Raw genomic sequence first — 56909 nt, 5'->3', positions numbered from 1 at the left:
ATCGTGTCGTAGAACGCCTTGTTGTATGGCGTGGCGTTCTGGAAGGCTTCCGACTTCAGCACAGCCTGGCTGCAGGTGTAGCCGCCGAGCTCGGCCCACTTCTTCTGGGTCTCGTCCTTGATGAACCACTCCAGGAACTTCATCGCCTCGTCCTTGTTCTTCGAGTACGAGACGACGGAGATGCCCTGGCCGCCGAGAGCCGCGAAACGCTTGCCATCCGGACCGGCCGGGTTGGCGAAGAAGCCGGTGACGTCGGCATAGGGGTTGGTGGCCTTGTTCACCAGCGGCGGGAAGAAGGCGAAGAAGTTCATGCTCATCGCGGCGAGGCCACCGGTGATCGCCTGGTTGTCTTCCACGAAGAAGGTCTTGCCCCAACCGGGAGGCGTGAACTTGTAGAGCTCCTTGTACATGTCGAGGCCGGCGATGGCCTCCTTCGAATTGGTGATCCCATCGACCTTGTAGGTCGCATAGTCGCCGAGATCGCCGCCATAGCTGAAGATCGCGCTTTCGACGCCCATCGCCATCGCGTCATAGGAGTTGTCGGTATAGATGGCGACGCCGTACCGCTTCTGGTCCGGACGGTGGAAGAATTCGGCGATATCGCGCAGCTGCGCATAGGTCTTCGGGATATCGAGGTCGTAGCCGTACTTCGCCTTGAAGGCTTCCTTCTCCTTCGGATCCTCGAACCAGTCCTTGCGGTAGGACCAGCCGATCGCGTCGCCTTCCAGCGGGATCGCCCAGTATTTGCCGGAACCGCCGGGATATTCGGCGTAGTACTTGATGGTCGCGGGCGCCATCACGTCGGTGAGCTTGTGCTGATTGAAGAAGTCGGTGAGGTCGACATAGTGGCCCTGCGTCGAACCGGCGCCGAGCCACTGCGAGTCGCCGACGACCATGTCGTAGGCGTCGCCATGCGCGTTGAACTCGGTGAAGGCCTTGGTCTGGAAGTCCGGCCACGGCGTGGTCTGCACCGTGACTTTCACGCCGGTCTCGGCCGTGTAGTCGTTGACGAGCTCCTGCAGATAGTTCGCCGGATCCCATTCCGCCCAGAAGATGGTGAGTTCCTTGTCCTGCGCGCGGACGGATGTCCCGCAGGCAAGCGCCAGCCCGATACCAGCAATCACGCTGGTCACTATCTTGCGCATAGTTTTCCTCCCTTGTGCGCATTCTACCGTGTCATGCGAGCCGGCAGCGTGGTCGGCCCTGGTAGTTCCTCCAGTGATGGCACTTTCCGGCTTCGAGCCTCCTCGCCCTGCCGGAAAAACGGATCGCAGCCCTCACTTTCGATCCGCATCATGTGTATTGATCTGGTATTACCAATTCAAGATGGCCGTCAAGCTCTTTCTTGGGCGATCAGAAACGGCCTCACAAGCCAATTGCAACGGTATCTGCCTGTTTTATCTTGTTTTTCCTACTCCTTGATAGGGGCAGCCCTTGTTTCAACCCTCCTGTCACTGCTAATATTAGAAGACCACCTCCCAATCTGGTCGAACCAGATTTAAGACATTCCCGCATCTGAAGCCGCCGAGCCCCCACCCGCTCTCGCTCCGGATTCCGCCATCGCGGCACGCACCAGCGCACCTGCTGCCCACTCGGCGACCGACATCATGTCACGGCTGTCCAGCCCCCATATGTCCTTCAGCACGATCAGCACCTCGACACCGAACATCATCGACAGCGCCTGAGCCAAGCGCTTGAACTGACGCGGCTTCAGGCGACCCTTGAGCGGCGCGATCGCATCCTTCAGGAGATCGACGCGATGGCCGCGCTTGAAGGCCGGCTCGGCGCCCAGCGTACCGGCCTGCCGACGCGCCCACTGGTCGAGCGAAAGCTTGAGCGCCGCCTTGAACGTCGCCTCGAAAGCCTCGATGCGCGGCATGGCGGTGGCGAAGAGATCCGCAACCCGCCGCTCCGGGTCGGCCGAAGCCGATTTCCAGGTCAGGATCGGACCGAGCCCCTCGTCGACGACGGCGTGCACCAGCGCCGCTTGACTGGGGAAGTAGCGATACGCCGTGGCGCGCGACACTTCCGCCGCCTCGGCAACCTCGCTGACCGAAGGCGTCACGCCGGCCTGCATCAGCCGCGTCGCCGTCTCCAGCATCAGCCGCCTCGTTCGTGCGCGTGCCCCCTTTTCGGCTGGCGGCACTTGCTCGGCATCATCGTTCGATGCGGCTTGTTGACGTGAGACATCCATGTCAATACGATACGCGCGTCTCAAAAAATTGCAAGGCATCGTGCCGGGCAGGAAGCGGCGGGTGGCAGTGTCGGGGGGCGCGCCGGACAACGCTAGAGACAACGGGGAACGCCAATGAAGCGCATCTACGTGGTCGGCACGGCCGACACCAAGGGTGAGGAGCTTGCCTTCCTAGCCGACGCAGTCGCCGCTGCCGGCGGCACGGCCGCCCGCGTCGACATCGGCACGCGCGGCGCAACCGTGCCGGTGGATGTTCCGGCAAGCGAGGTCGCGGCGCATCATCCGGATGGAGCCGGCGCGGTTCTCGGCATCGACGATCGCGGCACCGCCGTTGCCGGCATGGGCGTCGCGTTTGCCCGCTTCATCCAGTCCCGCGACGACGTCGCCGGCGTGATCGGCATCGGCGGCGGCGGCGGCACCTCGATCATCACCGCCGGCATGCGCGCGCTGCCGCTCGGCCTGCCGAAGATCATGGTTTCCACGCTCGCTTCCGGCGACACCGCGCCTTATGTCGACGTCTCCGACATCGTCATGATGCCGTCGGTGACCGACATGGCCGGCCTCAACCGGCTGTCACGCGTCGTGCTGCACAACGCCGCCCAGGCGATATCGGGCATGGCCGCGAGGCCCGCACCAATCGCCGCCGGCAAGCCGGCGCTGGGCTTGACCATGTTCGGCGTCACCACGCCATGCGTGACGGCAATCGTCGAGCGGTTGCGCGCCGACTATGACTGCATGGTCTTCCACGCCACTGGCACCGGCGGTCGCTCGATGGAGAAGCTCGCCGACAGCGGCCTGCTCGCCGGCGTCATCGACATCACCACCACCGAAGTCTGCGATCTCCTGTTCGGCGGCGTGCTGCCAGCGACCGAGGATCGCTTCGGCGCGATTGCCCGCACCAAGCTGCCCTATGTCGGCTCGGTCGGCGCGCTCGATATGGTCAACTTCTGGGCGCCGCCAACCATCCCCGAAAAATATCGTGGACGCCTGTTCTACGAGCACAATCCAAACGTGACCCTGATGCGCACGACGGCTGAGGAGTGCCGCCGGATCGGCGAATGGATCGGCGGCCGCCTCGCCAACTGCGACGGCCCGGTCCGCTTCCTGATCCCGGAAAAGGGCGTATCGGCGCTCGACATCGAAGGCGGCGCTTTCTTCGACCCGGAAGCCGACGCAGCGCTTTTCGAGGCGATCGAGCGCACCATCAAGCCGACCAGGAACCGCACCGTGACGCGCCTGCCGCTGCACATCAACGATCCCGCGTTCGCCAAGGCCGCCACCGAGGCCTTCCTCGACATTGCCAAGAAGTGAGACCCGACAAGCATGGCCGCCATTCCGCGCAAGGAAATCCTGGAGAAGTTCCGCAAGATGATCGCCGACGGCGTGCCGATCGTCGGCGGCGGCGCCGGCACCGGCCTGTCGGCCAAGGCCGAGGAGGCCGGCGGCATCGACCTCATCATCATCTACAATTCCGGCCGCTACCGCATGGCCGGACGCGGCTCGGCGGCCGGCCTGCTCGCCTATGGCAACGCCAACGAGATCGTCAAGGAAATGGCCTATGAGGTGCTGCCGGTGGTGAAGAAGACGCCGGTGCTGGCCGGCGTCAACGGCACCGATCCCTTCGTCATCATGCCGCTGTTCCTGGCCGAGCTGAAGATGATGGGCTTTTCCGGCGTGCAGAATTTTCCGACCATCGGCCTGTTCGACGGCACCATGCGCCAGAGTTTTGAGGAGACCGGCATGGGCTTCGGCCTCGAGGTCGACATGATTGCCAAGGCGCACGAGCTCGACCTGCTCACCACGCCTTACGTCTTCAACCCCGACGAAGCGCGCGCCATGACAAAGGCCGGCGCCGACATCATCGTCGCCCATATGGGCGTCACGACGGGCGGCTCGATCGGCGCGACCTCTGCGAAGTCGCTCGATGCTTGCGTGACGGAAATCGACGCCATTGCCGAGGCCGCGCGTTCGGTGCGCAAGGACGTCATCCTGCTGTGCCACGGCGGGCCGATCTCGATGCCCGACGACGCGCGCTACATTCTCGAGCGCTGCGAGGGACTGCACGGCTTCTACGGCGCAAGCTCGATGGAGCGATTGCCGGCCGAGGCGGCGATCGCCAGGCAGACGGCGGATTTCAAGGCCGCGGCAGTCGGCAAAGCGAACACCGCCAGCAACTAGGGAGGGATGAGGCAATGGCCGACAAGAGCAAAGTATTCGTCTACCCGAAGGATGTCAGCGCCTTCGGCTTCGACTGGGGCAGGCTGGCGCTCACCGTCGCGCCGGAAGTGAACGGCGCCGCCCGCTTTTCCGGCGGCGTCGTCGACCTGCCTCCAGGCAAGGGCCACACCCGGCACAACCATCCGGGCGCGGAGGAGATCATCTTCGTCATCTCCGGTAATGGCGAGCAGATGGTCGAGGACGAGAAGGGCAATCCGGTGGTCGCGAAGGTCGGTCCCGGCTGCACCATCTACGTACCGGAAAGCCGCTTCCACTCGACGCTCAACACCGGCGACCAGCCGATGCAGCTTTTCGTCGTCTATTCGCCGGCCGGCCCGGAGCTCGTGCTGCGGGAACTACCGGATTTCAGGCTGCTGCCGGCGGGACAGTGATAAGTTGATTCTTCTGTCAGGGCAGCGCTGCCCCTCATTGTCCTGCCGGACATTTCTCCCCGTAAAGTGACGGGGAGAAAGACGCTTTCATTCGCCAATTTTCAATGCCGACCTGACAGCGGCTCCCTTCTCCCCGTCCAGGACGGGGAGAAGGTGCCGGCAGGCGGATGAGGGGTAGCGCCAACCTTCCGCTTTATGAAGCCCCGCCCCTGTTCCACCCCCGCCCGCGGTCGCCGAACATCACATAGCCGGCATCGGTCACCGCTACCGTGTCCTCCAGCTTGATGAAGCCGCGCGTCGGGTGGAGCATCGTCGTCTCGACCGAGAGCACCATGTTCTTTTCCAGCGGCTTTGCCGCGTAGGTGCCTTCGTAGGCGACCGGATGGTTGGTCATCAGGAACGGCGCCTCATGGGTGATCAGCCCCATGCCGTGGGCGAAGAAATCTGTGTAGGCCGCGACCTTCGAGGCCTTCAGCACGCTCTCGGCATGGGCGATCATGTCGCCGCCGAGCGTGCCCGGCTTCACCTTGGAGAAGGCCGCCTGCTGCACCGCCTCGACTTCGGCCAGCAGATCCTCCAGCTCGGCATCCGGCTCGCCAAGCACGCCCATACGGCAAAGGTCGCCGATATAGCCGTGATAGTTGCCGCCGGAATCGATCGACAGCACCTCGCCCTTCTTCCACGCCTGGTCTGAGGCGGCGCGGTTGTGGCTGGAGCCCAGCGTCAGCAGGCAGTATTCGAAATGCGCGCCGCGATTGGTCTCCTCGCGCCTGAGCTGCTCGATGATGTCGGTCTTGGTCGTGCCCTCACGCGCCCGGGCAATAGTCGCCAGCATGGAATCGGTGATCAACTCGGAGGCGATGCGCAGTTTCTCGAGTTCCGCTTCGGTCTTGATCGCGCGCATGGTCTCCAGCATGCCGGTCGCGTCGATGAGCTTGGCGTCCGGCAGCGCCCTGCGGATCAGCGTATAGGCGTCCGAAGGCAGGAAGCCCGGCTCGATGCCGATGCGGGCAGCCTGCTTGCCGATCTTCTGCAGATGTTCGACGGCAAGGTTGGCGGCGTCGAGCGTGCCCCAGCAGGCGGCATGCAATGTCGGCGTCCAGAACGGATGGTTCTGGTGCTCGCCGCCTTCCATCCGGTTGCCGATATAAGCGGCGTGCTCCGGCCCGCCCTTTTCATAGAGGACGATCGGCAGATAGCGGCTGTGGCCGATCGCATCCATCGCCGCGAAAAAGATGAACTTGTAGCCGCCGAGCAGGTACTGCGTGTTGTGCTTGGAAGTGGTGAAGAGCACGTCGATGCCGGCCTCCTCCATCAGCCGGTCTACCCGCGCCTGATCGAACGGGATACTGCTGACGTCGGCCTTGCCCGGAGCGATGTTCATCTGCCTCTCCCTGAATTTTCCGGCCGCTGCAGCGGCCAATCTTTTTGAACGGTTGGTTGTCGGTCAAATCTGCATCTTTTTGACCACTCTGGTCCAGCCAGAATTGGCAGAGCATTGCCAATTCAACCTAGCCGAAAGGCTCGTAGGAGCTATTCTCTTTAATCTGGTCTTACCAGATTGCCGCGCCCACAGCCCGAAATATAACTGGTCCAGCGGACGAAAATTTCAAAGCCAAGCCAGCATGCGCCAAATCCGTCTCTGGCGAAACCTTTGCCAAGGGCCATAATCCCGCTCATTTCGAGGTTGCCCGTGCCTGCCGCGGGTGAAGAGGGGAGTTTGAGCGATGTCCGAATTGACGATTTCACGCCGCGGCCTGCTTGCCGGTTCGGCGCTGCTTCTGGCCTCGACCGCGCTGCCGACCATCGGCATGGCGCAGACGCCGAAGAAGGGTGGCAGGCTGATCGTCGCCGCCGACTCCGAGCCGCGCAACCTCAACCCCGCGATCGTCGCCTCAAACGGCGTCTTCTTCATTTCCAGCAAGGTCGTCGAGACCCTGGCCGAGGCCTCCTTCGACGGCAAGGATGGGCTTGAGCCGCGGCTCGCGCTCTCCTGGGAAGGTGCGGCGGACGGGCTGTCGGTGACCTTCAAATTGCGCGACGGCGTCAAATGGCATGACGGCAAGCCCTTCACCTCCGCCGACGTCGCCTTCTCGGCGCTGCAGATCTGGAAGCCGCTGCAGAATCTCGGCCGCACCGTGTTCAAGGACCTTGCTGCGGTCGACACGCCCGATGATCTCACCGCCGTATTCAAATTCGCCAAACCGACGCCGCTCCAGCTCATCCGCAACGCTCTGCCGGCGCTGTCGAGCGTCGTGCCGAAGCATGTCTACGAGAACGGCAAGATCGAGGACAATCCTGCCAACAACGCGCCGGTCGGCACCGGTCCGTTCAAATTCGCCGAATACAAGGCCGGCCAGTACTATCGGCTGGCGAGAAACGACGACTATTGGGGCAAGGACGAGCCCTATCTCGACGAGATCGTCTATCAGGTTCTCCCCGATCGTACGTCTGCCGCCGCGGCGCTCGAGGCGGAAGAGATCCAGCTCGCCGCTTTTTCCGCCGTGCCGCTCGCCGATCTCGACCGCATTTCCAAGGTGCCGGGCCTCAAGGTCGTCACCAAGGGCTATGAGGGGTTGACCTACCAGCTCGTCGTCGAGATCAATCATCGCCGCAAGGAGCTTGCCGATCTCAAGGTGCGACAGGCGATCGCCCATGCCATCGACAAGGACTTCGTCGTCAGGACGATCTTCCTCGGCTATGCCGCGACCGCGACCGGCCCGGTGCCGAAGAACGATCCGCAGTTCTACACCGCCGACGTGCCGACCTACCCCTTCGACGTCGCCAAGGCCAACGAGATGCTGGACGAGGCCGGCTACAAGCGCGCGGACGACGGCAAGCGTTTTGCGCTGAAGCTGCTGCCGGCGCCCTACTTCAACGAGACGAAACAATTCGGCGATTATCTGCGCCAGGCGTTGGCCGCGATCGGCATCGACGCCGAGATCGTCAACAACGACTCCGCGGCCCACATCAAGGCTGTCTACACCGACCATGCCTTCGACCTCGCGGTCGGCCCGCCGGTGTTCCGCGGCGATCCGGCGATCTCGACCACAATCCTGGTGCAGAGCGGCATTCCGGACGGCGTGCCTTTCTCCAACCAGGGCGGCTACAAGAACGCCGACCTGGACGCGCTGATCGCGAAAGCCTCGGAGACGCTCGACACCGCCGCCCGCACCGAGCTCTACAAGGAGTTCCAGAAAAAGGTCGCGGCCGACCTGCCGCTGATCAACGTCGCCGAATGGAGCTTCATTTCCGTCGCCCGAGACACCGTCGGCAACATCGCCGACAACCCGCGCTGGGCGGTGTCGAACTGGGCGGACACCTATTTGGAATCGTGACACACTCAGGCGGATGAGAGTTCGCAATAGAATGGGAACTTGGCCAAAGGCCGAGTTCCCGCCCACCCCCCTCTGTCCTGCCGGACATCTCCCCCGCAAGGGGGGAGATCGGATTTCATCTCGGCCTTCGCCAATCTCCAACGCTGTCCCGCGGCAGGAGGGGTGCCGTCGGCGACGCTGCCAATCTCCCCCCTTGCGGGGGAGATGTCCGGCAGGACAGAGGGGGGTGCCTGGGCGCGACATTTCATATTGTCGCCTCATGTGGCCGAGACGCGCATGACGCGCGCCCTCACCCTTCTTCGCCGCCGTCTCGTCGGCAGCGTCTTCGTTCTCCTCATCGTCATCATCGGCAGCTTCCTGCTGCTCGAGGCAGCACCCGGTGATGCGGTCGACGCCTATATCGTCTCGACCGGCGGCGACGCCGGCATGATCGAATTGCTGCGCCACCGCTGGGGCCTCGATCAGTCGGAACTGACGCGCCTCGCCAACTACCTCTGGGCATTGCTGCATCTGGACCTCGGCCAGTCCGTCACCTTCTCGCGACCTATCCGCGACGTCATCCTCGAACGCCTGCCGACAACGCTCATCCTGATGGGCAGCGCCACCGCGCTCTCCTTCGGCCTCGGCTCGGCGCTCGGCATCTATGCCGGCGCCAGACCGGGCGGCTTCCGCGACCGTTTGCTTTCGATCGGCTCGCTGGCGCTCTACGCCGTGCCCGGCTTCTGGCTCGGCCTTGTGCTGATCGTCGTCTTCGCCGTCGACCTGCGCTGGCTGCCGATCGGCGGCATCGAGACCATCGCATCGGCCAAGACCGGGCTGGCACGGGCCGCCGACGTCGCCACCCATCTCGTGCTGCCGGTGGCGGCGCTGGGCTTCATCTATCTCGCGCTTTATCTGCGCATGATGCGCGCCGGCATGGCGGAAGCCTGGCGTCAGGATTTTATCCTCGCCGCCCGCGCCAGGGGCCTGGCGCGCCGCCGCATCGTGCTTGCGCATGTCGCCCGCAACGCGCTCTTGCCTCTGGTCACCATGCTCGGCCTGCAATCGGCGCAGATGCTCGGCGGCAGCGTCGTCATCGAAAGCGTCTTTGCCGTTCCCGGCCTCGGCCGGCTGGCGCAGGAAGCCGTCGCCGGACGCGACACGCCGCTGCTGCTCGGCATCATTTTGGTCAGCGCCGTTCTCGTCGTCGTCATCAATCTCCTTGTCGACCTCGCCTACGCCTTCCTCGATCCACGCGTCGGCGCCAGCGAGGCCGGCCTATGAGCCGGTTACGCCGCATCTTCCGCACGCCGGAAGCGGTTGCCGGCGCGGCAATCCTCGCCTTGCTCGTCGCCATGGCGCTGGCGGCGCCGCTACTTTTCCCGCGCGATCCGCAGGCGATCGCCGGTCCGGCGCTGCTGCCGCCGTTCCAGGACTGGTCGCTGCCGCTCGGCACCGACCGGCTGGGCCGCGACGTGCTGGCCGAGCTGTTTCACGGCGCCCGCACCTCGCTGGCCGTCGGCTTGGCGGCCGCCGCCGCGGCGCTGCTCATCGGAGCTGTGATCGGCACGCTGGCTGGCTTTGCCGGAGGCCTCGTCGACGAAGTGCTGATGCGTGTCACCGACGCCTTCCAGACCGTGCCGAGCTTTCTTCTCGCGCTGGCTCTCGTCAGCATCGTCGGCCCCTCGCTCGGCGTCGTCGTGGCCGCTATCGCGCTCGGCGCTTGGACCGGCCCTGCTCGCGTTGCGCGCGCGGATGTGCTGTCGATCCGCGAGCGCGATTATGTCGCCGGCGCCCGCGTCATCGGCATGCATCCGTTGGAAATTGCCTTTCGCGAGGTGCTGCCCAACGCCTTGCCGCCGGTGTTGGCGCTGTCCTCGGTGATCGTCGCCGCGGCGATCCTCACCGAGGCCGCGCTTTCCTTCCTCGGCCTCGGCGACCCCAACCGCGTCACGTGGGGCGGCATGATCGCCGAGGGCCGAGCGGTGCTGCGCACCGCGCCTTTTCTGTCGATCATTCCGGGCGTGGCACTCGTGCTGACCGTGCTCGGCGTCTATCTCGCCGGAGAAGGCGTGGTCGAAAGCACCGCGGTACGCAGGAGCCTGTCATGACGGCGCTGCCGTCGATCCGCGATCTGACGGTGCGCTACCGTCGCGACAACATCGAGGTGGCGGCGCTGAACGGCATCAGCCTCGATGTTGAAGCAGGCGAGCGGCTGGCGATCATCGGTGAAAGCGGTTCGGGCAAAAGCACGCTGGCGCTGGCGGTGGCGGGGTTGCTGGCGAGGTCAGCCCTTGTGGGCGGAGCGATCGAATGGCCAACAAGCCGATTACAGAGGCCTCGTTCCTTCGCACCCCCCTCTGTCCTGCCGAACATCTCCCCCGCAAGGGGGGAGATTGGCAGTTCCACTGCCGGCCCTCTCGCTGCGACGCAGGAGATTGGCGAAGGCGGAGATGACGACCTAATCTCCCCCCTTGCGGGGGATATGCCCGGTAGGGCAGAGGGGGTGTGACGGAACGCCGATTATCCGCGATTGGCGATAACAACATCCCCCTCCTCGGCCGCGACATCGGCTTCGTCTTCCAGGACCCCGCCTCCAGCCTCGACCCCGTCATGCCGATCGGCAAGCAGATCGCGGAAGTTGCGCATACCCATCTCGGCCTGACCTGGCCTGAAGCCTATGCCAAGGCCAAAACCCTGCTCGAACGCGTCCGCCTCCCCGACCCAGAATCCGCGCTGCGCGCCTATCCGCACCAGCTTTCCGGCGGCCAGAAGCAGCGCGTGGCGATCGCGGCGGCAATCGCGGCCGGACCGAAACTGCTCATCGCCGACGAGGCGACCAGCGCGCTCGACACCATCGTGCAGGCCGAGATCGTCGCCTTGATCCGCCAATTGGTGGCGGAGGACGGCATGACGCTGCTCTTCATCAGCCACGACATTGCGCTCGCAGCCACGCTTGCCGAGCGCATCGCGGTGCTGCGCCGTGGCGAATTGGTGGAGTTCGGCGAGACTCGCCAGACTATCGAAGCGCCGCGCCATGCCTACACCCGCGCGCTGCTCGATGCCCATCTCGGCCTCGACGCCGAGCCGCTGCTTGACCGGCAGGGCGCTTCGGCATGAGCGTGCTGGCCGTCTCCAATCTCACCAAACGCTATCGGCGCGGCGGCAAGCCTTTTGCGGCGGTCGACGACGTTTCCTTCGAGATCGGGCCGGGCGAGACGCTCGCGCTCGCCGGTCCGTCGGGCAGCGGCAAGTCGACCATCGCGCGGCTGGTGCTGCGGCTGATCGAGCCTGACGCCGGGCGTATCGAGTTCGAAGGCGCGGACTTCCTTTCGCTCTCAAGCGGTGCGCTGCGCGCTCGCCGCGCCCGTCTGCAAATGGTGTTCCAGGATCCGCACGCCGCCTTCAACCCGCGCGCCACGGTGGCGCGCGTGCTGGATGATCCCCTGCGCATCCACGGCATCGCCTCGCGCGCCGAGCGCCCTCGCCGCATCGCCGCGCTTCTGGAGCGCGTCGGTCTGGACGCCGGCCTCGCCAGACGCGCCATCCACGAGATTTCCGGCGGACAGCGGCAGCGCGTGGCGATCGCCCGCGCCATCGCCACGCGGCCATCGCTCATCGTGCTGGACGAAGCGGTATCGGCGCTCGACGTATCGGTGCGCGGGCAGATCCTGGAATTGCTGCTCGACCTGCAAAGACAGGAACGGATCGCCTATCTCTTCATTTCGCACGACCTCGGCGTCATCCGCGCCGTCGCACATCGCGTCGTCATCCTCGATGCCGGCCGGGTTGCCGAGAGCGGCGATGCCCGCACCGTGATCGCGTCGCCGCAATCGGCGATCGGCAAGGCGCTGGTGGCGGCAACGCCGAGACTAGACGGGACCCGACCATGATCCCGCAAAGTGGGACCCGGTTTGCGGACAAGATCATGGTCAAGCAGTAAATCAGGACGCATCATGACCGACCCCGCAACCAGAGCCGAAAAACTGTCGCGTGAGCTCGATTCCGCCTTCCGCAACCGGGCCGATCTCTATCGCCTCTTCCTGGATGAGCTGACCACCGAGCTAGGCGCTGAGAAGGCCGAGGCGGTCATGATCCGCACCATCGAAAAGCGCGGCCGGGAGGTCGCTGCGACGGCCTTCGCCGGCTTCGGCCCCAACGACGCGCTGGCGATCGGCGAGGCGTTCCTCGCCGTAAGCCCGGATGGCGGTCGCATGTACCCGACCCATGTCGAGCACGGACCGGACCACATCGCCTTCAAGGTGAAGCGCTGCCCGCTGAAAGATGCCTGGGTCGAGGCCGGTGTCGGCGAGGAAAAGCTCGCCACGCTCTGCCGCATCGCCGGCGCCTTCGACCGCGGCCTGTTCGAAGCGACCGGCGTGCGCTTCGCCAACGTCACCTGGACGCCAGGCCACGGCTCCGGTTGCTGCCACATCGCGCTGACCAACCGGGACACAGTCTAACCATTCGGCTGCAGCGCCGTGCGGGCGATCTTCCACGCGGACTCGACATGCCGCCGCGCCGCCGCTTCGGCCTCCTCGGGCTTGCGCGCCCTGATCGCATTCATGATCGCGTTCATTTCGGCGATCGCCGGCTCGCGCCGGTTCGCCGAGGCGATCGTCATCGAGCGCAGCTGGTTGATGCGCACGTTGAGCCCGCTCACGATCTCCCAGGCGACGCGCTTGTCCGCGGCTTCAAACAGCGCTTCGTAGAACTTCGTCGTCGCGCGCATCACCGCCGGCGGCTTGCCCGAGGCCCAGGCTTCGAAGAGCTCGCTGAGAGCATGCTCCAGTATCGCTAGTTGCCCATTGGTTGCCGACAGCGCGCAGGCGCGCGCCGCGATCCCTTCGAGAAGAGCCCTGAGCTCGTAGATCTCGTCAGTGCGGCCGAGATCCGGCCGCGCCACCGCCGGCCCGTGTCCGGGGATCATCTGCACGAGTCCCTCGGCCTCCAATTGCCGCAAGACCTCGCGCACGACTGAGCGGCTGACGCCGAGCTGGTCGCAAAGCGGCCGCTCGACCAGCCTTTCGCCGGGCTGGAAATGAAAATCCATTATGGCCTCGCGCATGCGCTCGAGAGCCAATGTTCTCAAGGTCTTGGCGCTGCGATCGATGCGAAGGGTGTCGTCCTGCATGTGCTTGCTCCCTGCGTCGCCACAAAAACAGATTCCATGGCCGGTTGACAAGGTATTTGGTGCTCCATAGTATGGTATACCATAAGACACAGAAGGTGACGCTATTCCGCAGCGCCGCTCGACAGAGGTTTCCATGCAGCCGGCCATTCGCAAGATCGTCACCTACACCGAAAACACGCTGATCGAAGGCGGCAAGGCGGCGCCCAGGCCGCTGCGCCTGATCGGCGTCGCCGCAGTGCTGACGAACCCCTGGGCAGGACGCGGCTTCACCGAGGATCTTTCGCCCGAAATCCGCGCCTGTGCGCCGGTGCTGGGAGAGACCCTGACCCGTGAGATCCTTGCCGTCGCCGGCTCGGGCGAGGCGATCGAGGGCTACGGCAAGGCCGCCATCTGCGGCACGTCGGGTGAGATCGAGCACGCCTCGGCCCTGATCCACACGCTGCATTTCGGCAACCACTATCGCCGCACCGTCGGCGCCAAGACCTATCTTGCCTTCACCAATCTGCGCGGCGGGCCGAACACGCCGATCATGATCCCGCTGATGGACAAGAATGACGAAGGCCGGCGCTCGCACTATCTGACCGTGCATTTCCAGATAGGCGACGCGCCGGCGCCGGACGAGCTGGTGGTAGCGCTTGGCGCGTCCATCGGCGGCCGTCCGCATCACCGCATCGGCGATCGCTATCAGGATCTCAAGGAAGTGGGCGACCTGCATGGCTGACGCCGTCGCAGCTGAGTGGACTGAGGGTACCGCGCCCGACGGCACCAGCTTCATCCGCGCCGGATCGGGCGCGCCGGTGCTCTTCATTCACGGCGTCGGCATGAACGCGGCGATCTGGCGGCCGCAGATCGAGCGGATGGCGGATCGCTGGGACGTCATCGCCATCGATATGCTTGGTCATGGCCGCTCGCCGTTGCCGCCGCAGACACCGGAACTGGCCGACTATGCTGGGCAGGCGATCCGGCTGCTCGATCATCTCGGCTTAAAAAGCGTGTCGGTCGTCGGCCACTCCATGGGCGCGCTCGTCGCGCAGGAGCTTGCTCTGCTCGCGCCGGAGCGCGTCGGCCGCATCGTCTCGCTCAACGCCGTGTTCCGCCGGCCGCCTGAACTCGCCGATGCCGTTCGCGAGCGCGCCGCCGCGCTCACCGGTCGCGGCGACGCGGCAGGCGCTGCGCAGACCATCGCGCGCTGGTTTGGCGATCCGGTTCCGGCCGGACTCACCGCGGCGGCCGAGAAGACGGCGGCGGCGCTGGGCGAGGTCGACCCCGAAGGCTATGCCCGCACCTACCGCCTATTCGCCCGTGCCGATGCCGACCACGCCGAGCGCCTGCCGACGCTGGCCGTGCCGGCCCTGTTCATCACCGGCTCGGAAGACAAAAACTCCTCGCCGGCGATGTCGGCCGCCATGGCCAGGCTCGCGCCGCATGGCCGCTGCACCGTGCTGCCTGGTGAAAGGCATATGATGGCGGTGGCGGCGCCTGATCTGACCACACGCCACATCGCCGACTTCCTTCAGGAACGCGAAGTCGCGGAGGCGGTCACCGATTTCGACAGTGGCGAGTTCCGGCGCGCGCTCGGCTCCTTCCTGACCGGCGTCACCATCGTCACCACCATCGGTCTGGAAGGCGAGCCGCGCGGCTTCACCGCCAACTCCTTCACCTCGGTATCGCTCGATCCGCCGCTGGTGCTCGTCTGCATCGCCCATAAGGCGCTGGGGCACCCGGTGTTCGCGACCTCGAAGAGCTTCGCCATCAATATCTTGAACGAGGGCCAGAAAGCGGCCTCCGGCATCTTCGCCTCGAAAGCGCCGGACAAGTTCGCCTCGGTCGACTGGCGCCCGGGACAGACCGGCAGCCCCATTCTGGACGGCTCGGTCGCCTGCTTCGACTGTGACATGGAGCGGCTGGTCGACGCGGGGGATCATTCGATCCTCATCGGCCGTGTCCGCGATTTCCAGCACAATTCCGCGCAGCCCCTCGGCTATTGCCGCGGCGCCTACATCACGCCCGGCCTCAGCCAGGAGGCGCTCGCCGCCGCCCAGCCCGGCACCGATGTCGGCGCCATCCTCGAGAATGGCGGCCGCATCCTGTTTCTCGAAACGGCGGATGGCTTCCTTGACCTGCCGCGTGGCCGGGGCCTTGGCTCGGCAAGCGACGGCAAGAGCCTCAACGGACTTCTTGCCGCAAAGGCCATCGAGGCCCATCTCGGCTTCCTGTACGCCGTCTGGGACGATGCAGGCAACGCTTCGCGCACCCATGTCTACTATCGTGGCACGTTCGATGTGCCGGCGTCGAGCGATCGCGGCATTCGGCTGATCGACATCGACGCGATCGACGGGTTGAAGATCGCCGACCCGGCGATTCGCTCGATGCTGGCCCGTTATGTGCGCGAATGCACTGAAGATGCATTCGGCGTCTATGTCGGCAACGAACTCGAAGGCGAAGTGCGGCCGCTCGCTCGGGCCGAAGTCGCTTCGCTCAATCCAGGTGACCAGGGATGAAGTTCTCGCTCTTCGTGCATATGGAACGCTCGGATCTCGCCAAGCCGCATTCGGAGCTGCTGGACGAGCTGGGAGAGCTGGTGCTGCTCGCCGAAGAGGCCGGTTTCGAGACGGCCTGGATCGGCGAGCATCACGGGATGGAATTCACCATCTCGCCCAATCCGTTCATCAACATCGCCTATCTGGCGGCCAAAACGAACCGCATCCGCCTCGGCACCGGAACCATCATCGCGCCCTTCTGGCACCCCATCAAGCTTGCGGGCGAGGCGGCCATGACCGACCTCGTCACCGGCGGCAGGTTGGATGTCGGCATCGCGCGCGGCGCTTACAGCTACGAATATCAGCGCGTCTTCCCGGGGCTCGATGCCTGGGGCGCCGGCCAGCGCATGCGCGAGATCATACCCGCAATCCGCGGCCTCTGGGACGGCGACTACGAGCACGCCGGCGAGTTCTGGCAGTTCCCGCCGACCACCTCCTCGCCCAAGCCCTTGCAGAAACCCTACCCACCGATCTGGGTGGCTGCCCGCGACCCGAACTCGCACGACTTTGCCGTCGCCAACAGATGCAAGGTGCAGGTGACGCCGCTGGCCTCCGGCGACGACGAGGTCGCAAGCCTGATGCAGCGCTTCAACGCCGCCTGCGCCGCGCATCCGGACATCGAACGGCCGGAGATCATGCTTTTGATGCACACATTCGTCGCCGAGAATGCGGCCGACGCCGATCGGCTCAGCCAGGATCTATCGACCTTCTACTGTCAGTTCGGCGCCTGGTTCCAGAACAAGAAGCCGGTGCATCAGGGCATATTGGAGCCGCTGACCGCCGACGAGATTGCCGCCATGCCGCAATACGCGCCGGACAAGATGCGCCAGAACCTGGTGATCGGCGAGGCGGATGAGGTGATCGGCCGGCTGAAGGCCTACGAGACGCTCGGCTACGACCAGTACTCGATCTGGATCGACAGCGGCCTTTCGCACGAGCGCAAGAAGAAATCTCTGCAACTGTTCATCGACCGGGTGATGCCGGCCTTTATCTGATCGCGAGCCTCCATGACCGACGCTCTTTTCAGGAACTTCATCGACGGCCGCTTCGACGAGCCGTCCGCGACCTTCGACAGCATCGATCCGTCGACCGGCGCGCCTTGGGCGAAGATGCCGGCGGCGACCGAAGTCGACGTCGACCGCGCCGTCGAGGCGGCGCACCGCGCGCTGCGCTCCGGACCTTGGGCGTCGATGACGGCAACCGCGCGTGGCAAGCTGCTGGTGAAACTCGGCGATCTCGTCGCCGCCAATGCCGGGCGCCTGGCCGAGCTGGAGACGCGCGACACCGGCAAGATCATCCGCGAGACCCGCGCCCAGATCGCTTATGTCGGCGACTACTACCGCTACTATGGTGGGCTCGCCGACAAGCACGAAGGCGCGCATGTGCCGATCGACAAGGCGGATCTCGACGTCACCATCCGCCGCGAGCCGATCGGCGTCGTTGCCGCGGTGGTGCCGTGGAACTCGCAGCTCTTCCTCTCGGCGGTCAAGCTCGGTCCGGCGCTGGCCGCCGGCTGCACGGTGGTGCTCAAAGCCTCCGAGGACGGCCCGGCGCCGCTGCTCGCCTTTGCCGAGTTGGTCAGCGAAGCCGGCTTTCCAGCCGGCGCTGTCAACATCCTCACCGGCTTCGGCCAGGAATGCGGGCGGCGCCTGACCAGCCATCCGCTGGTCTCGCGCGTCGCCTTCACCGGCGGCCCGTCGACGGCGCGCGCCATCGTCAGGAACACGGCGGAGAACCTCGCCTTTACGACGCTTGAGCTTGGCGGCAAAAGCCCCGTCGTCGTCTTCGCCGACGCCGATCTCGACAGCGCCGCCAATGCGGTCGTCGCCGGTATCTTCGCCGCGACCGGGCAGAGCTGCGTCGCCGGCTCGCGGCTGCTCATCGAGCGTTCGGTGAGGCAGGAGTTCCTCGGTCGGCTGAAGCAAAAAGCCGAAGCGATCCGCATCGGCGACCCACAGGATCCGGCCACCGAAATGGGGCCTTTAGCCACGCTGCGCCAGCGCGACTGGATCGAGAAGGTCGTGGCCGAGAGCCTCGCCGCGGGCGGCACGCTCGTGACCGGAGGCAAGCGCCCGGACATCGGCGCGGGCTTCTACTACGCGCCGACCATCATCGATGCCGGCGACATCAACCTGCCCTGCGTGCGCGAGGAACTGTTCGGCCCGGTGCTCAGCGTGCTTGCCTTCGACACCGAGGCCGAGGCGCTCGCGCTCGCCAATGACACGCCCTTCGGCCTCGCCTCCGGCGTCTTCACCTCCAATCTCGGCAAGGCGCACCGCATGGCGCGCGACATCCATGCCGGCGTCGTCTGGGTTAACACGTACCGGGCGGTCTCGCCGCTCGTGCCCTTCGGCGGCTACGGCCTGTCGGGCCTCGGCCGCGAAGGCGGGCTGGACGCCATCCGCGATTACACGCGCTCGAAATCGGTCTGGATCAAGACCTCGGACGAGCCGATCCCTGATCCCTTCGTCATGCGCTGAGAACGGCATGACGAGGATGCACTGACAAGAACAAGAAACGGAACAGAGAAATCAGAGGAGAATGACATGAAACTGATCTTAGCCGGCGTTCTCGCCGGACTGCTGGCGGCAACCGCCGCCAAGGCCGACGAAATGGTGTTCACCAGTTGGGGCGGCACCACGCAGGAGGCGCAGACCAAGTCCTGGGCGGAGCCGTTCGCGGCCTCGTCCGGCATCAAGGTGCTGCAGGACGGCCCGACCGACTACGGCAAGCTGAAGGCCATGGTCGACGCCAAGAACGTCACCTGGGACGTCGTCGACGTCGAGATGGACTTCGCCATCAAGGCGGCGAAGGACGGATTGCTCGAGCCGATCGACTTCGCCGCCGTGCCGAAGGCCGATCTCGACCCGCGCTTCAGCAACGAGCACGCCGTCGGCAGCTTCTACTATTCCTTCGTTCTCGCCTGGAACAAGGGCACCGTTTCGGGCGAACCGACGGGCTGGGCCGACATGTTCGACACCAAGAAGTTTCCCGGCAAACGAACCTTCTACAAATGGTCGGCGCCGGGCGTGATCGAGATCGCGCTGCTCGCCGACGGCGTGCCCGCCGACAAGCTCTACCCGCTCGACCTCGACCGCGCCTTCAAGAAGCTCGACACCATCAAGTCGGACATCGTCTGGTGGGGTGGTGGCGCCGAGTCGCAGCAGCTCATCGCTTCGGGCGAGGCTGCCTTCGGCCAGCTCTGGAACGGACGTGTCTTCGCGCTGGAGAAGGACGGCGCCGATGTCGGCGTCTCCTGGAACCAGAACCTCACCGCCGCTGACGTTCTCGTCGTCCCGAAGGGCGCCAAGAACAAGGACAGCGCCATGAAGTTCCTCGCCGCCGCCACCAGCCCGACCGGCCAGGCGAAGTTCGCCGAAGCGAGCGGCTACGCGCCGATCAACACCAAGGCCAAGGCCGAGATGGCCGCGGACGTGGTCAAGGGCCTGCCCGACGCCCATGTCGACGGCCAGATCAATCTCGACATGAACTACTGGGCCGAGCATCGCGACGAGATCGCCACGCGCTGGTACGCCTGGCAGACCAAGTAGCCGCCATGACAAGAGCGGGGCGCGGCAACAGCGCCCCGCTTGAAAGACGGGACGTTTCCATGACGGGAACTGCTTTCAGACGCCAATCCTTTGCCGGCCTGCCGGCCGGCAGCGGCGGCGCCTTGCCGGCCCTGACGCTGGTCGGCCTGTTCTTCATCGTGCCGGTGGTCGCCTTGCTGCTGCGCAGCGTCACTGAGCCTGAGCCCGGGCTGCAGAACTACGCCGCCCTTTTCGGCAGCGGCACCTATGTACGGGTGTTCCTCAACACTTTTCTCGTCGCCGCCGTCGTTACGATCGTTACTATCGTCGTGGCGTTTCCTGTCGCATGGATGCTGGCGATCATGCCGCCGGCGCTCGGCTCGGTCGTCTTCGGCATCATCATCCTCTCGATGTGGACCAATCTGCTGACCCGAACCTATGCCTGGATGGTGCTGCTGCAGCGTACCGGCGTGATCAACCGTGCCTTGATGAGCCTCGGCATCATCCATGAGCCGTTGCCGCTCATCAACAATCTGACCGGCGTCACCATCGGCATGGTCTACATCATGCTGCCCTTCATGATCCTGCCGCTGGTCGGCACGCTGCGCGCCATCGACCCGATGACGCTGCGCGCCGCAGCCCTTTGCGGCGCAAGCCCTCTCCAGGCCTTCCGCCGCATCCTGCTGCCGCTGTCGCTGCCCGGCATCGCCGCCGGCGGGCTGATGGTCTTCGTCATGTCGCTCGGCTATTTCGTGACGCCTGCGCTGCTCGGCGGCACGTCGAACATGATGCTCGCCGAGATGATCGCCCAGACGGTGCAGTCGCTGCTCAACTGGGGGCTGGGCAGCGCGACCGCCTTCGTGCTGCTTGTCGTCACCATGGCGCTCTATGCGATCCAGCTTCGCCTCGTCGGCGCCCGACGTCTGGCCGGAGGGCTCTGAGATGCTGCTCGATTACGACCGGCTTGGATGGCTGCGCGCAGCACTTGCCGGCTTCACCGCGCTGGTCGCCGCTTTCCTCCTGCTGCCGGTGGTCTTCATCGTCCTTTTGTCGTTCGGCTCGTCGCGCTGGCTGGCCTTCCCGCCGCCCGGCTGGACGCTGAAATGGTACCAGGAATTGCTGGCCGACCCGGCCTGGATCGACGCGGCGCTGACCAGCGCGCGCATCGCTGCGATGGCCGCAATCTTGTCGGTGCTGATCGGCTTGCTTGCATCCTTCAGCCTGGTCAGGGGCGAGTTTCCCGGGCGGCAATTGCTGCGCGGATTGCTGCTGACACCGATGGTGCTGCCGGTCGTGGTCTTCGCCATCGCCATCTACGCCTTCTTCCTGCGCATCGGCCTTGCCGGCACCACGATCGGCTTTGTCATCGCCCACACCATCCTGGCGCTGCCCTTCGCCATCATTCCGATCGCAACCGCGCTCGAAGGCTTCGACAAATCCATCGAGGACGCGGCGATCGTCTGCGGCGCCAGCCCGCTGCATGCGAGGCTGAGGATCACGCTGCCCTCGATCCGCATCGGCATCTTCTCGGCCGCGATCTTTTCCTTCCTCGCCTCGTGGGACGAGGTGGTGGTGGCGATCTTCATGGCAAGCCCCACCTTGCACACCTTGCCGGTCAAGATATGGTGCAGCCTGCGCGCCGACCTCAGCCCGGTCGTCGCCGCCGCCTCCAGCCTGCTCGTCGGCCTCACCTTATGCCTGATGATCGTGACCGCACTCCTTCGCAGAAAACTGTCCAGATGACCCGGCCATTCCTCTCCATACGCGCGGTGAGAAAGACGTTCGGCGGCTTCGTCGCCGTCCATGACGTCACCATCGACGTGCCCAAGGGCGAATTCCTGACGTTCCTGGGACCCTCGGGTTCCGGCAAGTCGACGACGCTCTATGCGATCGCCGGTTTCCAGGACCCGACCTCCGGCGACGTGCTGCTTGAAGACAAGTCACTGCTCGCAGTGCCTTCCCACAAACGCAACATCGGCATGGTCTTCCAGCGCTACACGCTGTTCCCGCATCTGAGCGTTGCCGAGAATGTGGCGTTTCCGCTGCGCGTGCGCCGCAGGCCGGACAGCGAGGTGAAGCGCAAGGTCGCCGACATGCTCGCGCTGGTGCGCCTCGACAGTTTCGCCGACCGCTATCCGGGCGCGCTGTCGGGTGGCCAGCAGCAGCGCGTGGCGCTTGCCCGCGCGCTCGCCTACGATCCGCCGATCCTTCTGATGGACGAGCCGCTGTCGGCGCTCGACAAGAAGCTGCGCCAGGAAATCCAGGCCGAGATCCGCCGCATCCACCACGAGACAGGCGTCACCATCCTCTATGTCACGCACGACCAGGAGGAGGCTCTGCATCTTTCCGATCGGATCGCCCTGTTCAGGAGCGGACGCATCGCGCAGATCGGCACCGGCGAGGACCTCTATCTGAGGCCCGCGAACGAATTCGTCGCCGGCTTCATCGGCAATTCCAATTTCTTGGCCGTCGAGCATCTCGAAACCGAGAATGGCGCTGCCGTGGTGCGGCTGTCCGATGGCTCGATCGTCAAGGGTGTGAAAGCGACCCACAAGCTCGACCGCGGTCAGAAGGCCAGGCTGATGGTGCGGCCGGAAGCCTTCCGCCTGGCGGGAGTGCCGGGAAACGCGTCGCTCGCCGTCGAGATCGTCGACGCCGCCTTCTTCGGTGACCGCCGCCGCGTCGTGGCGCGCACCGCGTCGGGCGACGAGATCGACGTCAGGCCGACCTCGGACGCCGCGGAGCCGGACAGCGCCGATGCCGCTTCGGGCCGGCAGATCTTCTTCGATCCCGCTTCGGCATTCCTGTTTCCGGCTTGAAGTCCGATTGGCTGCGCCGGCTCCGTCAGCCGGCAAAGACGTGAAGCTCGGCGCCCGCCTCCTCGATCGCGGCGCGGAGTTCCGGCGCCGGCTCGCTGTCGGTGACGACATCGGAAAGCTCACTCAAAGCGCAGACCCGTTCTAGGCTGCTGCGGCCGAACTTGTCGTTGGTGACGACCAGCATCGTCGACAGCGATCGCGCCATCATCGCCCGCTTCACCGCCGCCGCGCCGGAGATCATATCGCTCGGCCCTTCGGCATTCACGGCCGAAGCGCCAATGATGGCGATGTCGGCATTGTAGCGGTGTACGAATTCGACCGTGTCCTCACCGAGCACGGCGGCCTCGCGGCTGTCATAGGTGCCGGGGCAAAGGATCACGCGAAAGCCCGGATTGGCGCCGGCAACCGAGGCGACACCGATGGAGTTGGTGATGATCGTGAGTTCCCGGCCGAGCAGGGAGAGGCCGCGCGCGACCTCGTAGGTGGTCGATCCGCCATCGATCATCACGATGCCGCCTTTCTCGATCAGGCCGGCAGCGCCCCGCCCGATGCGGGCGCGCTCCTCGACCATGGTGAGGCCGCGTTCGGCGATCACCGGCTCGGACGTCATCAGCGAGATCGTCGCGCCGCCATAGGTGCGGTTGATCAGCCCGGCCTCGCCGAGCTCGATGAGATCGCGGCGGATGGTCTCGCCGGCGACTCCGATGCGCCGGGCGAGCTTGGAGATGCGGATCGATGCCGAGCGCCTGACCTCCGACAGGATAAGCTCGTGTCGCTGCTTCTTGGTCAGTTTGCCCGGCTCGATATTCATCGCTCTTCCTTTGCCGCGACCCTGTCACCGACCCACAATGACGAACGCCAACCGCGCCGGGATTCATCCCCGGCGCCAGGACATTAGCCATGCCGACGCGGCCGGGAAAGCCGGCGCATCAATGCCTCAGCCGGTCGCGCATGGCGTACCACAACATGCCCAGCACATAGAGCGGCCCGCGCAACGCGGTGCCGCCTGGGAACGGCAGTGGCGTCAGCGTCGAGAACAGGTCGAGCCGCGAGGCGTCGCCCGTGATCGCTTCCGCGAGCAGCTTGCCCGACAGCGTCGACAGGATGACGCCCTTGCCGGAATAGCCATGCGCGAAATAGACCTCGCCATAGTGCCCGACATGCGGCAGGCGCGATGTCGTCACCGACACCAGGCCGCCCCAGGCGTGATCGATCCGGCAGCCCTTGAGCTGTGGAAAGGTCTTTTCCATATGCGGCCGAACGAAGCCGGCGATATCGGCCGGCGGCGACGGCGTATAGCGCTCGCCGCCGCCGAACAGCAGGCGGCCGTCCGCCGACATGCGGTAGTAGTTGACCACGAAGAGCGTGTCGGAAACCGCGACATTGGACGGGATGACATTGCGTTCGCCCTCCAGTGGTTCGGTGGCGACGATGTAGTTGCCGATCGGCATGATGCGGCTGTTGACGCGCGGCTCCAGTCCCTCGAGCAGCGCATCGCCTGCCAGCACGACATGCCGGGCGCGGACCGAGCCCTTGTCGGTGAACACGCGGATGGACGGCTCGCGCTCGAGGCGCACCGCAACCGAGTTCTCGTGGATGGCAACACCTGCGGCGGAAGCGGCGCGCGCGAGGCCCAGCGTGTAGTTCAGCGGGTGCATGTGGCCGCCGAGCTTTTCGAAGGATGCGCCGTGATAGGGCGTGTCGACCATTCGCCGCGCCTCCGCCGCCGACAGGATCTCGACATGCGGAAAGTTCATCACCTTGGCGAGGCACTCGGCCTCCTCCTCGAAGTCTCGCATGTCCGAGCCGTTGACCGCGCCGACCAGATGACCGGTCAGGCGAAGATCGCAGTCGATGCCGTGGCGCTCGATGATGTCGAGCACCAGACCCCGCGCCTCGAAGGCGAGGTCGAACAGCGCCTTCGCCCGTTCCGGTCCGAACGCCTTGACCAACCCCTTGGCGCCCTTGCGAAGGCCGGGGATCATCTGGCCGCCATTGCGCCCTGATGCGCCCCAGCCGATCTTGCCGCCTTCGAGCAGCACCACTTTCAGGCCGCGTTCGGCGGCATGAAGCGCCGCCGACAAACCTGTGCAGCCGCCGCCGACGACCACCAGGTCAGCTTCGACATCGCTGGCGAGCGCCGGATGGTCCGGCGCCGGATTGGCGGTGGCGACATAGTAGGATTTGCCGATATCGAGACCGGAATTGAAACCCGTCGAACTGGAAGCCATAGTCACACCTTGAGCAGCAGATGGTCGCGTTCCCACGCCGTCACCACGGTCTGGAACAGGTCGAGCTCGACGCTCTTCACGCGCAGATAGGTCTGGGAGAAATCCTCGCCGAGCAGCGCCCGCACCGGCTCGCAGGCAGCGAAGCGGTCGAGCGCTTCCTCCATGGTTTTCGGCAGCGTGCTCTGGCTGCGATAGGCATTGCCGGAGGCCTCCGGCGAGCGGGCAAGCTTCTCCTCGATGCCGAGATAGCCGGCGATCAGCGAGCCGGCCATGGCCAGATACGGATTGGCGTCGGCGCCGGGAAGCCGGTTCTCCACCCGCCGCGCCGCGCGCCCGCCCATCGGCACGCGCAGGCCGCAGGAACGGTTGTCGTGCGACCATTCGATATTGGCCGGCGCGCTGTGCCCGGGCCGGATGCGGCGATACGAGTTCACGTTGGGCGCGAACAGCGGCATCACCTCCGGGATGTATTTCTGCAGGCCGCCGATGAAGTGCGCGAACATCTCGCTGTCCTCGCCGTCTTTGCCGGCGAACAAGGGCTCGCCGCTCTCGTCGACGATCGACATATGCAGGTGCATCGAGCTGCCGGCCTGCGCCGCGATCGGTTTCGCCATGAAGGTGGCGTGCATGCCGTTCGCCTGCGCCGCCTGCCGCGCAATACGTTTGAACAGCAGCGCCTTGTCGGCCAGCGCCAGCGGATCGCCATGCAGGAAGTTGATTTCCAACTGCGCCGTGCCGGATTCATGGATCAGCGTGTCGAGCGGCAACCCAGCCGCCGCCGAATGCGCATAGATGCGTTGGATAACCGGCTCGAACTCCTCCAGCGCCTGCATGTCGTAAGGATGCTGCACGTTTTCCGGACGGCCGTTGCGCCCAACCGGCGCGGTCAGCGGCCGGTCCGGATCGGGGTTTGGCGCCGTGAGATAGAATTCCAGCTCCGGCGCCATCACCGCGCGCCAGCCGCGCCGACGGTAGAGATCGAGCACGGCCCGCAGCACATGGCGCGGCGAGGCCATCCATGGCCGGTCGTCCATGTGGAATGTGTCGGCAAAGACATAGGCCTTGCCGGCGCCGGCGCCCGGCGCATGGCAAAGCGTCGACAGGTCCGGCACCATGCGCATGTCGGGGTCCTGATAGGCAAAGCCCTCATCGATGGAGCCGGAATAGCGGCCGTCGATGGCGACCAGGAAGGCACTGCTCGGCAGGCAAAGCGCCCGGTCCTCGAGCGACTTGAGGAACTTGGCCGCCGGCAAGGCCTTGCCGCGCAGCACGCCGTTGACGTCGGGCACGAGGCATTCGACCTCGTTTATCCCATGCGTTGTCAGCCAGCTTTGCGGATCGGCGCTGCTGGAGGGTGAAAAGTCCTGTTTATCAAGCATCGGTCATGTCCGTACGAAGGAGAGATCGCTTCGGCGGGCACGTCCGTTCCGGGCAGATGTTTATGTAAGCTGCGCTATCCGAAGGACGCCCGCCTGATGGCCGGCCCGGAGGCCGGATTGAGCGTCCTCGCTACCCCTTCGGTCCAACCATCACGAACGACATGCGAGCCGACCTTGGTCTCCTCCGCGCGTTGCAAATTCTCGTGCCGGCAGCAGCGCATGATCAGTGATATCCCGCCGAAGCGCGGTTTCTTGCGGCCGGAATTGAAAACGGCCGAGAGCGGGAGAGCCTTTTTGCCACTTGTACGGCAAGCCTCGTCTAGGAACCTGACCTATGGTTTGACCGATCGTTGCTTCCGGCGCAAGCACGCTTCGCCGAACAGGCTCATCGCACTTCCGGGCCGGCGCCTCAGCCGATGCTCTCGCCACCGTCCACGACCAGCGCCTGGCCGGTCATGAAGGACGAGCGGTCGGAGACGAGGAACAGGATCGCTTCGGCGATCTCCTGCGCGCTCGCCCAGCGCCCCATCGGGATCTTGGTGCGGACATAGTTTTCGATCGCATCGCGCCCGCCCATCTGGGCGATGAACGGCTCGTTGAACGGCGTGTCGACCCAGCCCGGGCAGAGCGCGTTGATGCGCACATTGTGCTTGGCGTAGTCGAGCGACATCTGCCTGGTCATCGCCACCACGGCGTGCTTCGACGTGGCGTAGGCGATCATCTCGCGATCGTAGAAAACGCCGGAATTCGAAGCGGTGTTGAGGATGACGCCGCCGCCCTGCGCGATCATCGCCGGCATTACCGTCTTGGCAGCGAGGAACTGGGCCCGCACATTGATCCGCCACGAGGCGTCCATGCCGTCGGTGCTCACTTCGGTCAGCGTGCCGCCGACCTGGATGCCGGCGTGGCTGTGCAGGATGTCGATCCGGCCATGCTTGTCCAGCGTTCCCGCGATCAGACCCTCGACCGCCGTGTCGCTGCCTACATCGGCGGCGACCGCTTCGGCGCGGCCGCCGGCTTGGCGGATGTCGGACGCGGTGGCTTCGCCGGCCGTCCGGTCCCGGTCGGCGATCACCACGACCGCCCCCTCGCTTGCCATGATCATGGCGCCGGCGCGCCCGATGCCCGACCCCGCGCCCGTCACCACGGCGATGCGATCTTTCAAAATCATGGATTTGTCTTTCAAGGCGATGGCTTTCGTCGGCCGAGCTGCCACTGGGCGAGCAGGACGAGCAGGACCGAGGCGGCGAGCACGATCGTCGCGACGGCATTGATCTCCGGCGTCACGCCGCGCCGGATCGAGGCAAAGACATAGATCGGCAGTGTCGTCTGCGCGCCGGCGACGAAGAAGGCGATGATGAAATCGTCGAAGGAGAAGGTGAAGGCAAGCAGGAAGCCGGCGATCACCGCCGGCATGATCTGCGGCAGCACGATCGAACGGAACGTCGTCAGCGGCGTGGCATAGAGGTCGCTCGACGCCTCGACCAGGTTGCGGTCGAGGCTGCTGAGCCGCGTGCCGACGATCATCGTCACCAGCGCCATCGAGAACAGGCCGTGTGCAGCGATGATCGAGCCATAGCCGAGCGCAAGCCGCGGCGGCTGGTCGGTCGGCCACAGCGAAGCGAGGAACGGATTGACGACGGCAAAGAGCTGCACCAGCGCGACCAGCGTCGAAATGCCGATGACGACGCCCGGCACCACGATCGCGGCGCCCAGCAGCGCATCGAACAGCGCCCGTGTCCGCACGCCGACGCGTTGCAGCCCAAGCGCGGCGGCCGTGCCGCAAACGGCCGCGAGCAGCGCGCTGGTAGCGGCGATGAACAGGCTGTTCTTCAGCGCCTCGACCAGGAACGGATTCGACAGCGCCTTGCCGTACCATTGCACCGAGAAGCCGGTGAACTCGCTGGCATGCTGGCCGGCATTGAAGGAGAACAGCACGACCAGCGCGATCGGCAGATAAAGGAAGGCAAAGACGGCGACGACGAAGGCGCGCATCAGATCAGATCCACCCGGCGTGCGCCCGACAACCGGGTCGAGATGCGGTTGGCGACGATCAGCACCGCCACCGAGACCAGCACCAGGGTGATGGCGATCGCCGATCCGAACGGCCAGTTGCGCGACTGCAGGAAGAGGTCGACCAGCGCGTTGCCGATGAAGAACACCTTGCCGCCGCCGAGCAGCGTCGGGATCAGATATTCGCCGAGCAGCAGGATCATCACCAGGGAGAAGCCGGTCATCACGCCGGGCAGCGAAAGTCTCAGCGTCACGCCGAGGAATGTGAACAAAGGCGTAGCGCCGAGATCGGCGGACGCCTCCAGCAGCCGGCGGTCAAGCCGCTCCAGGCTGACATAGATCGGCAGGATCATCAGCGGCAGATAGCCGTAGACGATGCCGAGCAGCACCGCGCCCGGCGTGTTGATCAGCCTGAGATCCTCGATCCCGACATAGGCGAGCAGGGCCGGGATGCCGCGCCCGCCAAGGATGTACATCCAGGCATAGGTGCGCATCAGAAGGCTGGTCCAGAACGGGATGACGATCAGCGCGAGCAGGATCAACCGCCAGCGCTGCGGCGCGCGCAGCGCCAGATAGTAGGCGACGGGGTAAGCGACGAGCAGGCAGGCGAACGCGCCGACCGGCGCCAGCACCATCGTGTTCCAGAACGCGGTCGCCCGCGCCGGCAGATTGGCATATTGCGCGAACGTCAGCGCAGCCTGGTATCCACCCTCGGGCGCCCGCTCGCCGACGCTGAAGATGGCGATGGCTATGAACGGCAGGACCAGGAAGACAACAAGCCACAGCGTCGCCGGAGCGAGCAGCAGCGCGGTCAGTAGGTTTTTGCGAACAAGATTGCCGCGCATCGAAACAGCCGTTTGGGCGCCGGCGGGCATCTGCCCGCCGGTCGATTTGTCTGGATCGGATTTGTGGCCGGCCGGTCTCAAGCCGACTTGAAGCGCGCCATCAGCTCGGCACGGCCCGGATCGGTGAGCGTCGCGGCGGCGCCGAATTCGAGCGGCTTCAAAAGGTCGGCGGCCGGATAGAGGATCGGATTGTCGAGTACCTCCTTCGGCAGCAGCGCGTTGACCCGCGCGTCGGTCGAGGGCGCGCCATTGGCCAGATGCTCCTTCACCGCCACCTTCGGGTTCATCAGGTAGTTGAGCAGCGCATAGCCGGCCGGCTTGTTCGGCGCATCCTTCGGGATGGCGTAGAAGTCGGTCCAGATCTCGCCGCCTTCCTTACCGAGCACATAAGCGATCTCGGCAATGTCGCGATGGAGCTGCGCTCCGTCATTGGTCCAGCACATCGTCATCCAGGCGTCGCCCGAGCGCATCGACGGCTGGTAGTCGCTCGACACCGCGAACAGATGCGGCTTGACCTTGAGCAGCAGTTCCTCGGCCTTGGCGAGTTCGTCCTGCTTCAGCGAGTTGAACGAGTAGCCGTAATATTTCAGCGCGTTGCCGATCGTGGTGAGCTGGTAGTCATGCACCATGGTGCGGCCGTCGCCTTCCGCCATGGCCGTGTCCCAGAACTCCTTCCAGCTCGACATCGGCTTGGCGAGCTTCTTGGTGTTGACCGCAAAGCCGGTCGTACCCCAGTTCTTCGGCACGGCGTAGATCGTCCCGTCGATCGTGCCTTCGGCGGTGAAGCGCGCGTCCTCCTGCGAGCCATCGAAATTGCCGAGCTTTGCCATGTCCAGCGGCTCGATGATGCCGAGCTTCTTATAGGTCGAGATGGTGTAGTTGGTCGGCACGAACAGGCTCCAGCCCGAGCCGCCGGCCTGCAGCTTGGCCAGCATCTCCTCGTTCGAGCCGAAGACATTGACCTCGACGGCGACGCCCGTCTCGGCCTTGAAGTTCTCGAAGGTTTGCGGGTCGTGATAGTTCGGCCAGGTAGCGATCGACATGCGGTCGCCGAGGTTTTCGGCGGCAAGGGCCGGTGTCGGCATGATGCCAAGCTCGCGCGCCATCACTGCGGTGGCGACGCCAAGGCCAGTGAGGCCGAGGAAGTCGCGCCGGCTGATCGAGCCGCGCTTCAGGCGCATCAATTGGTCGACGAATTTCTCGGGGCTTATCGGTAGTCCGTCACGATAGGATTTCGACATGTTGGTCTTCCCTCTGGTTGGTCCCGTTGTTCTTAGGCTGCGGAAACGCCAGCGGCGCTCCGGCGGCAAAGCCGATGGCGACGGGTTCGCCCGGCTTGAAGAGGTTGCCCTGGCCGATCACGTGATCGGCCTTGGCGAGCAGTGATCCGATGCCCTGGACCTCGACCGCGTATTCGGCGGTCGAGCCGAGGAAAATCCGGTTGCGGACGATGCCCTTCAGGCTGCCGCCTCCGGGCGCGGAGAGGCTGAGCGATTCCGGCCGCAGGCTGACGGATACGGCCTCACCCCTGCTGAGCGGCGCCCGCTTGCGGGCAGCGATGACCGTGCCGTCGGAGAGCGCCACGTCGACGAGGTCGCCGGAAAGACCCGCCACTTTGCCGCTCAAAAGATTGGTCTTGCCGACGAAATCGGCGACGAACAGGTCCGCCGGCTCGTCATAGATCTCGCTCGGCTGGCCGAGTTGGACGACGCGGCCGCCATTCATAACGCAGACGAAGTCGCTCATCGACAGCGCTTCCTCCTGGTCGTGGGTGACCAGCACGAAGGTGATGCCGATGTCGCGCTGCAGGTTCTGCAGCTCGATCTGCATGTCGGTGCGCAGCTTCTTGTCGAGCGCCGCCAGCGGCTCGTCGAGCAGAAGCACCGCCGGCTTGTTGACCAGTGCGCGGGCCAGCGCGACGCGCTGTTGCTGCCCGCCGGAGAGTTCGTGGATCTTGCGGCGCCCGTAGCCGGCGAGCTGCACCATGGCCAGCGCCTCGCCGGCCCTTGAGGCGATCTCGCGTGACGACATCCGCGGCCTCGCCTGACGCAGGCCGTACGAGATGTTTTCCTCGACATCGAGATGCGGAAACAGCGCGTATTGCTGGAACACCATGTTGACCGGGCGCCGGTAGGGCGGCGTTCCGGCCATGTCGCGGCCGCGGATCAGCACCTGGCCTTCGCTCGGCTGCTCGAAGCCGCCGATCATGCGCAGGCAGGTCGTCTTGCCGCAGCCGGAGGGCCCGAGCAGCGCAACGAAAGCGGAAGGCGGGATGGCAAGGTCGATGCCGCTCACCGCGGTGACCGCGCCATAGCGCTTGGTGACCGCGCGAAACTCGATATCGGGCACTGCAGTCAAGCCACGGGCTCCAGCGACAGCGTGAGGCAATGTCGTGACGCTAGCAGAGCCAATGGCGACTAGTATATACCTCGCAGGTGGTATATTTAGCTGATTTAATCGTTCAGAGGGGTATGAATTGGCCGTCTCCCGCAGTGACGACTACAACGCGCTTGCCGCCGTGATCGCCGCGACGCGCGAGAGCGGCGGCGATCATTTCGGCAAGGCGATCGTCGGCTGGCTGCGCGGGCATGTGCGCTTCGATCACTGCGTGATCTTCGGCTATCGGGGAGCTGCGCGGCCGCCGCTCCTGTTCGAGACCTTCTCGCCGGCCGAAAGCCACATCTTCGTCGCGCTCTATCAGGAGGGGCCCTATCTGCTCGACCCGTTCCACCATGCCGCGGTCGAGCGCAAGGAGGGTTTCTGGCGCATGCGCGAGCTGGCGCCGGACCGCTTCTATGCCAGCGAATACTACCGTTCCTATTACAGCCAGACCCGGCTCGCCGAGGAGGTCGGCTTTTTCGTGCCGCTGGCCGGCAAGGATGCGCTGGTGTTGTCGCTGATGCGGCTGCGCGCCTCGGGGCCGTTCGGAACAGCCGACGCCAGGCTGCTGCGCGACATGGCGCCAGCGGTGATCGGTTTCTGCCGGCAACGCTGGCCGGCCCTGCCCGCCGACGAGGCTGGGCTCCCGCCGCCGGGCGAAACTGTCGCCATGGCCAACGAGCTCGATCGCGCGCATATCTGGAAGAGCCTGTCGCTGACGTCGCGCGAAAAACAGGTCGTCGACCTGGTGCTTCAGGGCCATTCCACGGAATCGATCGCCAGGGCGCTCAGGATCGTGCCGGGGACCGTGAAGGTCCACCGCCGCAACATCTATCGCAAGCTCAAAATCAAGTCGCAGGCGGGGCTCTTCGCGCGCTTCGTCGAGATCATCGACGCCCGGATCGGCTGACCTTCGGTTCCATCGGGTCGACGGCCGCGAACACAGCGCTCGCCTCGCTGACGATCGACACATGATCGCGGGCGGCCTTGCCGGCAGCCGCCGCATCGCCGCGCATGATCGCGGTGACGATCACATCATGCTCCTGCCAGGACTTGGCCAGTCGGCCTGGCAGCATGAACTGCGCGCGCCGGAACGGCGCCAGGCGGCTGCGGGTCGCCACGGTCAAATCGTGGATATGCGTATTGTGCGCGCCGCGATAGAGCCTGCTGTGGAACTCGGTGTTGAAAAACTCGTAGTCCTCCTCGGCGCCGAGCTGCACGAGCCGCGCCGAGGCCTGATGCTCCATCTCCAGCGAACGGCGCTCGGCGCCGGTCATGCGCTCGGCCGAGAAGCGCGCGCAGATCGCTTCCAGTTCGGCCATGCTCTCGAACATCGAGGCGAGATGTTCCTGCGTAATCACGGCGACGATGGCGCCCCGGTTGGGCCGCCTTTCGACCAGGCCCATGGCGCTCAAATGGCCGAGCGCCTCCCGCACGGGCGTGCGCGAGACGTCGAAACGGGCGGCGAGCGAGCCCTCGTCGAGCCTTTCGCCAGGGCGCAGATAGCCGGTGACGATGCGGTCCGCGATCGCCCTCACCATCTGATCCACGGTCGTGCCCGACCTGACCAAGCGCCTTCCCGACACGTCTCCTCCGTCCAGTTTTTTGGATCCGGACCCGCGACCTGGACGGCTCACGGGCTGATTTCGACTCAGGCTGCGCGTCTGTATGCCTAGATTTTGACCCTTATGTCAAACTGATCATTTTTCAGGCATAAAGTGCATGCACTTGCCTTGCCTTTATGCAGGCCTTCTAAAGTGATCTGTTGATTTTATTACGGAAAACCTCGCGGCGGAACTGGCATAGCGATTGCATGCACTTTCTTGATAGGAGATCAACCGACCCGTGCCGGGTCCAAGAAAGGGGAGCATTCGATATGACCGAGAGATTCATGCTTAGCCGCCGCGATCTGCTCAAGACCTCCGCCGCCGGAGCGGCGCTGGGCCTTGCCTCGGCAGCCTTTCCGATCCGCGCGGCGCGCGCCGCCGCCGCTACCGTCGGCTTCATCTATGTCGGCCCGAAGGACGACTATGGCTACAACCAGGCGCATGCCGAAGGGGCTGCGTCGCTGAAGGGCATCGAAGGCATTTCCATCGTCGAGGAGGAAAATGTTCCCGAAACGGTCGACGTCCAGAAGACGATGGAATCGATGATCAATCTCGACGGCGCCTCGCTGATCTTTCCGACCTCGTTCGGCTACTTCGATCCGCATATGCTGGCCATGTGCGCGAAGTTCCCTGACGTGCAGTTTCGCCATTGCGGCGGCATGTGGAACAAGGACAAGCACCCGATGAACGCCGGTTCCTATTTCGGCTATATCGGCATGGGCCAGTACCTCAACGGCGTCGTCGCCGGCCACGCCACCAAGTCGAAGAAGCTCGGTTTCGTCGCCGCCAAGCCGATCCCGCAGGTTCTGCTCAACATCAATTCCTTCCTGCTGGGCGCGCGCTCGGTCGATCCGGCGATCACCTGCCAGGTGATCTTCACCGGCGAATGGTCGCTGGCGGTCAAGGAAGCCGAGGCCACCAACGCGCTGGTCGACCAAGGTGCCGACGTCGTCACCTGCCATGTCGACAGCCCGAAGGTGGTGGTCGAGACGGCCGCCGGCCGCGGCGCCTTCGTCTGTGGCTACCACGCCAACCAGAGCCCGCTGGCGCCGGAAAAATACCTGACCGGCGCGGAGTGGAACTGGGCCAAGGTCTACAAGATGTTCGTCGACGACCTCATCGCCGGCAAGCCGCTGCCCAACTTCACGCGCGGCGGCCTGGCCGACGGCTTCGTCAAGATGAGCCCGCTCGGTCCCGCCGTCGGCGAAGCGGCGCGCAAGCAGTTCGACGCCACGCTGGCCGAAATGATGAAAGGCGGCTTCTCCGTCATCAAGGGCCCATTGAAGAGCAACAAGGGCGCCGTCGTCGCTACCGAAGGCCAAGCCTTCGTCGAGACCGCCATCGAGCTCGAAAGCATGGACTATCTCGTCGACGGCGTCGTCGGCTCGACGGCCTAAGGGGCGCGGGCCTTGGGAAACGGAGACATGACGGACACCGTGAGCGGCCCGGACGTGCGGACCATCCTCGATGCGAGGGGATATCGGGCGGCGCTCGAATGGATCGCCAGGCGGGCTGAGGCCTTCGTCATTCCACTCGCGGCGCTGGTCGCCGGCATGGTGCTGTTCAGCCTGTTCATCCTGGCTGTCGGCAAGTCGCCGGCCCAGCTCTACGAGACGATGTGGCGCGGCGGCTTCGGTTCCTGGTTCTCGATCCAGAACTCGCTGTCGCGCGGAGCGCCGCTCTTGCTTGCGGCGCTCTGCGTGGCTCTACCGGCGCGCCTCGGCCTGGTCGTCATCGGCGGCGAGGGCGCGATCGTGCTCGGCGGCGTCGCCGCAGCCGCTATCGGCGTGGCGCTGAACGGCGCGCCGTCTTTTCTCGTCATCCTCCTCATGGGCGTGGGGGGCGCGGCCGCCGGCGGCATCTGGATAGGTGTCGTCGGCGCGCTGCGCCATTACCGGGCCGTCAACGAGACCATCTCCAGCCTGCTGATGGCCTACATCGCGATTGCCCTGATGAACCATCTGGTGGAAGGGCCGCTGCGCGATCCGGCCTCGCTCAACAAACCCTCGACCCAGCCGCTGGCCGACCTCTACCGCGTCGGCGACATCCCGGGCATGGAGGTGCATTGGGGCCTCGTCGTCGGCATCCTTGCCTGCGCGCTCTCCTGGCTGCTGATCGAGAAGACCCGCTGGGGCTTCGCCGCCCGCATCGCCGGCGGCAATGTCAGGGCGGCGCAGGTGCAGGGGTTGGCCGTCGGTCCGCTGATCGTCGGCTTCACGGCGCTGGCGGGCGGCTTCGCAGGACTTGCCGGCATGCTCGAGGTCGCGGCCGTGCAGGGCAGCGCCAACGGCTCGCTGGCCGCCGGCTACGGCTATACCGGCATCCTCGTCGCCTTCCTTGCCCGCCACAATCCGCTTGCCATCATCCCCGTCGCCGTTCTGCTTGGCGGCATCGACGCGTCCGGCGGGCTGATTCAGCGCCGAATGGACCTGCCTGATGCAACCGTGCTGGTGCTGCAGGGCATGCTGTTCATCGTCATCTTGTTCAGCGAGACCTTCTACGGCCGGTTCAAGCTCTTTAATCCCGACCTCTGGCAGAGGCCCGATCTCCTGAAGGGGGTCGCGTGATGGACGCGACCGATATCGGGCTGTGGGGGGTGCCGCTCGCCATGCTGGGCGGCGCCATCCGCGTGTCCACTCCCTTCATCTTCGTCTCGCTCGGCGAAGCCATCACCGAACGCTCCGGCCGCATCAATCTCGGCCTCGAAGGCACGCTGGTGTTCGGCGCCATGAGTGCCTATGCGGTGGCGGTGATGACCGGCTCGCCATGGCTCGGCCTTTTGGCGGCGGCGGCCGCCGGCCTCTGCTTCGGCCTCTTTCATGGCTGGATCTGCAAGTTCCCGAAGGTCAACGACATCGCCATCGGCATCGCCCTGATGCTGTTCGGCACAGGCCTCGCCTTCTTCTTCGGCAAGCCCTTCATCCAGCCCTCCGCGCCCGATCTGCCGGCGATCCCGTTCGGCGCCTGGTCCGACATCCCGCAGGTGCAGGCGGCGCTCAACGTCAACGTGCTGTTCCTGATCGGCGCTGCTCTCGCCATCTTCCTCTGGTGGGCGTTCCGCAACACCCGTGTCGGCCTGATCGTGCGCGTGGTCGGCGACAGCGCCGATGCAGCTCGCGCCATGGGCCTCGACCCGAACGCGGTGCGCCTGCTGGCCACCGGCACCGGCGGAGCGCTCGCCGGTATCGGCGGCGCCTACCTGTCGCTCTATTATCCCGGCAGCTGGACCGAGCGCATCTCGTCGGGCCAGGGACTGATGGCGGTGGCGCTGGTCATCTTCGCGCGCTGGAACCCGCTCGGCTGCTTCGCTGCCGCGCTTTTGTTCGGCGGCGCCGGCGCGCTCGGCCCGGCGCTGCAGTCGGTGGGCGTCACGCAGGGCTACTACCTGTTCTACGCCGCCCCTTACATCCTCACCCTCATCATCATGATCGCCACCTCGTCGCCGAGCCGCACGCTCGCCGGCGCGCCCGGCGAACTGTCGATCACCAAATGACCGTCGCCCAGGAACCGCTCGCGAGACCGGAGTTTTTGCCATGAACGCCAGAGCCGAGATCACCCAGCGCTACATCAACGCCGATCCCTACCCCTGGCCCTACAATGGCGAGTTGAGGCCGGACAACACGGCGCTGATCATCATCGACATGCAGACCGATTTCTGCGGGCCGGGTGGCTATGTCGACCATATGGGCTACGACCTGTCGCTGGTCAGGGCGCCGATCGAGCCCATCAAGGCTGTGCTTTCCGCCATGCGCGACAAGGGCTACACCATCATCCACACGCGCGAGGGCCATCGTCCCGACCTCGCCGACCTGCCCGCCAACAAGCGCTGGCGCTCGCGCCGCATCAATGCCGGCATCGGCGATCCCGGCCCTTGCGGGCGCATCCTGGTGCGCGGCGAGCCTGGCTGGGACATCATCCCCGACCTCTATCCGGCCGAGGGCGAGCCGATCATCGACAAGCCGGGCAAAGGCTCGTTTTGCGCCACCGATCTCGAATTGATCCTCAACCAGCGCGGCATCGAAAACATCGTGCTCACCGGAATCACAACCGATGTCTGCGTGCACACCACCATGCGCGAGGCCAACGACCGCGGCTTCGAATGCGTGATGCTGGAGGATTGCTGCGGCGCGACCGACTACGGCAACCACCTGGCGGCGATCAAGATGATCAAGATGCAGGGCGGCGTCTTCGGCGCCGTCTCGAATTCCGCCGCCCTCGTCGCGCAGCTGCCATGAGGAACCGGCGATGAGCGGAACTCTCCATCGCAAGGCGATCGGCGTCGAGACCATCGGCATGACCATGCGCTTCGGCGCTTTCACCGCGCTCGACGACGTCTCCATCAAGGTGCCTGCAGGCTCTTTCCACGCGCTGCTCGGCGAGAACGGCGCTGGCAAGTCGACGCTGGTCAAATGCATGATGGGTTTTTACCATCCGACGGCGGGCGACATGCTGGTCGACGGACGCGAGGTGACGATCGCCAGCCCGAGAGATGCCTCGGCGCTCGGCCTCGGCATGGTCTATCAGCATTTCACGCTCGTGCCTTCGCTGACCGGCGCCGAGAACCTGGTCATCTCGCGTGAGAAGGTGCCCGGCGTCATCGACTGGCGCAAGGAGCGCACAGCGCTTGCGGCCTTCATGAACGGCATGCCGTTCAAGCTGCCGCTCGACGTCAAGGTGGCCGAGCTCGCCGCCGGCGAGAAGCAGAAGCTTGAGATCATCAAACAGCTTTATCTCGGCCGCAATTTCCTGGTGCTGGACGAGCCGACATCCGTGCTGACCCCGGGCGAGGCGCAGGAAGTGCTCGGCCTGGTGCGCGGCATGACGAAGGCAGGCGACCTCACCGTGCTGATGATCTCGCACAAGTTCCACGAGGTCACGGCATTCGCCGACGACATCACGGTGCTGCGCAAGGGCAGGCTCACCGGAGCCGGGAAGGTCTCGGATCTTTCGCATAGGGAAATGGCGGCGATGATGATCGGCGACCAGCCGATCGCCGCGCTCGACAGCCGCGCCGAGCCGAAGCCGGATGCCGAGATCGTGCTCGAGGTCAAGGCGCTGAAGGCTCCGGACCGAACCGGCCTCAAATCGATCAACATCACCGATCTCGGCGTGCGCTCCGGCGAGATCGTCGGCATCGCCGGCATCTCGGGCAACGGTCAGAAGGAGTTCCTGGAAGTGCTGGCCGGACAGCGCGCTCGCGATCAAGGGGAAGTCATGGTTCGCGGCGCGGCCTATGCCGCGACGCGCGCCGAGGCGCGTGCGCTCAACGTCCGCCTCATCCCGGAAGAGCCATTGAAGAATGCCTGCGCGCCGAGAATGACGGTCGCCGAGAACATCGCCTTCCGCACCTTCGACGTCGATGGCAACGGCAGGCCGGTGAGCTGGATCAGCGCTAGCGCCATCAAATCCTTCAGCGCCCGGCTGGTCGAGCAGTTCAAGGTGAAGACCGCATCGCTCTCCTCGCCGATCGCCTCGCTGTCGGGCGGCAACGTGCAGCGCGCCGTGCTCGCCCGCGAGCTGACCGGCGAGGTCGACCTTTTGATCGTCTCCAACCCCTGCTTCGGCCTCGACTTCTCTGCCGTCGCCGAAATCCGCGCCCGCATCATGAAGGCGCGCAACGCGGGGGCCGCGGTGCTCCTGATGTCGGAAGATCTGGACGAGCTCCTGGAGCTTTCGGACCGCATCCTCGTCATGTCCGACGGCGCCCTCGTCTACGAGACGCCGATCGCGCAAGCGAGCGTGCAGACGATCGGCGAGCACATGGCGGGGCACCATTGATGGCAAAAATCGAAGCGCTGCCTTTCGCCTTTGCTTTCAGGCCCGAGACCACGGCACTTATCGTCATCGACATGCAGCGCGACTTCGCCGAGCCCGGCGGCTTCGGCGCCAGCCTCGGCAACGACGTCAGCCGGGTGACGGCGATCGTGCCGACGGTGAAAAAGCTGATCGAAGGCTTTCGCGCCGCTGGCCTGCCGGTGATCCACACCATGGAGTGCCACAGGCCCGACCTTTCGGACCTGCCGCCAGCCAAGCGCAACCGCGGCAATCCGTCGATCCGCATCGGCGATGCCGGCCCGATGGGCCGCGTGCTGATCGCCGGCGAGCCAGGCACGGCGATCCTCGATGAGCTCGCGCCTTTGCCCGGCGAGATCGTCATCGAGAAGCCCGGCAAGGGCGCCTTCTACGCGACCGGCCTCGGCGATGACCTGAAGCGGATCGGCGCCCGGCAACTGGTCTTTGCCGGAGTGACGACAGAAGTCTGCGTGCAGACGACCATGCGCGAGGCCAACGACCGCGGCTATGAGTGTCTGGTCGCCGAAGACGCGACGGAGAGCTACTTTCCCGAATTCAAGGCCGCCGCGCTCGCCATGATCAGGGCGCAGGGCGCGATCGTCGGCTGGACGGCGACCACCAATCAGGTGCTCAAGGGAATTGCGAATGCCTAATCTTGCCTTTGCCGGCCTCGTCGACGGTGGCTGGCGCGATCTGGCGTTCGTGCCTTTCCGTGACGGCGTGACGGTGCACTGGCTTCTCAGGGGCGGGCCGGTCGAGCCGAGTGTGGCCGTCCTTAAATATCAGCCAGGCGCCGGCGTTCCGCGCCACCGCCATGCCGGGTTGGAAACCATCGTCGTGCTGGAAGGCACCCAGAGCGACGAGAACGGTGACTATCCGGCGGGCAGCGTGATCCTCAATCCGGTCGGCACCGAGCATTCGGTGTGGACGAAGGACGGTTGCGTCGTGCTGATCCAATGGGACCTGCCGGTTATCATTCTGGGGGAGACGAAATGAGCGACATCCGCTTCGACATCGGCAGCCTGCATGCGGCTTACCAGGCTGGCACCGGCATAGCCGAGGTGATCGATAGGGTGCTGGCCCGCATCGAGGCGGCGGGCGATCCCGGCATCTTCATCCACCTTGCGACGAAAGCCGCGATGCTGGCCGAGGCCGAAGCGCTTGGTTCGTTCGACCCCGTGGCCAAGCCGCTCTGGGGTATCCCCTTCGCCGTCAAGGACAACATCGATGTCGCCGGCATGCCGACCACGGCCGCCTGCGCCGAATATGCCTACACGCCGGACAGGGATGCGACGGTCGTGGCGAAACTCAAGGCGGCGGGCGCCCTGGTCGTCGGCAAGACCAATCTCGACCAGTTCGCCACCGGCCTCGTCGGTGTGCGCACGCCCTGGCCGATCCCAAGGAATGCGATCGATCCGAGGCTGGTGCCGGGCGGCTCCTCTTCCGGCTCCGCGGTGGCGACGGCGCGCGGCATCGTCTCCTTCGCGCTCGGCACCGACACCGCCGGCTCGGGGCGCATCCCGGCCGGCCTCAACAACGTCGTCGGGCTGAAGCCAACCGTCGGCGCGCTGTCGACGGCGGGCGTGGTCCCGGCCTGCCGGACGCTCGACTGCGTCTCGGTTTTCGCGCTGACAGTCGACGACGCCTATGCGGTGCTATCGGTCGCTGCGGCGTACGATGCCGCCGACCCTTACTCTCACGACATCGCCGTCCGGCCACTCGCCGCCCGCCCGCCGGCGCTGAACGTCGGCATCCCGGCCAAGGCCGATCTGAAATTCTTCGGTGACGCATCGATGCAGGCCGGCTTCGAAGCCGCTCTTGCCGCGCTGGAAGCGTCGGGCGCCAAGCTCGTCGAGATCCCGTTCGGCGACTTCTACGCCACGGCCGACCTTCTCTACGAAGGCGCCTGGGTGGCGGAGCGCTATGCGGCGATCCGCGATTTCTTCGAGGCAAACGAAGCAGCGCTCCACCCGGTGACGCGCAAGATCATCGGCGGCGCCAGAAACCTGTCGGCCGCCGACGCCTTCCGCGGACTCTATGCCTTGCAGGCCTACAAGGCGCGGCTTGCCCCTGTCATCGCCTCCGTCGATCTCTTCTGTGTGCCGACCGCGCCGACCCACTACACGGTCGACGACGTGCTTGCCGATCCGATCGCAACCAACAGCCGGCTTGGCACCTACACGAATTTCGTCAATCTGCTCGACATGTGCGGCATCGCCGTGCCGGCCGGCACGCGCGACGACGGCCTGCCGATGAGCGTTACGCTTTTGGCCGCCGCCGGCCGGGACGGCCTCGTCGCGGCGGCCGCACGGGACCTGCATTCGGCGAGCGGCCTCGTCCTCGGCGCGACCGGGTGGCGGCAGTCGAGCGCGCGGCCAGCCAACGCATCGGCCGAGGACGGCACGATCGAAATGGTTGTGGTCGGTGCGCATCTGTCGGGGATGCCGCTCAATTGCCAGCTTAAGGAAGCCGGCGCGCGTTTCTGCCGGGCGACGACGACGACGCCTTCCTACAAGCTCTACGAGCTTGCCGGCCAGACCACGCCAAAGCCGGGCTTGATCCGCGTCGCGGGCGGCGGCACCGCGATCGAGGTCGAGGTCTGGCGGCTTCCTGCCGAGGCGTTCGGCCGCTTCGTCGCCGCCATCCCGCCACCGCTCGGCATCGGCACCATCGAGCTCGACGATGGAACATCGGCGAAGGGTTTTCTGGCCGAGACCGCCGGTCTGTCGGCGGCAACGGATATCTCCGCCTATGGCGGCTGGCGCAGCTTCCTCGCCAGGACCCAGCAAGCGCAACGATAGCCGGAAAGCCTTCCTTCCAGCTGAACGACGGGAATCTCGTCGGCTCGGAGGTCGAGGTGCGCCTTGCCGGCAGGCGCTTCGAGGTCCGGGTCACCTGGAATCGCTTCGCACGCATGATGCCCGCTCCGTTGGGTCAGCCGGGACACCGCCCTGGCCTCACTTGCCGCGGCGCGCGTTAACCGTCTATCGTGCGGCTCGAAAATCGCCAGCCAAGCATCCCCGGCGGCGGATTGCTTGACGAAACGGATTTCAGGGCGGACGAAGCAGCGCATAGCCAATGGCCGACAAAACACAATTCGGACTGACTGCCCTCGACACGATACCCCTGCATGAGAAAGTCTATCTGGAACTGGTGCGGGCGCTGATGTCGGGTCAGTTCCAGCCCGGCCAGAAGCTGACTTCGCGCAAGCTCGCCAAGGAGCTCGGCACCAGCGACATGCCGGTGCGCAGCGCCTTCATGAGGCTGCAGGCACTCAGGGCGCTGAGCCCGATGCCGAACGGCAGCGTCGAGGTGCCGATGATCTCGGCCGATCGTTTCCAGCAGTTGACCGATGTGCGCACGATCCTCGAAGGCACGGCCACCGAACTCGCGACAAAACGCATCAACGGCAACAATCTGCGCGCCATCCGTCGCCACTGCACCGAGCTCACCCAGGCCGCCCGCAGCGGCGACATCGACGATTATCTGCGCAAGAACCACGACTTCAAATTCTCGATCTACCGCCACTGCGGCAATGAGCAGATGATCTTCCTGATCGAGACGGTGTGGATGCAGGTGGGGCCTTTCCTCCGGAACCTGCGCATCGGCTTCGAGGACGACCTCGCCGGCATTCTCGGCATCGACTATCACGAGGAAGCCGTCGCGGCGATCGAGGCTGGCGACGGCAAGCGGGCACGCGCGGCCATCGTGCGCGACATCGACGAGGGGGCCGCGCATATTCTCAAGCAGATCAGGTTCCCTCATTAGGAAGCCTTCGAGATTTGGGTGAAAGCGCGCCAACCTCGTCATTCCAGGGCGGAGCAGGAGCGCAGCTCCGTCGCGGAGACCCTGGAATCCATGCCGTTACCTTGGCCGTGGAGTACAGCGGAGCAGAATTCTGGAACGCAGCGGCGCCTTTATGTCACGGCATGGATTCTCGGGTCTGCGCCGCGTCGCTGCGCTCCTTGCTCCGCCCGAGAATGACGAAGATAAGGCTTCGGCCCAATTCTCAAATCCTGACTTGGCTTTCCTTCACTCGCCAGCTATGTTGCGATCGCAGATCGCACAATATGGACCCGAAATGCCGCCCGATATCCCAGCTAGTGAATTGAAAAAATGAAGGAACCTCGCCTGGATCCCCTCCAGGACGGTCTTCAGGAACTCATAAGCTGCAAAATGGATATCGTAGCCGAAATGGCTACAGAAGAACCAGGGGCTGGAAATTGGGCGATGCAATTGCGGACGTTTTGAACTGGCTTGAAAGCAGGAACGACATCCAGAGCCTGCGGGCGGCTGTGTGCGACCTGAACGGCATCATGCGCGGCAAGCGCATTCCGGTCGAGCAGGCGCGCAAGGCACTCGAAGGCAAGCTGCGCATGCCCTATTCGGCGATCGGGCTCGACATCTGGGGCGAGGACATCGAAGGCAACGCCCAGGTCTTCTCGACCGGCGACGCCGACGGGCTTTGCCAGTGGACAGGACGCGGCATCCTGCCGGTCAACTGGACAGCGCATCCGACGGCGCTGTTGCCGCTATGGCTGGCGGACGATGCCGGCGCGCCCTATCTCGGCGACCCGCGCCGCGCGCTGGCCCGCATCCTCGACCGCTATGCCGCGCTTGGCCTGACGCCGGTTACCGCCACCGAGCTGGAATTCTACCTCGTCGACTTGACGTCGCAGCGGCCTGTCGGTCCGGTTTCACCGGTCACCGGGCGGCGTCTCGATTCCGACGCGGCGCTTTCGATCGACGAGATCGACGATTTCGAGGCCTTCATCCACGACATCTACGAAGCTTGCCGCATGCAGGGAATTCCGGTCGACACCGCGATCGCCGAGAACGGCGTCGGCCAGTTCGAGATCAACCTCAACCATGTGCCGGACGCCTTGCGGGCCGCGGACGACGCCGTGCTTTTCAAGCGCACCGTGAAGGGCATCGCCCGCAAGCACGGCTTTGCCGCCTGCTTCATGGCCAAGCCCTATGGCGAACGCGCCGGCAACGGTTTTCACGTCCATTTCAGCGTCCTCGACAAGGAAGGCCGCAATATCTTCGACGACGGCAGCGACCAGGGCTCGGAAACCATGCGCCATGCCGTCGGCGGCCTGCTCGCAGCCATGGCCGAAAGCACGCTGGTGTTCGCGCCGCATTTCAATTCCTACCGGCGGCTGCGTCCACGTTCCTACGCGCCGACCGCCGTTGCCTGGGGCTACGAAAACCGGATGGTGGCGATTCGCATTCCGGGCGGCCCGTCCGCCGCGCGCCGCATCGAGCATCGCGTCTCCGGCGCCGACGCCAACCCCTATCTGGTGCTGGCGGCCATCCTGGGCGCCGCGCTGATCGGTATCGAGCGGCAGCTCTCGCCCGGCGAGCCGACCGGCGGCGAGGGACAAGGGCTGACGCTCGCCAAGCTGCCGCCGGATTGGGCCTCGGCCATCGCCGCCTTCGAGACCGGCAAGCGCGTCGCCGAAATCTTCCCGGCCGTGCTGCGCGACGCCTTCGTTGCCTGCAAGCGCCAGGAACTCAATACCTTCGCGCTCAATGTCAGCGACTTCGAGATCGAGACCTATCTCGAAAGCGTCTAATGTATGTCGCCCAAAAGTGCGCAGCGGTTTTGGGAGAACGACATGCATCAAACCAAAGACTTAAAAGCGCGTCGCCTGAATCCGTTTCGTCGCGACGCGCTTTAAGCCGGCTCCCACGGCGCATCGGGCACTTCCCTCAAAGGTCCGTTCCGCACCGCCGCTATGCTTTCTCCCGCGATTGATGCGGATCAAGGTCGCCATGCCGGGCCTCTGTTTTGGTCTCGTTCGCCTCGTAGCCCCGAACGGAGTCCCTCGCCATGGTCGGCATCAAGTTGAGCCCTGAACAGATCCATTCAGCGCCGCCCGCGCTCTTCGGCGCGTCGCGCAACGCGGGAGGCAGCCTATGAAGGGCGCTCGGCGGTGGCTGCCTCCCATTATTCTGATCGCCCTCGCGGCAGCCGGCTACTACGCATGGCAGCGGTCCGAGGACGGGGCGTTGCCGCAAGGCATCGCCAGCGGCAACGGCCGCATCGAGGCGGTTGAAATCGACGTCTCGACGAAGGCCGCGGGGCGGATCAAGGAGATCCTGGTCGGCGAAGGCGATTTGGTCAAAGCCGGCCAAGTGCTTGCCCGCATGGATACCGTGCAGCTCGAGGCGCAGCGCCGCCAAGCCGAGGCGCAGCTTCAGCGCGCCACCATCGGGGTCGAGACCGCCGGCAGCCTGGTGACGCAACGCGAAGCCGAAAAGACGGCAGCGGCCGCTGTCGTCGCGCAGCGCGAAGCCGAGCTCGACGCCGCCGAGCGGACCCTGGCGCGCTCTCAGCAGCTCGCGGTCAACAACACCGTCTCCCAGCAAGTCCTGGACAACGACCGTGCCGCCGAACAGAGCGCGAAGGCCGCCGTTGCCGCGGCGCAGGCCCAGCTCGCCGCCAGCGAGGCGGCAATCAACGCGGCGCGGGCACAGGTGGTCGATGCCAAGGCCGCGGTCGACGCCGCGCAGGCCGCGATCGAAAGCATTGCCGCCGATATCGACGACGCCACGCTGGAATCGCCGCGCGACGGACGCGTCCAATTCCGGGTAGCGGAACCCGGCGAGGTGCTCGCTGGCGGCGGACGCGTGCTCAACCTCGTCGACCTTGGCGATGTCTACATGACCTTCTTCCTGTCGACCGCGCAGGCTGGACGCGTCGCGATCGGCTCTGAGGTGCGCCTCGTGCTCGATGCGGCGCCGCAATACATCATCCCCGCCAAGGTAACCTTCGTCGCGGACGTCGCGCAGTTCACGCCCAAGACTGTCGAGACGGAGGAAGAGCGCCTGAAACTCATGTTCCGGGTCAAGGCGCACATCTCACCGGAGCTGCTTCGCAAATATATCCAGCAGGTCAAGACCGGGCTGCCCGGCGTGGCCTATGTGCAGCTCGATCCGCAGGCGCAATGGCCGGCCGGCGTCCAAGGAAAGCTTGTGCAATGAATGCTCTGGCTGACAGCGCCGCAGCCTTCTCGTCAGGGCAGGTCGCGCGGCTGGAGAATGTCGGCCAGGTCTTTGGAAAAGTCAGGGCTCTCGATGCCATAACGCTCGACTTCCCCGCCGGCTGCATGGTCGGCCTGATCGGGCCGGACGGCGTCGGCAAATCCAGCCTGCTTTCCCTGATCGCCGGAGCGCGGACGATACAGCAGGGGCATATCGAGGTGCTGGGCGGCGACATGGCCGACCTCCGCCACCGGCAGAGCGTCTACCCCAGGATCGCCTATATGCCGCAAGGTCTCGGCAAGAACCTCTATCCGACGCTGTCGGTCTTCGACAACATCGATTTCTTCGGCCGCCTTTTCGGACACGACCGGCAGGAGCGGGAGCGCCGCATCGGCGAGCTTCTGAGGCGCACCGGGCTTGCGCCTTTCGCCGATCGCCAGGCCGGCAAGCTTTCGGGCGGCATGAAGCAGAAGCTCGGCCTCTGCTGCGCCCTCATCCACGATCCGGACCTCTTGATCCTGGACGAGCCGACCACCGGCGTCGACCCGTTGTCGCGCCGCCAGTTCTGGGAACTGATCGGCGAGATTCGCAAGAGCCGCGACGGCATGAGCGTCATCATCGCGACGGCTTATATGGAGGAGGCATCCCGCTTCGACTGGCTGGTGGCCATGGATGGAGGCCGGGTGCTCGCGTCCGGAACCCCGTCCGACCTGCTCGAAAGGACGGGCACACCCGATCTCGACGCGGCTTTCATCGCCCTGCTCCCTCCGGAGAAACGCGACGGACATGAGGCTGTCGTGATCCCTCCGCGGCCCGCCGGTGCCGACGGTGTATCCGCCATCGAGGCTGAACATCTTACCATGCGCTTCGGCGATTTCACCGCTGTCGACGACGTGAGCTTCCGCATCGGCCGAGGCGAAATCTTCGGCTTCCTGGGCTCGAATGGCTGCGGCAAGACGACCACCATGAAGATGCTGACCGGGCTGCTCGAGCCGAGCGAGGGCAAGGCACGGCTGTTCGGACGCGAGATCGACCCGCGCGACATCGAAGTGCGGCGGCGTGTCGGCTACATGTCTCAGGGATTCTCCCTCTACTCGGAACTGACGGTTCGGCAAAACCTCGATCTGCATGCCCGCCTCTTCGGCATGGCCGACGCCGCGATCCCATCCCGCGTCGAGGAGGTCGCGCGGCAGTTCGGTCTGGCCGACAATGTCGACACGCTGCCCGAAGCGCTGCCGCTCGGCATCCGCCAGCGGCTGTCGCTGGCGGTGGCGATGATCCATTCTCCGGAGATACTGATCCTCGACGAGCCGACCTCCGGCGTCGATCCGGTGGCCCGCGACGGGTTCTGGCGGATCCTTGCCGACCTCTCCCGCAAGGGGAACGTGACGATCTTCGTCTCCACGCATTTCATGAATGAGGCGGAGCGCTGCGATCGCATCTCGCTCATGCACGCCGGCAAGGTCCTGATCAGCGACACGCCAGGAGGCATTGTCGGGAGCCGCTCGGCGGCAACGCTGGAAGAAGCCTTTGTCGGATATCTGGAGGAGGCGACAGGGCCCGAGCAACCCGGGGGCTCAGCCGCTGAAACAGCCCCGCTCACCGAAAGCACGCCGCACAGCCGCCCCAAAAAGAGCCGCGCCGACCGTTTCTTCGATCTGCGCCGCATGTTCGCCTACACCCGGCGCGAAGCGCTCGAACTCGTACGCGATCCGATCCGTGCCACGCTGGCTACCATCGGCAGCCTCATCCTGATGTTCGTCGTGGGCTACGGCATCAACATGGACGTCGAGAATCTCTCCTTCGCAGTCCTCGATCGCGACGACACGACGATCAGCCGGGATTATACGCTGCAGATCGCCGGCTCTCGCTATTTCACCGAGAAGACACCCATCGCCGACTATGCCGATCTCGACCGGCGCATGGAGAACGGGGAACTCAGCCTCGCCATCGAAATCCCACCCGGCTTCGGGCGCGATCTTGCGCGCGGCCGCCAGGTCACGATCGGCGCCTGGATCGACGGAGCCATGCCCGCGCGTGCCGAGACCGTTCTGGGCTACGTCTCGGGAATGCATGCCGGCTGGCTTACGCAGAAGGCGCGCGAGCTCTACGGCGACGCCGCCACGGCCAGCGCCTTCCAGCTCGATATCCGCTACCGCTACAACCCCGACGTCCGCAGCCTCGACGCCATCGTTCCGGCCGTTATCCCGATGCTTCTCCTGCTGATCCCGGCGATGCTGGCCGTGCTGAGCGTGGTGCGGGAGAAAGAACTCGGCTCCATCATCAATTTCTACGTCACGCCGGTCACCCGGCTCGAGTTCCTGGTCGGCAAGCAAATCCCCTATGTCGTCCTCGCAATGCTGAACTTCGTGCTGCTGACGATCTTTGCCGCCTTCATTTTCGGCGTGCCGCTGACTGGCAGCCTTCCGGCTTTCGCCGCCGCGGCCCTTCTCTATGTGATGGCCACGACGGCAATGGGGCTTTTTCTGTCGACCTTCATGAGGAGCCAGATCGCGGCAATCTTCGGAACCGCGCTGCTTACCATGATCCCCGCCACCCAATATTCGGGCATGATCGATCCGGTGTCGTCGCTTCAGGGTGCGGGCGCGTTGATCGGCCGAATCTATCCGACCACCTATTTCGTGACGATCTCGCGCGGCGTCTTTTCCAAGGCGCTCAGCTTTGCCGACCTGTCCGGCTCGTTCGTGCCGCTGCTCGTCGCCATTCCGGTGCTGCTCGGCCTCGGAGCGGCCTTCTTGAGAAAACAGGCCCGCTAATGCGCATCGCCAACATATACAACCTCGGCATAAAGGAACTGCGCGGCCTTGTGCGGGACCCGATGATGCTTGTGCTGATCGTCTATGCCTTCACCGCCGCCATCTACACCGCTTCCAAGGCGATGCCGGAGACGCTCAATCACGCTCCGATCGCCATCGTCGACGAGGATCAGTCGCCGGTTTCATCGCGTATCGTCACGGCATTTTATCCGCCTTACTTCACCGCGCCGCTGCTTATCTCCCAGCCCGAGATGGACAGCCGCATGGATTCGGGCACGGATACTTTCGCGCTGGACATTCCGCCGAACTTCCAGCGCGATCTCCTTGCCGGCCGCTCGCCAACGGTTCAGCTCAACATCGACGCCACCCGTATGTCGCAGGCCTTTACCGGCGGAGGTTATATCCAGTCGATTGTTTCCGGAGAGGTGGACGAGTTCCTGAACCACTACCGCTCCAAGGCTTCCCTGCCGGTCAACCTCGACCTGCGGGCGCGCTTCAACCCCGAACTCAACAAGGGCTGGTTCGGTGCCGTCACCGATGCGATCTCCTCCATCACGATGCTTTCGATCGTGCTCACCGGTGCGGCGCTGATACGCGAGCGCGAGCACGGGACGATCGAGCATCTCCTGGTGATGCCGGTTACCCCGTTCGAAATCATGACAAGCAAAATCTGGTCGATGAGCATCGTTGTCCTCCTAGCGTCCGGCCTTGCGCTCGTCTTCGTCATCCAGGGACTGCTGTCGGTCCCGATCAACGGATCGATCGCGCTCTTCATGGTGGGCGCGGCCCTCGACATAATCGCCATGACCTGCCTGGGGATATTCCTAGCCACCGTCGCCGGCTCCATGCCGCAATTCGGCTTGCTGCTGATGATGGTGCTCCTGCCCTTGCAAGTGCTGTCCGGCGGCGTGACTCCGCGCGAGAGCATGCCGCTCGCTATCCAGGCCATCATGTTCGCCGCGCCCAACACGCATTTCGTCATGCTGGCCCAGGCGGTCCTTTTCCGCGGCGCGGGCCTCGATGTCGTCTGGCCGCAGCTTGCGGCGCTGTTGATCATCGGCATACTGCTGTTTGCGTTCTCACTCTGCCGCTTCCGTCAGTTCCTGAAATAGAACCGGAATCTCCACGCTTGAACGGCAAGGGCTACTCTCCCGACCGCGCCCGCTGGCGCTCCTGGACGATGACCGCCAGGATCAGCAGCGCGCCCTTGGCGAGCAGTTGGTAGAAGGTCGGCACGCTGGTCAGGATCATGCCGTTGTTGAGGACGCCGATGATCAGCACCCCCAACATGGCGCCGATGATAGTGCCCTTGCCGCCCTGCAGCGCGCAGCCGCCGAGGATCGCGGCGGTGATGGCCTCGAGCTCGAGCCCCTGGCTGCCGGAGGCCGGCTGCCCCGACATGGTGCGGCTGGCGAGCACCAGGCCCGCCACCGCCGCGGCGAAGCCGCTCATCGCATAGATCGAGATCTGATAGCGGCGGATCGGGATGCCGGCGAGCCGCGCCACGGTCGGGTTGCCGCCGAGCGCATAGATGTTGCGTCCGACGACGGTCTCGCGGGTGAAGACGATGAAGGCCGCCATCGCGGCGATCAGCAACCAGATGGCGAAAGGCAGGCCGAAGAGCGTGCCGATGCCCAACGCGCGCAGGCTGTCACCGGTGATCGGGATCGAGTTGCCGTTGTTCATCAGATAGGCGAGGCCGCGGAATGCCGACATGGTTCCAAGCGTCGCGATCACCGCGTTGACCGGGCCGTAGACGATGATCAGGCCGTTGACGGCGCCCGCCACCAATCCGGCAAGCAGCCCGGCAAGGATGCCGGCCGGGATCGATCCGGTTTCCTGGGCGACGACGGCAAGCACCATGGTGCTCAGGCCGACGATGGAACCGACCGAGATGTCGAGCCCGCCGGAGACGATGACGACGGTCTGCGCCATCGCCAATATGCCGAGGATGGTCACCGCGAGCCCGATATTGATGAGGTTGCGCGGCGTGAAGAAGACGTCGGGCCTCAGCGCGCCGAAGATCGCCAGCAGCACGACCAGCGCGATCAGCAGGCTGATGTTCTGCGCGCCGATGCGGCCGAACAGACTTGCCGGCGCGCGCTCGCGGCCGGCGGTCGCGGTATCGGTCACGATACCCTCCTTTCGATTGTCTCTTTGCCCGAGCGCATGGCCAGCGCCAGCACGGCCTCCTCGCTCGCCTCTTGCCACGGGAGCTCACCGCTGATGCGCCCGCTTTGCATCACCAGCACGCGGTCCGCGAGCCCGAGCAGCTCCGGCATCTCGGAGGAGATGAGCAGGATGGCGAGGCCCTGGTCGGCCAGGTTTTCGATGAGCCTGTAGATCTCCGCCTTGGCGCCGACATCGATGCCGCGCGTCGGCTCGTCGAGGATGAGCACGGCCGGCCCCCGCGCTTGCCAGCGCGCGAAGACGACCTTCTGCTGATTGCCGCCGGAAAGCTTGCCGACCGCCTGTTCGATCGACGGTGTCTTGACCCTGAGCTCGGCGACGTGGCGGGCGACCAGCGCGCGCTCGCGCCTGCGACTGAAGAAGCCGTAGCGCGACACCTTGTCGGGCACCACGAGGCTGACATTGTCGCGCACCGCCTGCATGAGAAGCAGCGCTTCCTGCTTTCGGTCCTCCGGCACCAGCCCAATTCCGACCGCGACGGCATCCGCTGGTTCGCGCGGCTTGTAAGGCCGGCCGCCGACCGTCATCTGTCCCGACAGCAGCGGATCGAGGCCGACGATGGCGCGCGCAACTTCCGTCCGTCCGGCGCCGACCAGTCCGCCCAGCCCGACGATCTCGCCGGCCCTCACCTCGAAGCCGATCCCCTGGACGCGACGTGTCGTGACATCTTCCAGCGCCAGCCGGACAGGTCCCAGCGTGCGCTCCTTTCGGTTGAACAGGTCGCTCACCGGACGGCCGACCATCAGCCGTACCATGCGCTGCTCGTCGAGCGCCGCGATCGGCTCGTCGGCGACGCGGCTGCCGTCGCGCATCACCACGCAGCGGTCGGCAAGCTCGATGATCTCGCGCAGCCGGTGCGAAATGTAGATCACGGCGACGCCATCGGCCCTGAGGCGCCGGATGACGCGGAACAGCCGCTGCGCTTCGTCCTCCGTCAAGGACGAGGTCGGCTCGTCGAAGGCGAGCAGCCGCGCGCCCGGTCGCAGCGCGCGCATGATCTCGATCAGCTGCCTGAGCGCCGGGCTCAGGCCATGGCAGCGCTGCCCGGGCGAAAGCACGTCGACCACGCCGAAGGTGCCGAGCAGCTCGAGGCTGCGTCGCTCGAGGTCCGCGCGATCGAGGAACAGCCCTCCACGCGCCTTGATGTCGCCGATGAAGATGTTCTCCGCCACCGTCAGCTCCGGGATGATCTCCGGCTCCTGGTGGATGACCCGGATGCCAGAGCCATGCGCCGCGCGCGGCGAGGTGAGCTGGACCGGATGACCGTCGACCAGAACGCGGCCGCTATCTGGGCGATGCTCGCCCTCCAGCACGCGCATCAGCGTGGATTTGCCGGCGCCGTTCTCGCCGATCAGGGCGGTGATCTCGCCGGCGTTGAAGGCGACCGACACGTCGCGCAGCGCCTGCACGGCGCCGAAGCGCTTGCTGACGCCTTCGACGGAAACGACGGGCGCGGTCATTGGCGGGCGGCCCCGCAAGAAGCCGCCCGCCATGAAGCCACCAGCCATGGGGCCGAAGGAAAGCCTAGGACTTGCATCCGAGCGTATCCTTGAACTTGGCGAAGTTCTCGCCGCTGATCAGGGTGGCGTCCTGGAAATAGTCCTTCTGCATCTCTTTGCCGTTGGCCTGGTCGTAAAGCGCCTGGATGGCGGCCGCGCCATGCTTGGCGCTGTCCAGCCACATCGTGCCGCGGAAGCCCGAGGGCTTGCCGGCGCCGAAGGCCTCGCAGGAACGGGAACCGTCGATGCCGATGCCGATGACATTTTCAGGCTTCATGCCGGCATTCTCGGTGGCGCGCACGCCGCCGAGCACGCCGTCGTCGTTGCAGGAGAAGAAGATCCACTTCTCGGCGTCGGGATTGGCCGTCAGCGTCGTCGACACCACGTCGATCGAGTTGACCATAGTGTTGTCGTAGGGGATCGAGACGATGCGCGACTTGATCTCCGGGATCGCCGCCACCAGTGCCTCCTCGGCGCCCTTGTTGCGGCGCATGCAGGTGTCGGCCTTCTGGTCCTCGATCGAGCCGACACGCACTTTGGAAAGGTCCTTGTCCCAACCTTCGGCCTTGGCGATGCGGGCGATCTCGCCGCCGACCTGCTTGCCGATGTTGAGCGCGTTCATGCCGACATAGGCGACCGGCGTGCCGTCGGCGAAGGCGATGTCGTCGTCGACTGCGATCAGGCCGATCTTGGCGGCCTTCGCCTTGTCGGCGACGACCGGGCCGAGCGAGCGATCCGGCACCACCACGGCGATGCCCTTGACGCCGTCGCCGACGTAAGTGTCGAAGGTGGTGACGGCGAGGTTAGCGTCGAACTGGACGTCCTGGACAAGCAGGTCGACGCCGAGCTCGGCGGCTTTGTCCTTGGCGCCTTTCACCTCGCGCACGAACCAGGGATGGTCGCCCATCTTGTTGATGTAGCCGAACTTCATCTTGTCCTGCGCGCCGGCGCCGTGGACCGTCAGCGCGACGGCAGCGGTCGCGGCCGCAACCAGGCATGCCCTGATCATTTTCATGGTTTTCCTCCCTGTCGATCCCGGGCCGGTGGGACGTGATCTGCTTTGAAGACGTTTTCCGGCGACCGGCCGCCGGTGCGAAACCTCATTCGTGGTAGAGAACCGAGCGCCCGCCATCGATGACGATGCAGGCCGCGTTGATGAACGGCGCCTCGTCGGAGCCGAGGAAGACGGCGGTCATAGCCACCTCCTCCGGCCGACCGATGCGGCGCGGCGGGTGCAGGTCGTAGGTGCGCTGGCGCTCGGCTTGCGGATCGGGAAAGGTGTTCCAGTAATCGACCGCGATCTGCGTCTCGATATAGCCCGGCGCGATCGCGTTCACGCGGATCCCTTCGGCCGCGTATTGGATGCCGAGCGACCGCACCAGGCCGAGCAGCCCGTGCTTGGCGACCGGATAGGGAAAGGTCGACGGGATGATCGCGAAGGAATGGCAGGACGCGATGGCGACGACCGCGCCCTGCTTCTGACCGCGCATCGTCGGCAACACCGCGCGTGTCGAATACCAGACGCCGTCGAGATCGACGGCAAAGCAGCGCCGCCATTCCGCCTCGGTGGTTTCCAGAGGCTCGTGGAATACGTTGATGCCGGCATTGGCGACCAGCACGTCGATCCGGCCAAAAGCGCCGAGCGTCCGCTCGGCCATCGCCTCGCAGGATCCGCTGTCGGCGACGTCTGTCTCGACGAAGAGCGCCCGTGCCCCGCTTTCGATCAGAGAAGCGGCAACGCTCTTTCCGCTGGCCGCATCCTTTTCCGCCACGACGATCGCCGCGCCTTCCGCCGCCATGGCGCGCGCCGTCGCCTCGCCGATGCCGCGGCCCGCGCCGGTGATGATCGCCACCTTATCTTGGAGACGCCCGGCCATCGTCACCAGTCCACGATGGTGCCGTCGGCGAGCACGGCATTGGTGGTGTGCATGACTTCCGGCTTGTAGGGATGCCGGTCGGCGACCGCCTCGTCGACCTCGACGCCGAGCCCCGGCGCGTCCGGCACCTGCCAGCAGCCGTCGACCATGCGGATCGGCCCCTTCACCACCTCGAAATACCAGGGCACAGCGCCGACCATCTCTTCCTGGATCAGGTGGTTGGGTGTGGAGACGGCGAAGTGCAGCGCCGCCGCCCCGGCGATCGGACCAAGCGGATTGTGCGGCGCAACGCCGACGGAGACCGCCTCGGCCATCGCGGCGATCTTCTTCGCCTCGAGCAGGCCGCCGCAATGGCAGATGTCCGGCTGCACGATATCGGCCGCCCTTGCCCGAAAGAGATCGTCGAATTCGGGACGGTCGACCAGCCGCTCGCCGGTGGCGATCGGCACGCGCGACTTGGCGGCGAGCTGCGCCAGCGCGCCGGTCTCGCCCGGCGGCAGCGGCTCCTCGACGAACATCGGCCGGTGCGGCGCAAGCGCGTCGATATAGGCGAGGGCGGTCGAGGCCGAAGCGGGACGGCCGTGGAAGTCGACCATGATTTCCACTTCCGTCCCAACCGTCTTGCGCAGTGTCTCCATGAGGCGGCCGACTTTGTCGACCTCGACAAGTGGGGCGTGATAGTGGCTGTAGGGAATGAAGACGGCCTTCAGCGCGCGATAGCCCCTGGCCACCACCTCGGAGGCGCGCTGCACCAGCGGCTCGGCATCGAGCGTTTCATAGACCGCGCGCATGTCGCCGAGGCCGAGATGGGTATAGACCTTGACCCGGTCGCGCACCTTGCCGCCGGTGAGCCGCCAGACTGGCTGACCTAGCCATTTGCCGAAAATGTCCCACAGCGCCAGCTCGATGCCGGAAACCGCCGACATGCCGATGACGCCCAGGCGCCAGAACGAGTGCTTCTTGAGGATGCGCACGGCCTGCTCGATGTCGCGCGGATCGCGGCCGATCAAAAGCGGCGCCAGGTCGTTGACGGCGCCGACGACGGCCTGGGTCTTCCATTCCAGCGTCGCCTCGCCCCAGCCGTAGAGGCCTGGCTGATCGGTTTCGATGCGCACGAACACCCAGTTGCGCATATCCGCGTTCACGACGCGCGTGGTGATCGCGACGATTCTCAAGCGCAACTCCTCCCAGACGGCACTTAGATCATACGAAACCGAGTTATCATACGATCTAAAATGGCGTCAAGGCAGAAACGTCAGCCCTTTGCGTGAAGGTCGTCGGCGGCGATGTCGAGCAGTCGGTTCATGGCGGCTCGGGCGCCGGCGGTGTCGCGGACGCGGATCGCCTCCAACACCGCGACATGCGCCGACAGCGCGCGTGACTGCGCCTCCATCAAGGGGTTGGTGACGAGAAAGGTGGCGCGCAGAGCCGCCTCCAGCATGCCGACCAGCCCCTTGAGCACGACATTGTGGCTGGCGGCGATCACGCCCTTGTGGAAGGCAAGATCGGCCTGGCAGACCGCGTTGAGATCGTTCGGAATGTTGTCGCGCATCCCATCCACCGCGCGCTCGATCTCGGCAAGATCGGCGGCGGTGGCGCGCCTCGCGGCGAGCTCCGCCGCCGCCGGCTCGAAGATGCGGCGCGCCTCCAGCAGGCCGGAAACCAGCTCTTCATCATCCTGGATGGCGGGATGCCAGCCGAGCACCACAGGGTCGAGCAGGCGCCAGTTGTCGCGCGGCAAAACACGGACGCCGGCCCGACGCCTGGCCTCGACGAGGCCTTTCGCCGACAGCACCTTGACCGCTTCCCTCACCGAAGTACGGCTGACACCCAGCATGGCACAGAGATCGTCCTCGCGCGGCAGGGCGGCGCCGGGAGCATAGTCCCCGCCCAGGATGCGGCTACCCAACATGCTGACGACGGCGTTGTGCACGCTCGCCCCGCCCTGGTCGACCGAAGGCATCCACCCTGTTGCATCCGAAGGAACGATGGTCTCCACGCAATCCTCTCCCGATAGAGCACGCTGTAGCAAGCTGTTGTATGAAAGCTTACGTCTTATGTAAATCACCAATTCATATGATCTATTAAGTAGAGCCGCTAAGGCCGCGACGCACGCATCGGCGCGCAGCGATCGACCTGAGGTCACGGACTCAGCGCGCAGCCCACACCAGCCCGCGGCGCAGGATCGTCCGCATCTGCGGCACTTCGAACTCCTTCGCCACGTGGCCGAGCGACGAATAGAATACACGTCCCTTGCCGTGCCGGCGCTTCCACACAACCGGCATGACGACGCCGTCGATCCACGGCGCGTGTTCGCCCGAAAAGGTGGTGGTCGCCAGCACCTCGTTCGAGGGGTCGACATGCATGTAATACTGCTCGGAGCGGTAGGCGAAATCGTCGATGCCATCCATGATCGGGTCGTCGCGTCGCACGATGTTCACCCGATAGTCGATGATGTTGCCGGGATGCGCGACCCACTGCCCGCCGCACATGAACTGGTAGTCGGTCGATTCGCGGAACGCGTCGCCCATGCCGCCATGATAACCGCCCAGCCCGACGCCGCTTTCGACAGCCTTGGTCAGGTTGGCCTCTTCGGCCTTGGCGAGCTTGGACATGGTGTAGATCGGCACGATCAGGCTGAGCTCGGCAATGGCCGGATCGGCGAATGCCGCGGTCGTGTTCTCCACGCGTACGGCAAAACCTTCCTCCTCGAGCATCGCCTTGACGGCACGCGCTCCGGCTTCGGGTTCGTGCCCTTCCCAGCCGCCCCAGATGATCAACGCCTGCCGCATGTTCTGCTCCTCCTACGTTAGCGCCACGGCCGAACGGTGGCGCGGGGCGCCGAGCGACCATCGCTGCAAAGCTCTGCCGTGTCGAGTTGGAAAGAAACCGCAGGGCGAAAAACAAAAACGGCCCGCGCGAGGCGGGCCGTTTTTGTATTTGGTTGCGGGGACCCGCAACCCCTTTTGTCATAACATCGTCGGACTGTTCATTTCGGTCGGGTTTGGCGAGTTCGAGGATGCCGAACAGCTCGCCGCGTAGCTCGGCATGAACTTCGCCGCGCTTGTTGCCCGGCGTGAGCACGATCTCTCCGATCAACGAGCGCAACGCTTCTGCGGCCCGGCGTCCGTCCTCTTGGTCGGCGAGCGCTTGCGTGAACTGCTCGGCCCGCTTGCGGTAGAGAGC

General features: G+C 65.3%; 52 protein-coding genes and 1 pseudogene (2 of these 53 running past the window's edge). 33 read left to right on the top strand and 20 right to left on the bottom strand.

The genetic code is table 11. The features are described 5' to 3' along the window. Nucleotides 1-1145, bottom strand: partial view of an extracellular solute-binding protein gene (locus EJ070_RS13795; protein WP_126091849.1) — the 5' portion only. It extends 172 nt beyond the left edge of the window; 1145 of the gene's 1317 nt are visible here — the first part of the coding sequence; the start codon lies at nucleotides 1143-1145; its stop codon lies off the left edge, out of view. Nucleotides 1146-1498: 353 nt separating this feature from the next. Beyond that, nucleotides 1499-2194 (bottom strand): TetR/AcrR family transcriptional regulator, encoded by a 696-nt coding sequence (locus EJ070_RS13790; protein WP_126091848.1) that lies wholly within the window; start codon nucleotides 2192-2194, stop codon nucleotides 1499-1501. Nucleotides 2195-2308: 114 nt separating this feature from the next. On the opposite strand from EJ070_RS13790, the gene EJ070_RS13785 reads away from it, so the two are divergent. From EJ070_RS13785 to EJ070_RS13775, 3 genes are read left to right on the top strand one after another with little or no spacing between them, the layout of a single operon-like run. Continuing rightward, entirely contained in the window at nucleotides 2309-3505 is a 1197-nt protein-coding gene (locus tag EJ070_RS13785) for a Tm-1-like ATP-binding domain-containing protein (RefSeq protein WP_126091847.1), read from the top strand. A 12-nt stretch (nucleotides 3506-3517) separates the two neighbouring features. Then, nucleotides 3518-4372, top strand: coding sequence for a phosphoenolpyruvate hydrolase family protein (locus EJ070_RS13780; RefSeq protein WP_126091846.1), 855 nt, complete (start codon nucleotides 3518-3520; stop codon nucleotides 4370-4372). A gap of 14 nt (nucleotides 4373-4386) precedes the next feature. Beyond that, nucleotides 4387-4803, top strand: a complete 417-nt coding sequence (locus tag EJ070_RS13775; RefSeq protein WP_126091845.1) for a cupin domain-containing protein — start codon at nucleotides 4387-4389, stop codon at nucleotides 4801-4803. 193 nt (nucleotides 4804-4996) lie between these two features. On the opposite strand, the gene EJ070_RS13770 is transcribed toward EJ070_RS13775, so the two are convergent. After that, entirely contained in the window at nucleotides 4997-6187 is a 1191-nt protein-coding gene (locus EJ070_RS13770) for a Xaa-Pro peptidase family protein (protein ID WP_126091844.1), read from the bottom strand. A gap of 343 nt (nucleotides 6188-6530) precedes the next feature. Between EJ070_RS13770 and EJ070_RS13765 the strand changes: the two genes are divergently transcribed. The 7 genes and pseudogenes from EJ070_RS13765 (at nucleotide 6531) to EJ070_RS13730 (ending at nucleotide 12583) form a co-directional block, all read left to right on the top strand. Next, nucleotides 6531-8141 (top strand): ABC transporter substrate-binding protein, encoded by a 1611-nt coding sequence (locus EJ070_RS13765; protein WP_126091843.1) that lies wholly within the window; start codon nucleotides 6531-6533, stop codon nucleotides 8139-8141. A 276-nt stretch (nucleotides 8142-8417) separates the two neighbouring features. Continuing rightward, nucleotides 8418-9404 (top strand): ABC transporter permease, encoded by a 987-nt coding sequence (locus EJ070_RS13755; protein WP_126095747.1) that lies wholly within the window; start codon nucleotides 8418-8420, stop codon nucleotides 9402-9404. Then, nucleotides 9401-10231, top strand: a complete 831-nt coding sequence (locus tag EJ070_RS13750; RefSeq protein WP_126091842.1) for an ABC transporter permease — start codon at nucleotides 9401-9403, stop codon at nucleotides 10229-10231. The genes EJ070_RS13755 and EJ070_RS13750 overlap by 4 nt, the downstream gene beginning before the upstream one ends. Then, nucleotides 10228-10455 (top strand): annotated as a pseudogene (locus EJ070_RS37045) (ATP-binding cassette domain-containing protein); the annotation flags it as partial. The gene EJ070_RS13750 and the pseudogene EJ070_RS37045, both read left to right, overlap by 4 nt. Before the next feature lie 173 nt (nucleotides 10456-10628). After that, the gene (locus EJ070_RS37040; protein WP_126091840.1) at nucleotides 10629-11240 is read left to right on the top strand and encodes an ABC transporter ATP-binding protein; all 612 of its coding nucleotides are present in this window, start codon (nucleotides 10629-10631) and stop codon (nucleotides 11238-11240) included. Then, nucleotides 11237-12013, top strand: a complete 777-nt coding sequence (locus EJ070_RS13735) for an ATP-binding cassette domain-containing protein (protein WP_126091839.1) — start codon at nucleotides 11237-11239, stop codon at nucleotides 12011-12013. Before EJ070_RS37040 ends, EJ070_RS13735 begins: the two co-directional genes overlap by 4 nt. A 63-nt stretch (nucleotides 12014-12076) precedes the next feature. Then, nucleotides 12077-12583 carry an L-2-amino-thiazoline-4-carboxylic acid hydrolase gene (locus EJ070_RS13730; RefSeq protein WP_126091838.1) on the top strand — a complete coding sequence of 169 codons (507 nt, stop codon included), beginning with the start codon at nucleotides 12077-12079 and terminating at the stop codon, nucleotides 12581-12583. Here the strand turns inward: EJ070_RS13730 and EJ070_RS13725 are convergent. Beyond that, nucleotides 12580-13254 (bottom strand): GntR family transcriptional regulator, encoded by a 675-nt coding sequence (locus EJ070_RS13725; protein WP_126091837.1) that lies wholly within the window; start codon nucleotides 13252-13254, stop codon nucleotides 12580-12582. The genes EJ070_RS13730 and EJ070_RS13725 overlap by 4 nt on opposite strands. 133 nt (nucleotides 13255-13387) lie before the next feature. Here EJ070_RS13725 and EJ070_RS13720 point away from each other — a divergent pair, with 133 nt between their 5' ends. From EJ070_RS13720 to EJ070_RS13685, 8 genes are all read left to right on the top strand, one after another. Continuing rightward, nucleotides 13388-13975 carry an amino acid synthesis family protein gene (locus tag EJ070_RS13720; RefSeq protein ID WP_126091836.1) on the top strand — a complete coding sequence of 196 codons (588 nt, stop codon included), beginning with the start codon at nucleotides 13388-13390 and terminating at the stop codon, nucleotides 13973-13975. After that, nucleotides 13968-15755, top strand: a complete 1788-nt coding sequence (locus EJ070_RS13715; protein WP_126091835.1) for an alpha/beta fold hydrolase — start codon at nucleotides 13968-13970, stop codon at nucleotides 15753-15755. Before EJ070_RS13720 ends, EJ070_RS13715 begins: the two co-directional genes overlap by 8 nt. Next, nucleotides 15752-16789 carry an LLM class flavin-dependent oxidoreductase gene (locus EJ070_RS13710; RefSeq protein WP_126091834.1) on the top strand — a complete coding sequence of 346 codons (1038 nt, stop codon included), beginning with the start codon at nucleotides 15752-15754 and terminating at the stop codon, nucleotides 16787-16789. The genes EJ070_RS13715 and EJ070_RS13710 overlap by 4 nt, the downstream gene beginning before the upstream one ends. Before the next feature lie 12 nt (nucleotides 16790-16801). Continuing rightward, nucleotides 16802-18274: an aldehyde dehydrogenase gene (locus tag EJ070_RS13705; RefSeq protein ID WP_126091833.1), complete on the top strand. Its 1473-nt coding sequence runs from the start codon at nucleotides 16802-16804 to the stop codon at nucleotides 18272-18274. A gap of 66 nt (nucleotides 18275-18340) precedes the next feature. Further along, the gene (locus EJ070_RS13700) at nucleotides 18341-19345 is read left to right on the top strand and encodes an ABC transporter substrate-binding protein (RefSeq protein ID WP_126091832.1); all 1005 of its coding nucleotides are present in this window, start codon (nucleotides 18341-18343) and stop codon (nucleotides 19343-19345) included. 59 nt (nucleotides 19346-19404) lie between these two features. Next, the gene (locus tag EJ070_RS13695; protein WP_126091831.1) at nucleotides 19405-20265 is read left to right on the top strand and encodes an ABC transporter permease; all 861 of its coding nucleotides are present in this window, start codon (nucleotides 19405-19407) and stop codon (nucleotides 20263-20265) included. Between the two features lies 1 nt (nucleotide 20266). After that, nucleotides 20267-21067 carry an ABC transporter permease gene (locus EJ070_RS13690; protein WP_126091830.1) on the top strand — a complete coding sequence of 267 codons (801 nt, stop codon included), beginning with the start codon at nucleotides 20267-20269 and terminating at the stop codon, nucleotides 21065-21067. Further along, nucleotides 21064-22143: an ABC transporter ATP-binding protein gene (locus tag EJ070_RS13685; RefSeq protein ID WP_126091829.1), complete on the top strand. Its 1080-nt coding sequence runs from the start codon at nucleotides 21064-21066 to the stop codon at nucleotides 22141-22143. The genes EJ070_RS13690 and EJ070_RS13685 overlap by 4 nt, the downstream gene beginning before the upstream one ends. Nucleotides 22144-22168: 25 nt before the next feature. Here EJ070_RS13685 and EJ070_RS13680 read toward each other — a convergent pair whose 3' ends face one another. The 8 genes from EJ070_RS13680 to EJ070_RS13645 form a co-directional block, all read right to left on the bottom strand. After that, a complete protein-coding gene (locus EJ070_RS13680; protein ID WP_245464874.1) occupies nucleotides 22169-22954 on the bottom strand; it encodes a DeoR/GlpR family DNA-binding transcription regulator in 786 nt (261 codons plus the stop codon). A gap of 118 nt (nucleotides 22955-23072) precedes the next feature. Next, nucleotides 23073-24374: an FAD-binding oxidoreductase gene (locus EJ070_RS13675; protein WP_126091828.1), complete on the bottom strand. Its 1302-nt coding sequence runs from the start codon at nucleotides 24372-24374 to the stop codon at nucleotides 23073-23075. Nucleotides 24375-24376: 2 nt separating this feature from the next. After that, nucleotides 24377-25753 (bottom strand): glutamine synthetase family protein, encoded by a 1377-nt coding sequence (locus EJ070_RS13670; protein WP_126091827.1) that lies wholly within the window; start codon nucleotides 25751-25753, stop codon nucleotides 24377-24379. 409 nt (nucleotides 25754-26162) lie between these two features. Next, on the bottom strand, nucleotides 26163-26924 hold the full coding sequence (locus tag EJ070_RS13665) for a glucose 1-dehydrogenase (protein ID WP_126091826.1): 762 nt from the start codon (nucleotides 26922-26924) through the stop codon (nucleotides 26163-26165). An 11-nt stretch (nucleotides 26925-26935) separates the two neighbouring features. Next, nucleotides 26936-27748 carry an ABC transporter permease gene (locus EJ070_RS13660; protein ID WP_126091825.1) on the bottom strand — a complete coding sequence of 271 codons (813 nt, stop codon included), beginning with the start codon at nucleotides 27746-27748 and terminating at the stop codon, nucleotides 26936-26938. Then, nucleotides 27748-28611 (bottom strand): ABC transporter permease, encoded by an 864-nt coding sequence (locus tag EJ070_RS13655; RefSeq protein WP_126091824.1) that lies wholly within the window; start codon nucleotides 28609-28611, stop codon nucleotides 27748-27750. The genes EJ070_RS13660 and EJ070_RS13655 overlap by 1 nt, the downstream gene beginning before the upstream one ends. A 77-nt stretch (nucleotides 28612-28688) precedes the next feature. Then, the gene (locus tag EJ070_RS13650) at nucleotides 28689-29852 is read right to left on the bottom strand and encodes a spermidine/putrescine ABC transporter substrate-binding protein (protein ID WP_126091823.1); all 1164 of its coding nucleotides are present in this window, start codon (nucleotides 29850-29852) and stop codon (nucleotides 28689-28691) included. Next, the gene (locus tag EJ070_RS13645) at nucleotides 29833-30969 is read right to left on the bottom strand and encodes an ABC transporter ATP-binding protein (protein WP_126091822.1); all 1137 of its coding nucleotides are present in this window, start codon (nucleotides 30967-30969) and stop codon (nucleotides 29833-29835) included. Before EJ070_RS13645 ends, EJ070_RS13650 begins: the two co-directional genes overlap by 20 nt. Before the next feature lie 118 nt (nucleotides 30970-31087). Here EJ070_RS13645 and EJ070_RS13640 point away from each other — a divergent pair, with 118 nt between their 5' ends. Beyond that, the gene (locus tag EJ070_RS13640; protein WP_126091821.1) at nucleotides 31088-31900 is read left to right on the top strand and encodes a LuxR C-terminal-related transcriptional regulator; all 813 of its coding nucleotides are present in this window, start codon (nucleotides 31088-31090) and stop codon (nucleotides 31898-31900) included. On the opposite strand, the gene EJ070_RS13635 is transcribed toward EJ070_RS13640, so the two are convergent. Next, nucleotides 31878-32531, bottom strand: a complete 654-nt coding sequence (locus EJ070_RS13635; RefSeq protein ID WP_126095745.1) for a GntR family transcriptional regulator — start codon at nucleotides 32529-32531, stop codon at nucleotides 31878-31880. The two genes, EJ070_RS13640 and EJ070_RS13635, sit on opposite strands and share 23 nt — an antisense overlap. A 335-nt stretch (nucleotides 32532-32866) precedes the next feature. Between EJ070_RS13635 and EJ070_RS13630 the strand changes: the two genes are divergently transcribed. The 13 genes from EJ070_RS13630 to EJ070_RS13570 all read left to right on the top strand — a co-directional run bounded on the left by EJ070_RS13630 (nucleotide 32867) and on the right by EJ070_RS13570 (nucleotide 49269). Continuing rightward, the gene (locus EJ070_RS13630) at nucleotides 32867-33994 is read left to right on the top strand and encodes a BMP family ABC transporter substrate-binding protein (protein WP_126091820.1); all 1128 of its coding nucleotides are present in this window, start codon (nucleotides 32867-32869) and stop codon (nucleotides 33992-33994) included. Between the two features lie 27 nt (nucleotides 33995-34021). Next, the gene (locus tag EJ070_RS13625) at nucleotides 34022-35164 is read left to right on the top strand and encodes an ABC transporter permease (protein ID WP_126091819.1); all 1143 of its coding nucleotides are present in this window, start codon (nucleotides 34022-34024) and stop codon (nucleotides 35162-35164) included. After that, complete coding sequence (locus tag EJ070_RS13620; RefSeq protein ID WP_126091818.1) at nucleotides 35164-36090, top strand: ABC transporter permease; 927 nt, start codon at nucleotides 35164-35166, stop codon at nucleotides 36088-36090. Before EJ070_RS13625 ends, EJ070_RS13620 begins: the two co-directional genes overlap by 1 nt. A gap of 40 nt (nucleotides 36091-36130) precedes the next feature. Next, nucleotides 36131-36832: an isochorismatase family cysteine hydrolase gene (locus tag EJ070_RS13615; RefSeq protein WP_126091817.1), complete on the top strand. Its 702-nt coding sequence runs from the start codon at nucleotides 36131-36133 to the stop codon at nucleotides 36830-36832. 10 nt (nucleotides 36833-36842) lie between these two features. Next, the gene (locus EJ070_RS13610) at nucleotides 36843-38375 is read left to right on the top strand and encodes an ABC transporter ATP-binding protein (RefSeq protein ID WP_126091816.1); all 1533 of its coding nucleotides are present in this window, start codon (nucleotides 36843-36845) and stop codon (nucleotides 38373-38375) included. Beyond that, nucleotides 38375-39043 (top strand): isochorismatase family cysteine hydrolase, encoded by a 669-nt coding sequence (locus EJ070_RS13605; protein ID WP_126091815.1) that lies wholly within the window; start codon nucleotides 38375-38377, stop codon nucleotides 39041-39043. Before EJ070_RS13610 ends, EJ070_RS13605 begins: the two co-directional genes overlap by 1 nt. Further along, nucleotides 39036-39386: a cupin domain-containing protein gene (locus EJ070_RS13600; protein ID WP_126091814.1), complete on the top strand. Its 351-nt coding sequence runs from the start codon at nucleotides 39036-39038 to the stop codon at nucleotides 39384-39386. Before EJ070_RS13605 ends, EJ070_RS13600 begins: the two co-directional genes overlap by 8 nt. Next, the gene (atzF, locus tag EJ070_RS13595; RefSeq protein WP_126091813.1) at nucleotides 39383-41191 is read left to right on the top strand and encodes an allophanate hydrolase; all 1809 of its coding nucleotides are present in this window, start codon (nucleotides 39383-39385) and stop codon (nucleotides 41189-41191) included. Before EJ070_RS13600 ends, atzF begins: the two co-directional genes overlap by 4 nt. A gap of 277 nt (nucleotides 41192-41468) precedes the next feature. Further along, nucleotides 41469-42158: a GntR family transcriptional regulator gene (locus EJ070_RS13590; protein WP_126091812.1), complete on the top strand. Its 690-nt coding sequence runs from the start codon at nucleotides 41469-41471 to the stop codon at nucleotides 42156-42158. 455 nt (nucleotides 42159-42613) lie between these two features. Next, nucleotides 42614-43969 (top strand): glutamine synthetase family protein, encoded by a 1356-nt coding sequence (locus tag EJ070_RS13585; protein ID WP_126091811.1) that lies wholly within the window; start codon nucleotides 42614-42616, stop codon nucleotides 43967-43969. Between the two features lie 343 nt (nucleotides 43970-44312). Beyond that, on the top strand, nucleotides 44313-45380 hold the full coding sequence (locus tag EJ070_RS13580) for an HlyD family efflux transporter periplasmic adaptor subunit (RefSeq protein ID WP_126091810.1): 1068 nt from the start codon (nucleotides 44313-44315) through the stop codon (nucleotides 45378-45380). Further along, nucleotides 45377-48157, top strand: coding sequence for a ribosome-associated ATPase/putative transporter RbbA (gene rbbA / locus EJ070_RS13575; RefSeq protein ID WP_189350525.1), 2781 nt, complete (start codon nucleotides 45377-45379; stop codon nucleotides 48155-48157). The genes EJ070_RS13580 and rbbA overlap by 4 nt, the downstream gene beginning before the upstream one ends. Then, nucleotides 48157-49269, top strand: a complete 1113-nt coding sequence (locus tag EJ070_RS13570) for an ABC transporter permease (RefSeq protein ID WP_126091808.1) — start codon at nucleotides 48157-48159, stop codon at nucleotides 49267-49269. The genes rbbA and EJ070_RS13570 overlap by 1 nt, the downstream gene beginning before the upstream one ends. Nucleotides 49270-49300: 31 nt before the next feature. Here EJ070_RS13570 and EJ070_RS13565 read toward each other — a convergent pair whose 3' ends face one another. From EJ070_RS13565 to EJ070_RS13535, 7 genes are all read right to left on the bottom strand, one after another. Next, entirely contained in the window at nucleotides 49301-50290 is a 990-nt protein-coding gene (locus tag EJ070_RS13565; RefSeq protein ID WP_126091807.1) for an ABC transporter permease, read from the bottom strand. Next, complete coding sequence (locus tag EJ070_RS13560; protein ID WP_126091806.1) at nucleotides 50287-51807, bottom strand: sugar ABC transporter ATP-binding protein; 1521 nt, start codon at nucleotides 51805-51807, stop codon at nucleotides 50287-50289. The genes EJ070_RS13565 and EJ070_RS13560 overlap by 4 nt, the downstream gene beginning before the upstream one ends. 64 nt (nucleotides 51808-51871) lie before the next feature. Beyond that, a complete protein-coding gene (locus tag EJ070_RS13555) occupies nucleotides 51872-52861 on the bottom strand; it encodes a substrate-binding domain-containing protein (RefSeq protein ID WP_210211978.1) in 990 nt (329 codons plus the stop codon). An 85-nt stretch (nucleotides 52862-52946) separates the two neighbouring features. After that, nucleotides 52947-53723, bottom strand: coding sequence for an SDR family oxidoreductase (locus tag EJ070_RS13550; protein ID WP_126091805.1), 777 nt, complete (start codon nucleotides 53721-53723; stop codon nucleotides 52947-52949). Nucleotides 53724-53725: 2 nt separating this feature from the next. Next, nucleotides 53726-54898, bottom strand: coding sequence for a galactonate dehydratase (gene dgoD / locus EJ070_RS13545; RefSeq protein WP_126091804.1), 1173 nt, complete (start codon nucleotides 54896-54898; stop codon nucleotides 53726-53728). An 80-nt stretch (nucleotides 54899-54978) separates the two neighbouring features. Then, nucleotides 54979-55722, bottom strand: coding sequence for a FadR/GntR family transcriptional regulator (locus tag EJ070_RS13540; RefSeq protein WP_126091803.1), 744 nt, complete (start codon nucleotides 55720-55722; stop codon nucleotides 54979-54981). Nucleotides 55723-55873: 151 nt separating this feature from the next. After that, nucleotides 55874-56515 (bottom strand): ThuA domain-containing protein, encoded by a 642-nt coding sequence (locus EJ070_RS13535; RefSeq protein ID WP_126091802.1) that lies wholly within the window; start codon nucleotides 56513-56515, stop codon nucleotides 55874-55876. A gap of 256 nt (nucleotides 56516-56771) precedes the next feature. On the opposite strand from EJ070_RS13535, the gene EJ070_RS37035 reads away from it, so the two are divergent. Beyond that, a protein-coding gene (locus EJ070_RS37035) for a hypothetical protein (protein ID WP_245464873.1) crosses the window boundary here: on the top strand, nucleotides 56772-56909 show its start. Its footprint extends 288 nt past the window's final position; only the first 138 of its 426 coding nucleotides appear in the window; it begins with the start codon at nucleotides 56772-56774; its stop codon lies beyond the right edge, outside the window.

It is taken from the genome of Mesorhizobium sp. M1E.F.Ca.ET.045.02.1.1, assembly GCF_003952485.1.
GTDB lineage: Bacteria > Pseudomonadota > Alphaproteobacteria > Rhizobiales > Rhizobiaceae > Mesorhizobium.
This window is presented reverse-complemented; position numbering and strand designations above follow the sequence as displayed.

Excerpts from the sequence above, each read along its gene's own strand:
- EJ070_RS13790 (WP_126091848.1), bottom strand. The coding sequence starts at position 2,194 with ATGGATGTCTCACGTCAACAAGCCGCATCGAACGATGATGCCGAGCAA.
- EJ070_RS13785 (WP_126091847.1), top strand. The coding sequence starts at position 2,309 with ATGAAGCGCATCTACGTGGTCGGCACGGCCGACACCAAGGGTGAGGAG.
- EJ070_RS13780 (WP_126091846.1), top strand. The coding sequence starts at position 3,518 with ATGGCCGCCATTCCGCGCAAGGAAATCCTGGAGAAGTTCCGCAAGATG.
- EJ070_RS13775 (WP_126091845.1), top strand. The coding sequence starts at position 4,387 with ATGGCCGACAAGAGCAAAGTATTCGTCTACCCGAAGGATGTCAGCGCC.
- EJ070_RS13770 (WP_126091844.1), bottom strand. The coding sequence starts at position 6,187 with ATGAACATCGCTCCGGGCAAGGCCGACGTCAGCAGTATCCCGTTCGAT.
- EJ070_RS13765 (WP_126091843.1), top strand. The coding sequence starts at position 6,531 with ATGTCCGAATTGACGATTTCACGCCGCGGCCTGCTTGCCGGTTCGGCG.
- EJ070_RS13755 (WP_126095747.1), top strand. The coding sequence starts at position 8,418 with ATGACGCGCGCCCTCACCCTTCTTCGCCGCCGTCTCGTCGGCAGCGTC.
- EJ070_RS13750 (WP_126091842.1), top strand. The coding sequence starts at position 9,401 with ATGAGCCGGTTACGCCGCATCTTCCGCACGCCGGAAGCGGTTGCCGGC.
- EJ070_RS13735 (WP_126091839.1), top strand. The coding sequence starts at position 11,237 with ATGAGCGTGCTGGCCGTCTCCAATCTCACCAAACGCTATCGGCGCGGC.
- EJ070_RS13730 (WP_126091838.1), top strand. The coding sequence starts at position 12,077 with ATGACCGACCCCGCAACCAGAGCCGAAAAACTGTCGCGTGAGCTCGAT.
- EJ070_RS13725 (WP_126091837.1), bottom strand. The coding sequence starts at position 13,254 with ATGCAGGACGACACCCTTCGCATCGATCGCAGCGCCAAGACCTTGAGA.
- EJ070_RS13720 (WP_126091836.1), top strand. The coding sequence starts at position 13,388 with ATGCAGCCGGCCATTCGCAAGATCGTCACCTACACCGAAAACACGCTG.
- EJ070_RS13715 (WP_126091835.1), top strand. The coding sequence starts at position 13,968 with ATGGCTGACGCCGTCGCAGCTGAGTGGACTGAGGGTACCGCGCCCGAC.
- EJ070_RS13710 (WP_126091834.1), top strand. The coding sequence starts at position 15,752 with ATGAAGTTCTCGCTCTTCGTGCATATGGAACGCTCGGATCTCGCCAAG.
- EJ070_RS13705 (WP_126091833.1), top strand. The coding sequence starts at position 16,802 with ATGACCGACGCTCTTTTCAGGAACTTCATCGACGGCCGCTTCGACGAG.
- EJ070_RS13700 (WP_126091832.1), top strand. The coding sequence starts at position 18,341 with ATGAAACTGATCTTAGCCGGCGTTCTCGCCGGACTGCTGGCGGCAACC.
- EJ070_RS13695 (WP_126091831.1), top strand. The coding sequence starts at position 19,405 with ATGACGGGAACTGCTTTCAGACGCCAATCCTTTGCCGGCCTGCCGGCC.
- EJ070_RS13690 (WP_126091830.1), top strand. The coding sequence starts at position 20,267 with ATGCTGCTCGATTACGACCGGCTTGGATGGCTGCGCGCAGCACTTGCC.
- EJ070_RS13685 (WP_126091829.1), top strand. The coding sequence starts at position 21,064 with ATGACCCGGCCATTCCTCTCCATACGCGCGGTGAGAAAGACGTTCGGC.
- EJ070_RS13680 (WP_245464874.1), bottom strand. The coding sequence starts at position 22,954 with ATGAATATCGAGCCGGGCAAACTGACCAAGAAGCAGCGACACGAGCTT.
- EJ070_RS13675 (WP_126091828.1), bottom strand. The coding sequence starts at position 24,374 with ATGGCTTCCAGTTCGACGGGTTTCAATTCCGGTCTCGATATCGGCAAA.
- EJ070_RS13670 (WP_126091827.1), bottom strand. The coding sequence starts at position 25,753 with ATGCTTGATAAACAGGACTTTTCACCCTCCAGCAGCGCCGATCCGCAA.
- EJ070_RS13665 (WP_126091826.1), bottom strand. The coding sequence starts at position 26,924 with ATGATTTTGAAAGATCGCATCGCCGTGGTGACGGGCGCGGGGTCGGGC.
- EJ070_RS13660 (WP_126091825.1), bottom strand. The coding sequence starts at position 27,748 with ATGCGCGCCTTCGTCGTCGCCGTCTTTGCCTTCCTTTATCTGCCGATC.
- EJ070_RS13655 (WP_126091824.1), bottom strand. The coding sequence starts at position 28,611 with ATGCGCGGCAATCTTGTTCGCAAAAACCTACTGACCGCGCTGCTGCTC.
- EJ070_RS13650 (WP_126091823.1), bottom strand. The coding sequence starts at position 29,852 with ATGTCGAAATCCTATCGTGACGGACTACCGATAAGCCCCGAGAAATTC.
- EJ070_RS13635 (WP_126095745.1), bottom strand. The coding sequence starts at position 32,531 with ATGGTGAGGGCGATCGCGGACCGCATCGTCACCGGCTATCTGCGCCCT.
- EJ070_RS13630 (WP_126091820.1), top strand. The coding sequence starts at position 32,867 with ATGACCGAGAGATTCATGCTTAGCCGCCGCGATCTGCTCAAGACCTCC.
- EJ070_RS13625 (WP_126091819.1), top strand. The coding sequence starts at position 34,022 with ATGACGGACACCGTGAGCGGCCCGGACGTGCGGACCATCCTCGATGCG.
- EJ070_RS13620 (WP_126091818.1), top strand. The coding sequence starts at position 35,164 with ATGGACGCGACCGATATCGGGCTGTGGGGGGTGCCGCTCGCCATGCTG.
- EJ070_RS13615 (WP_126091817.1), top strand. The coding sequence starts at position 36,131 with ATGAACGCCAGAGCCGAGATCACCCAGCGCTACATCAACGCCGATCCC.
- EJ070_RS13610 (WP_126091816.1), top strand. The coding sequence starts at position 36,843 with ATGAGCGGAACTCTCCATCGCAAGGCGATCGGCGTCGAGACCATCGGC.
- EJ070_RS13605 (WP_126091815.1), top strand. The coding sequence starts at position 38,375 with ATGGCAAAAATCGAAGCGCTGCCTTTCGCCTTTGCTTTCAGGCCCGAG.
- EJ070_RS13600 (WP_126091814.1), top strand. The coding sequence starts at position 39,036 with ATGCCTAATCTTGCCTTTGCCGGCCTCGTCGACGGTGGCTGGCGCGAT.
- atzF (WP_126091813.1), top strand. The coding sequence starts at position 39,383 with ATGAGCGACATCCGCTTCGACATCGGCAGCCTGCATGCGGCTTACCAG.
- EJ070_RS13590 (WP_126091812.1), top strand. The coding sequence starts at position 41,469 with ATGGCCGACAAAACACAATTCGGACTGACTGCCCTCGACACGATACCC.
- EJ070_RS13580 (WP_126091810.1), top strand. The coding sequence starts at position 44,313 with ATGAAGGGCGCTCGGCGGTGGCTGCCTCCCATTATTCTGATCGCCCTC.
- rbbA (WP_189350525.1), top strand. The coding sequence starts at position 45,377 with ATGAATGCTCTGGCTGACAGCGCCGCAGCCTTCTCGTCAGGGCAGGTC.
- EJ070_RS13570 (WP_126091808.1), top strand. The coding sequence starts at position 48,157 with ATGCGCATCGCCAACATATACAACCTCGGCATAAAGGAACTGCGCGGC.
- EJ070_RS13560 (WP_126091806.1), bottom strand. The coding sequence starts at position 51,807 with ATGACCGCGCCCGTCGTTTCCGTCGAAGGCGTCAGCAAGCGCTTCGGC.
- EJ070_RS13555 (WP_210211978.1), bottom strand. The coding sequence starts at position 52,861 with ATGAAAATGATCAGGGCATGCCTGGTTGCGGCCGCGACCGCTGCCGTC.
- EJ070_RS13550 (WP_126091805.1), bottom strand. The coding sequence starts at position 53,723 with ATGGCCGGGCGTCTCCAAGATAAGGTGGCGATCATCACCGGCGCGGGC.
- EJ070_RS13535 (WP_126091802.1), bottom strand. The coding sequence starts at position 56,515 with ATGCGGCAGGCGTTGATCATCTGGGGCGGCTGGGAAGGGCACGAACCC.